Annotated in this window: 50 protein-coding genes (1 of these 50 cut by a window edge); 12 read left to right on the top strand and 38 right to left on the bottom strand. The window is 69.2% G+C overall.

Annotated elements, in window-relative coordinates; translation table 11 throughout:
• Positions 1–229: 229 nt before the first annotated feature.
• The 3 genes from kdpE to C7389_RS20890 form a co-directional block, all read right to left on the bottom strand.
• On the bottom strand, positions 230–910 hold the full coding sequence (gene kdpE / locus C7389_RS20880) for a two-component system response regulator KdpE (RefSeq protein ID WP_133594599.1): 681 nt from the start codon (positions 908–910) through the stop codon (positions 230–232).
• Between the two features lie 26 nt (positions 911–936).
• Positions 937–2,364 carry an ATP-binding protein gene (locus tag C7389_RS20885; protein WP_133594600.1) on the bottom strand — a complete coding sequence of 476 codons (1,428 nt, stop codon included), beginning with the start codon at positions 2,362–2,364 and terminating at the stop codon, positions 937–939.
• Positions 2,365–2,515: 151 nt separating this feature from the next.
• Positions 2,516–3,184, bottom strand: a complete 669-nt coding sequence (locus tag C7389_RS20890; protein ID WP_133594601.1) for a histidine phosphatase family protein — start codon at positions 3,182–3,184, stop codon at positions 2,516–2,518.
• A 137-nt stretch (positions 3,185–3,321) separates the two neighbouring features.
• On the opposite strand from C7389_RS20890, the gene C7389_RS20895 reads away from it, so the two are divergent.
• On the top strand, positions 3,322–3,909 hold the full coding sequence (locus C7389_RS20895) for a TRAP transporter small permease subunit (protein ID WP_133594602.1): 588 nt from the start codon (positions 3,322–3,324) through the stop codon (positions 3,907–3,909).
• Positions 3,906–5,570, top strand: a complete 1,665-nt coding sequence (locus tag C7389_RS20900; RefSeq protein WP_133594603.1) for a TRAP transporter large permease — start codon at positions 3,906–3,908, stop codon at positions 5,568–5,570. The genes C7389_RS20895 and C7389_RS20900 overlap by 4 nt, the downstream gene beginning before the upstream one ends.
• Before the next feature lie 45 nt (positions 5,571–5,615).
• Here C7389_RS20900 and mnhG read toward each other — a convergent pair whose 3' ends face one another.
• From mnhG to pmbA, 11 genes are all read right to left on the bottom strand, one after another.
• Complete coding sequence (gene mnhG / locus C7389_RS20905; RefSeq protein WP_133594604.1) at positions 5,616–5,924, bottom strand: monovalent cation/H(+) antiporter subunit G; 309 nt, start codon at positions 5,922–5,924, stop codon at positions 5,616–5,618.
• Positions 5,921–6,202, bottom strand: a complete 282-nt coding sequence (locus C7389_RS20910) for a K+/H+ antiporter subunit F (protein WP_133594605.1) — start codon at positions 6,200–6,202, stop codon at positions 5,921–5,923. Before C7389_RS20910 ends, mnhG begins: the two co-directional genes overlap by 4 nt.
• Positions 6,199–6,687, bottom strand: coding sequence for a Na+/H+ antiporter subunit E (locus C7389_RS20915; protein ID WP_133594606.1), 489 nt, complete (start codon positions 6,685–6,687; stop codon positions 6,199–6,201). Before C7389_RS20915 ends, C7389_RS20910 begins: the two co-directional genes overlap by 4 nt.
• Positions 6,684–8,294, bottom strand: coding sequence for a monovalent cation/H+ antiporter subunit D (locus tag C7389_RS20920; protein WP_133594607.1), 1,611 nt, complete (start codon positions 8,292–8,294; stop codon positions 6,684–6,686). Before C7389_RS20920 ends, C7389_RS20915 begins: the two co-directional genes overlap by 4 nt.
• Before the next feature lie 52 nt (positions 8,295–8,346).
• Positions 8,347–8,694 carry a Na+/H+ antiporter subunit C gene (locus C7389_RS20925; protein ID WP_133594608.1) on the bottom strand — a complete coding sequence of 116 codons (348 nt, stop codon included), beginning with the start codon at positions 8,692–8,694 and terminating at the stop codon, positions 8,347–8,349.
• Positions 8,695–8,697: 3 nt separating this feature from the next.
• Entirely contained in the window at positions 8,698–11,565 is a 2,868-nt protein-coding gene (locus C7389_RS20930; RefSeq protein WP_133594609.1) for a monovalent cation/H+ antiporter subunit A, read from the bottom strand.
• A gap of 97 nt (positions 11,566–11,662) precedes the next feature.
• A complete protein-coding gene (locus tag C7389_RS20935; RefSeq protein ID WP_133594610.1) occupies positions 11,663–13,357 on the bottom strand; it encodes a TRAP transporter large permease in 1,695 nt (564 codons plus the stop codon).
• Positions 13,354–13,950, bottom strand: a complete 597-nt coding sequence (locus tag C7389_RS20940; protein ID WP_133594611.1) for a TRAP transporter small permease subunit — start codon at positions 13,948–13,950, stop codon at positions 13,354–13,356. Before C7389_RS20940 ends, C7389_RS20935 begins: the two co-directional genes overlap by 4 nt.
• Positions 13,951–14,085: 135 nt before the next feature.
• A complete protein-coding gene (locus C7389_RS20945; protein ID WP_133594612.1) occupies positions 14,086–15,168 on the bottom strand; it encodes a TRAP transporter substrate-binding protein in 1,083 nt (360 codons plus the stop codon).
• A 180-nt stretch (positions 15,169–15,348) separates the two neighbouring features.
• Positions 15,349–16,473 (bottom strand): TRAP transporter substrate-binding protein, encoded by a 1,125-nt coding sequence (locus tag C7389_RS20950; RefSeq protein ID WP_133594613.1) that lies wholly within the window; start codon positions 16,471–16,473, stop codon positions 15,349–15,351.
• A 306-nt stretch (positions 16,474–16,779) separates the two neighbouring features.
• Entirely contained in the window at positions 16,780–18,120 is a 1,341-nt protein-coding gene (gene pmbA / locus C7389_RS20955) for a metalloprotease PmbA (RefSeq protein ID WP_133594614.1), read from the bottom strand.
• A gap of 77 nt (positions 18,121–18,197) precedes the next feature.
• On the opposite strand from pmbA, the gene yjgA reads away from it, so the two are divergent.
• Together yjgA and mog are read left to right on the top strand one after the other, a co-directional pair.
• Positions 18,198–18,785 carry a ribosome biogenesis factor YjgA gene (yjgA, locus tag C7389_RS20960; protein WP_133594615.1) on the top strand — a complete coding sequence of 196 codons (588 nt, stop codon included), beginning with the start codon at positions 18,198–18,200 and terminating at the stop codon, positions 18,783–18,785.
• Positions 18,782–19,369 (top strand): molybdopterin adenylyltransferase, encoded by a 588-nt coding sequence (gene mog, locus C7389_RS20965; protein ID WP_133594616.1) that lies wholly within the window; start codon positions 18,782–18,784, stop codon positions 19,367–19,369. The genes yjgA and mog overlap by 4 nt, the downstream gene beginning before the upstream one ends.
• An 82-nt stretch (positions 19,370–19,451) precedes the next feature.
• Here the strand turns inward: mog and C7389_RS20970 are convergent, their stop codons facing one another.
• The 6 genes from C7389_RS20970 to C7389_RS20995 all read right to left on the bottom strand — a co-directional run bounded on the left by C7389_RS20970 (position 19,452) and on the right by C7389_RS20995 (position 24,358).
• Positions 19,452–20,159: a protein-methionine-sulfoxide reductase heme-binding subunit MsrQ gene (locus C7389_RS20970; RefSeq protein ID WP_133594617.1), complete on the bottom strand. Its 708-nt coding sequence runs from the start codon at positions 20,157–20,159 to the stop codon at positions 19,452–19,454.
• 33 nt (positions 20,160–20,192) lie between these two features.
• The gene (msrP, locus tag C7389_RS20975; protein WP_133594618.1) at positions 20,193–21,131 is read right to left on the bottom strand and encodes a protein-methionine-sulfoxide reductase catalytic subunit MsrP; all 939 of its coding nucleotides are present in this window, start codon (positions 21,129–21,131) and stop codon (positions 20,193–20,195) included.
• A 145-nt stretch (positions 21,132–21,276) separates the two neighbouring features.
• Positions 21,277–22,074, bottom strand: a complete 798-nt coding sequence (locus tag C7389_RS20980; RefSeq protein ID WP_133594619.1) for an anti-sigma factor family protein — start codon at positions 22,072–22,074, stop codon at positions 21,277–21,279.
• On the bottom strand, positions 22,071–22,574 hold the full coding sequence (locus C7389_RS20985) for an RNA polymerase sigma factor (RefSeq protein ID WP_133594620.1): 504 nt from the start codon (positions 22,572–22,574) through the stop codon (positions 22,071–22,073). Before C7389_RS20985 ends, C7389_RS20980 begins: the two co-directional genes overlap by 4 nt.
• A 27-nt stretch (positions 22,575–22,601) precedes the next feature.
• Positions 22,602–23,018: a COG4315 family predicted lipoprotein gene (locus tag C7389_RS20990; protein WP_133594621.1), complete on the bottom strand. Its 417-nt coding sequence runs from the start codon at positions 23,016–23,018 to the stop codon at positions 22,602–22,604.
• A gap of 92 nt (positions 23,019–23,110) precedes the next feature.
• Positions 23,111–24,358 carry a cation:proton antiporter gene (locus C7389_RS20995; protein WP_133594622.1) on the bottom strand — a complete coding sequence of 416 codons (1,248 nt, stop codon included), beginning with the start codon at positions 24,356–24,358 and terminating at the stop codon, positions 23,111–23,113.
• Between the two features lie 141 nt (positions 24,359–24,499).
• Here C7389_RS20995 and aroG point away from each other — a divergent pair, with 141 nt between their 5' ends.
• Positions 24,500–25,588: a 3-deoxy-7-phosphoheptulonate synthase AroG gene (gene aroG, locus C7389_RS21000; protein ID WP_133594623.1), complete on the top strand. Its 1,089-nt coding sequence runs from the start codon at positions 24,500–24,502 to the stop codon at positions 25,586–25,588.
• A gap of 85 nt (positions 25,589–25,673) precedes the next feature.
• Positions 25,674–26,768, top strand: coding sequence for a DNA polymerase IV (gene dinB, locus C7389_RS21005; RefSeq protein ID WP_211342527.1), 1,095 nt, complete (start codon positions 25,674–25,676; stop codon positions 26,766–26,768).
• Positions 26,769–26,809: 41 nt separating this feature from the next.
• Here dinB and C7389_RS21010 read toward each other — a convergent pair whose 3' ends face one another.
• A complete protein-coding gene (locus tag C7389_RS21010; protein ID WP_162851801.1) occupies positions 26,810–27,880 on the bottom strand; it encodes a porin in 1,071 nt (356 codons plus the stop codon).
• 269 nt (positions 27,881–28,149) lie between these two features.
• Positions 28,150–29,163 (bottom strand): alpha/beta hydrolase, encoded by a 1,014-nt coding sequence (locus C7389_RS21015; protein ID WP_133594626.1) that lies wholly within the window; start codon positions 29,161–29,163, stop codon positions 28,150–28,152.
• Between the two features lie 270 nt (positions 29,164–29,433).
• On the opposite strand from C7389_RS21015, the gene C7389_RS21020 reads away from it, so the two are divergent.
• Positions 29,434–31,299: an ATP-binding cassette domain-containing protein gene (locus tag C7389_RS21020; RefSeq protein WP_133594627.1), complete on the top strand. Its 1,866-nt coding sequence runs from the start codon at positions 29,434–29,436 to the stop codon at positions 31,297–31,299.
• Positions 31,300–31,641: 342 nt separating this feature from the next.
• On the opposite strand, the gene C7389_RS21025 is transcribed toward C7389_RS21020, so the two are convergent.
• Entirely contained in the window at positions 31,642–32,721 is a 1,080-nt protein-coding gene (locus C7389_RS21025) for a flavin monoamine oxidase family protein (RefSeq protein ID WP_133594628.1), read from the bottom strand.
• Positions 32,722–32,960: 239 nt separating this feature from the next.
• The gene (locus tag C7389_RS21030; protein WP_133594629.1) at positions 32,961–33,560 is read right to left on the bottom strand and encodes an alpha-ketoglutarate-dependent dioxygenase AlkB family protein; all 600 of its coding nucleotides are present in this window, start codon (positions 33,558–33,560) and stop codon (positions 32,961–32,963) included.
• A gap of 73 nt (positions 33,561–33,633) precedes the next feature.
• Between C7389_RS21030 and C7389_RS21035 the strand changes: the two genes are divergently transcribed.
• Complete coding sequence (locus C7389_RS21035) at positions 33,634–33,987, top strand: NifB/NifX family molybdenum-iron cluster-binding protein (protein WP_133594656.1); 354 nt, start codon at positions 33,634–33,636, stop codon at positions 33,985–33,987.
• A gap of 69 nt (positions 33,988–34,056) precedes the next feature.
• Here C7389_RS21035 and C7389_RS21040 read toward each other — a convergent pair whose 3' ends face one another.
• The 3 genes from C7389_RS21040 to C7389_RS21050 form a co-directional block, all read right to left on the bottom strand.
• Complete coding sequence (locus tag C7389_RS21040; RefSeq protein ID WP_133594630.1) at positions 34,057–34,671, bottom strand: thioredoxin family protein; 615 nt, start codon at positions 34,669–34,671, stop codon at positions 34,057–34,059.
• Positions 34,672–34,684: 13 nt separating this feature from the next.
• Positions 34,685–36,775: a protein-disulfide reductase DsbD family protein gene (locus C7389_RS21045; protein ID WP_133594631.1), complete on the bottom strand. Its 2,091-nt coding sequence runs from the start codon at positions 36,773–36,775 to the stop codon at positions 34,685–34,687.
• A gap of 104 nt (positions 36,776–36,879) precedes the next feature.
• The gene (locus C7389_RS21050; protein ID WP_133594632.1) at positions 36,880–37,431 is read right to left on the bottom strand and encodes a cob(I)yrinic acid a,c-diamide adenosyltransferase; all 552 of its coding nucleotides are present in this window, start codon (positions 37,429–37,431) and stop codon (positions 36,880–36,882) included.
• 144 nt (positions 37,432–37,575) lie between these two features.
• Between C7389_RS21050 and alaS the strand changes: the two genes are divergently transcribed.
• Complete coding sequence (gene alaS / locus C7389_RS21055) at positions 37,576–40,197, top strand: alanine--tRNA ligase (RefSeq protein ID WP_133594633.1); 2,622 nt, start codon at positions 37,576–37,578, stop codon at positions 40,195–40,197.
• Positions 40,198–40,313: 116 nt separating this feature from the next.
• Here alaS and C7389_RS21060 read toward each other — a convergent pair whose 3' ends face one another.
• The 6 genes from C7389_RS21060 to C7389_RS21085 all read right to left on the bottom strand — a co-directional run bounded on the left by C7389_RS21060 (position 40,314) and on the right by C7389_RS21085 (position 45,567).
• Positions 40,314–41,171: an HDOD domain-containing protein gene (locus C7389_RS21060; protein WP_133594634.1), complete on the bottom strand. Its 858-nt coding sequence runs from the start codon at positions 41,169–41,171 to the stop codon at positions 40,314–40,316.
• 183 nt (positions 41,172–41,354) lie between these two features.
• Entirely contained in the window at positions 41,355–42,746 is a 1,392-nt protein-coding gene (locus tag C7389_RS21065; protein ID WP_133594635.1) for a phosphomannomutase/phosphoglucomutase, read from the bottom strand.
• A gap of 85 nt (positions 42,747–42,831) precedes the next feature.
• Positions 42,832–43,803 carry a YheT family hydrolase gene (locus tag C7389_RS21070; protein WP_246034920.1) on the bottom strand — a complete coding sequence of 324 codons (972 nt, stop codon included), beginning with the start codon at positions 43,801–43,803 and terminating at the stop codon, positions 42,832–42,834.
• An 87-nt stretch (positions 43,804–43,890) separates the two neighbouring features.
• Entirely contained in the window at positions 43,891–44,322 is a 432-nt protein-coding gene (locus C7389_RS21075; protein ID WP_133594636.1) for a YybH family protein, read from the bottom strand.
• Positions 44,323–44,432: 110 nt separating this feature from the next.
• Positions 44,433–44,633 (bottom strand): zinc-finger domain-containing protein, encoded by a 201-nt coding sequence (locus tag C7389_RS21080; protein ID WP_133594637.1) that lies wholly within the window; start codon positions 44,631–44,633, stop codon positions 44,433–44,435.
• 13 nt (positions 44,634–44,646) lie between these two features.
• Entirely contained in the window at positions 44,647–45,567 is a 921-nt protein-coding gene (locus tag C7389_RS21085) for a branched-chain amino acid transaminase (RefSeq protein ID WP_133594638.1), read from the bottom strand.
• 153 nt (positions 45,568–45,720) lie between these two features.
• Here C7389_RS21085 and C7389_RS21090 point away from each other — a divergent pair, with 153 nt between their 5' ends.
• Genes C7389_RS21090 through mnmA form a run of 3 tightly spaced genes read left to right on the top strand, consistent with a single transcriptional unit; the run spans position 45,721 to position 48,003 of the window.
• A complete protein-coding gene (locus tag C7389_RS21090) occupies positions 45,721–46,173 on the top strand; it encodes an NUDIX hydrolase (protein ID WP_133594639.1) in 453 nt (150 codons plus the stop codon).
• Positions 46,173–46,889 carry a TIR domain-containing protein gene (locus C7389_RS21095; protein ID WP_133594640.1) on the top strand — a complete coding sequence of 239 codons (717 nt, stop codon included), beginning with the start codon at positions 46,173–46,175 and terminating at the stop codon, positions 46,887–46,889. The genes C7389_RS21090 and C7389_RS21095 overlap by 1 nt, the downstream gene beginning before the upstream one ends.
• A gap of 16 nt (positions 46,890–46,905) precedes the next feature.
• Positions 46,906–48,003 carry a tRNA 2-thiouridine(34) synthase MnmA gene (mnmA, locus tag C7389_RS21100; RefSeq protein WP_133594658.1) on the top strand — a complete coding sequence of 366 codons (1,098 nt, stop codon included), beginning with the start codon at positions 46,906–46,908 and terminating at the stop codon, positions 48,001–48,003.
• Here the strand turns inward: mnmA and C7389_RS21105 are convergent.
• From C7389_RS21105 to glnE, 5 genes are all read right to left on the bottom strand, one after another.
• Positions 47,993–50,806: an EAL domain-containing protein gene (locus C7389_RS21105; protein ID WP_133594641.1), complete on the bottom strand. Its 2,814-nt coding sequence runs from the start codon at positions 50,804–50,806 to the stop codon at positions 47,993–47,995. The two genes, mnmA and C7389_RS21105, sit on opposite strands and share 11 nt — an antisense overlap.
• Before the next feature lie 51 nt (positions 50,807–50,857).
• Positions 50,858–51,784 carry a hypothetical protein gene (locus tag C7389_RS21110; protein WP_133594642.1) on the bottom strand — a complete coding sequence of 309 codons (927 nt, stop codon included), beginning with the start codon at positions 51,782–51,784 and terminating at the stop codon, positions 50,858–50,860.
• A 330-nt stretch (positions 51,785–52,114) separates the two neighbouring features.
• Positions 52,115–52,567, bottom strand: coding sequence for a SixA phosphatase family protein (locus C7389_RS21115; protein ID WP_133594659.1), 453 nt, complete (start codon positions 52,565–52,567; stop codon positions 52,115–52,117).
• 71 nt (positions 52,568–52,638) lie between these two features.
• Entirely contained in the window at positions 52,639–54,198 is a 1,560-nt protein-coding gene (locus tag C7389_RS21120) for a CYTH and CHAD domain-containing protein (RefSeq protein ID WP_133594643.1), read from the bottom strand.
• Positions 54,199–54,500: 302 nt separating this feature from the next.
• A protein-coding gene (glnE, locus tag C7389_RS21125; RefSeq protein ID WP_133594644.1) for a bifunctional [glutamate--ammonia ligase]-adenylyl-L-tyrosine phosphorylase/[glutamate--ammonia-ligase] adenylyltransferase crosses the window boundary here: on the bottom strand, positions 54,501–56,026 show its 3' portion. It continues 1,144 nt past the right edge of the window; the window shows 1,526 of its 2,670 coding nt (coding positions 1,145–2,670); its start codon lies beyond the right edge, outside the window — the gene reads right to left on this strand; it ends in the stop codon at positions 54,501–54,503.

Here is a 56,026-nt window from a genome sequence, read left to right on the forward strand (position 1 = left end):
TCAAGGTCATCAAGCGCATGGCCTACGGATTCCGCGACTCAGCCTATTTCTTCCTGAAGATCAAGGCCGCCTTCCCCGGAAAGGCGCGATGAACCTTTCTTTCGCCCTCGACAGGGGGAGGATTCCGGAGCTTTCAGTGCATCCCGGAGGCTGTGCGGGCGGTGGAGAGGTGCCCCGGCTTTCCCCGGCGCTGGTTTACCGCTACCAGGCGCAAGGGGCTAGTGCGGCCTCAGGGCTGGAAGCGGTAGCCGACGCCGGTTTCGGTGAGGAAGTGCACCGGCTGGGCGGGGTCTGCCTCCAGCTTCTGGCGCAGGCGGCCGACGTAAATGCGCAGGTAGTGGTTGCTGTCCGCATAGGCGGGGCCCCACACCTCGCGCATCAGGTGGCGATGGGTGAGCACCTTGCCGGCGTTGCCGGCCAGTACCGTGAGCAGGCGGTACTCGATCTTGGTGAGGTGCAGGGCTTCTCCGCCACGGGTGACGGTGCGGCGCACGAAGTCGACTTCCACGTTGCCAAAGGCGAGGCGGCCGGAGTTGTCCTCGTGGCGCACATGGCGGCGCACCAGCGCCCGCACCCGCGCCAGCAGTTCGGCAACGCCGAAGGGTTTGGCGAGGTAGTCGTCGGCACCTTCGTCCAGTGCGCGCACCTTGTCGTCTTCCTCGCCGCGGGCGGACAGGATGAGCACCGGCACATGGCTCCAGTTGCGCAGGTGGTGCAGCACCTCCATGCCGTCCATGTCCGGCAGGCCGAGGTCGAGCACGATGAGGTCGGCCTTGCGGGTGCCGGCTTCGATCAGGCTGCGCTCGCCGGTGGCCGCGGTAAACACCCGGTAGCCCTCGCCCTCCAGTGCGTTGCGCACCAGGCGGCGGATCTGCGGTTCATCCTCGACGACGAGCACGGTCACGTCCATGGCGTTCGATTCTACTCCGGCGCCTATCACTCTTCGCCTATGGCCGGCGGGTTGCCCAGCGGCAGCCAGAGCTTGACGCAGGCGCCGCCTCCGGGGCGGTTGCGGACCTCGATCTCGCCGCCGTGGGCGGCAACGATGCGCTGGCAGATCGCCAGCCCCAGGCCCATGCCGGGCACCGACGACTCCGGGCTGCCGCGCTCGAACAGTTCGAACATCCGCGCCAGCTTGCCCGGGGGGAAGCCGGGCCCGTGGTCGCAGACCTCGATGCAGGCGCGGCCGCCGGCCTCATCCACATAGGTGCCGATCTCGATGGGGGCGCCGGCGGGTGAATACTTGGCGGCGTTGTCGATCAGGTTGCACACCACCCGTTCCATCAGCACCGCGTCCAGCTCCACCAGCGGCAGATCGGGCTGCAGGCGGACCTTCGCCGGATGCTCGGCCAACTGCGGCTTGAGCAGGCGCAGGCTGGCGGCGATGAGGTCGTCGAACAACTGCCATTCGCGCCGCAGGCGGGTCTTGCCGGAATGCAGCCGCGCCATGTCGAGCACATTGTCCAGCAGGCCGCCGATGGCGCGCGCCTGGCGCAGCAGCGCCAGCGAGGTTTCCGCCGCCGCGGGGGGCAGCGGTTCGCGGGAGAGGTGCAGGCTGTCGGCCAGGCCGATCAATACCGTCATCGGCGTGCGCAGGTCGTGGGAAACGGCGGCGAGCACCGAGTTGCGAAGGCGTTCGGCGGCGATCTCCACCTGGCTGTTCTGTGCCAGCTGCACGTAGTGCACCCGCTCCAGCGCAGTGGCGAGCAGCGATGCCACTGCCTGCAGGCGCACGTTCTCGGCATTGCGCCCGCTTTCCTCCCAGGGGCCGTTCTCGTCCCCCTCGCTGTCCGCCACGTACAGCGTTCCCAGCGCGGTATCGCCCGCCTCCAGCGGATAGGCCCGGTTACCTGCCGGCGCCGGCTCCCGCGTACCGAGATGCAGCGTCACCAGGCGGCCGTGGCGGGCCGAGTAAGCCGCCAGCGCCGCATGCACCTGTTCCACGTTGGAGCTTCCGGCCAGTTCGCGGGCGAGTTCGTAGAGCGACCGGGTTTCGCGTTCCTGCAGCCCTGAGTGGGTGGCCTGGCGGCGCAGGCCATCTGCGAGCTGGGCGGTGACCAGGCCGACGGTGAGCATCACTACCAGGGTGACGACGTACTGCACGTCAGTGGGGATGAAGCCGAAGTGGGGTGGGACGATGACGTAGTCGAGCAGCACTACGTTGGCGCAGGCGGTGAGTACCGCCGGGCCGCGGCCCAGGCGCAGAGCGACGAAGAAAACGACGACGAGGAAGAGCATGGCGATGTTCGCCGGGTCCAGCAGGTGGCGCAGGGGCATCGCGGCCAGTACGGTGGCCAGGCTGGCGAGCAGGGCGACGCCCCAGGCACGGGCGCGCCTGCGCGGAGTGGGGGCGGACCGGCTCATTGCTGGAAAGGCATCGTTGGCGGGGCGGGCATGCGGCTAACGATAGCGCAGCGCCCGCGAGGCGCTGCGTAAAAAAGCCGTCAATTTAACGTTGTCGGTTTCATTCCTTGTCCCGCGGGCGCCGGTGCGGCGCGGTCCTGGCGGGGCACGGTCAGGATGTGGGGAGCTCGTCCAGCGCGCCGTCCAGGTGGTCCTGCACCGCCCAGGCGAGCATGCGCCAGCCGTCGCCGTCGTGCTCTATCCAGTTCAGCGCGGCGTTGGGGATGGCGAAGTCGCGCGCTGCCTGCAGCGGTTTGCCGGTGGCGAGACGGTGGGCGATGTCGAGTACGCCGCCGTGGGTCACTACCAGCACTTGCTCGCCGGGGTGGCGGCGGGCGATTTCGTCCAGCGCCTCACCGATGCGGCGGGAGAACACCAGCAGGCTTTCGCCGCCTCCGGGGAAGGCGAATTCCGGGGCGCGCTCCTTGAAGCGGCGATAGGCCTCCGGGTGCAGCGCGGCGGCTTCGTCGTAGGTCAGGCCCTGGAACACGCCGTAATGCCGTTCGCGCAGGCGGGGATCGTTCTGGATGGCGACGCCCTGGGCATCCGCCACCGCGGCGGCGGTGCGGCGGGCGCGTTCCAGGTCGCTGCTGTAGATCGCGGCAAAGGGCTGGGCGGCCAGGCTGCGCGCGGCGGCTGCGGCCTGGGCGAGGCCGTTGTCATTGAGCGGAATGTCGATGTGGCCTTGCAGACGGCGCTCGGTGTTCCACGGCGTTTCGCCGTGGCGCACCAGGCAAACCCTGCAGTGGCGCGGATTGCGGGGAGGAAAAACACTGTTCATCGGTAGGTGAATACCCTAGCTGTGCGGCACTTGGAGCCATTGAAATAATCCCGCCACCGCGGCGGTGAGGGCGCAGGCCGGTACAAGACGCGACACCGTCACGGTGCGGACTGACGTCCCCTCCAAAGGAGCCTCCCGTGTCGATCTTGCTGAGACTATCGCGGGCCATCGATCGTATCAACGAGTGGCTGGGACAGGGCGCGATGTGGCTGGTGCTGGCTGCGGTGCTGATCAGCGCCGGCAACGCCCTGGTACGCAAGCTCTTCCACACCAGTTCCAACGCCTTCCTCGAGATCCAGTGGTATCTCTTCGCCGGCATCTTCATGCTGGCGGCGGGCTACACCTTCCTGCGCAACGAGCATGTGCGCATCGACATCTTTGCCGGCCGGCTGTCGCCGCGAGGGCAGAACCTGGTAGACATCGTCGGCATCCTGCTCTTCATGCTGCCGATGGCCTGCCTCATCCTGTGGCTGTCCTGGCCCATCGTGATGCTGTCCATCCACTCGGGCGAGATGTCCTCCAACCCGGGCGGGCTGGTGCGCTGGCCGGTGAAGCTGCTGTTGCCGGTGGGCCTGTTCTTCCTGGTGCTGCAGGCCCTCTCGGAGCTGATCAAGCGTATCGCCTTCCTCACCGGGCAGGGGCCGAACCCGCTGGAGAGGCGGCGCGGGCCGAGCGCGGAAGAGGAGCTGGCGGCGGCGATCAAGGCGCGGGAGGCGACGCAATGAGCGCCTTTCTGATCGCCAACGTGGCGCCGTTGATGTTCGCGGCGCTGGTGTTCTTCCTGCTGTTCGGCTTTCCGGTGGCCTTCGCGCTGGCTGCTAACGGCATCCTGTTCGGCCTCATCGGCATCGAACTCGGCCTGCTCAGCCCGGCGCTGTTCCAGGCGCTGCCGGAGCGCATCTTCGGCATCATGGCCAACGACACCCTGCTCGCCATCCCCTTCTTCACCTTCATGGGGCTGATCCTGGAGCGCAGCGGCATGGCGGAGGACCTGCTGGACACCATAGGCCAGCTGTTCGGGCCGATACGCGGCGGCCTGGCCTATGCAGTCATCTTCGTCGGCGCCTTGCTGGCGGCCACCACCGGGGTGGTCGCCGCCTCGGTGATCTCCATGGGGCTGATCTCGCTGCCCATCATGATGCGCTACGGCTACGACAACCGGCTGGCGTCCGGCGTCATCGCCGCCTCCGGCACGCTGGCGCAGATCATCCCGCCGTCGCTGGTGCTCATCGTGCTGGCGGACCAGTTGGGCCGCTCGGTGGGCGACATGTACCAGGGCGCGCTGCTGCCCGGGCTGGTGCTCACCGGCATGTACATGCTCTATGTCTTCATCATCACTGTGCTGCGGCCGGCCCACGCACCGGCGATGCCTGCCCATGCCCGCACCATCCGCGAGGCGGACGGCGGCAGCGGCCTGCGCTCGCTGGCGGTGCTGGCGCTGATTGCGGTGGCGGTGGCATGGCTGTTCGCGCGCTGGTACGGCGAAGCGCGGGCGCGGGACGAGGTGGTGGTGGTCGCCGCGCTGGTAGGGATCGGCGCGGCCTTCGTGCTTGCCCTAGGCAACCGGCTGTTCGGGCTGGGCCTGCTGTCGCAGATGGCAGAGCGGGTGACCTTCGTACTGATTCCGCCGCTGGGGCTGATCTTCCTGGTGCTGGGCACCATCTTCATCGGCGTGGCGACGCCGACCGAGGGCGGCGCAATGGGCGCCGTGGGCGCGCTGGTGATGGCGGTGGCGCGCGGGCGCTTGTCCTTCTCGCTGCTGCGGCAGGCGATGGATACGACGGCCAAGCTGTCCTGCTTCGTCGTCTTCATCCTCATCGGCTCCACCGTGTTCGGCCTGACTTTCCGCGGCGTGAATGGCGACCTGTGGGTGGAGCACCTGCTGACCGCGCTGCCGGGGGGCGAGCTGGGCTTCCTCGTCGTGGTGAACCTCCTGGTGTTCGTGCTCGCCTTCTTCCTAGATTTCTTCGAGCTGGCCTTCATCATCGTGCCGCTGCTGGCGCCGGTGGCGGACAAGCTGGGCATAGACCTGGTGTGGTTCGGCGTGCTGATCGCGGTGAACATGCAGACCTCCTTCATGCACCCACCCTTCGGCTTCGCCCTGTTCTATCTGCGCTCGGTGGCACCGCCGGCGGTGAAGACCTCGCAGATCTACTGGGGCACGGTGCCCTTCGTCTGCATCCAGCTGGTGATGGTGGGCTTGATCATCGCCTTCCCCGGCCTGGTGTCCCACGACCACGGCCGGGCCGTTGGAGAGGTGCCGCCGCTGCAGCTGGAGTTGCAGGCCCCTGGCCAGGGTGCAGCGCAGCCGGCCGAGATCGCACCGGCGCAGGAGCAGGAGGGGCCATCCTCGGATCTGCTGAAGCAGTTGCAGGGCGGGCGCTGAAGGGCGCCGCTTGCGCCGGCCAGCGGCCCTGGCCGCTGGGGGCGTTCAGCGGTCGCGATAGACCGCGGCCCGCATCAGCAACATCGCCGTGACCGGGGAGCTGAGGATCACGCACAGGGTGATCAGCACCTCATGCACCACCGGCCGCTCGGCGATGGCGGACGACACCAGGATGGAGGCGATCAGCACGCAGCCGGCGCCCAGAGTGTTGGCCAGCGTCGGCGCGTGGATGCGGGCATAGAAGTCGCTCAGGCGCAGCAGGCCGAGCGCCCCCAGCAGGCCGAGCAGGCCGCCGAGCACCAACAGCGCAGCCGCCGGCAGCGCGATCCAGGGCGAGAGTTCGGCGCCGTTCATGGTTCGATCACCTCGCCGCGCAGCAGGAACTTCGCCATCGCGGTGGCGCCGACGAAGCCGAACAGACCGATCAGCAGCGCAATGTCGAAATACACCGTGGTGCCGAAACGTATGCCCAGCACCAGTGCGCCCAGCATGCCGTTGATATACACCGCGTCCAGCGCCAGCACCCGGTCCGGTGCGGCGGGGCCGATGATCAGGCGCACGGTGCCGAACACCATGGACAGCGCAAAGCACAGCGTGGCGAAATGGATCGCCCAGTCGAGGATTGCATTCATTCGAAGATCTCCATCAGGGGCCGCTCGTAGCGATCCTTGATCAGGCGTACCCAGCCCGCTTCGTCCTTCAGGTCGAGCACATGCAGGGTGAGTTCGTTGGTGTCGGGCGAGAGGTCCGTCCACACCGTGCCCGGCGTCGCCGTCAGGATCACCGCCAGCATTGCCAGGCCGTGGGGATCGCGCATGTCCAGCGGAATGCGTATGAAGCCGACATTAGGCTGGCGTTTAGTGGCGCCGAGGATGACTCCCGCCACCGCGATGTTGGAGCGGATGACGTCCATCAGCACATGCCATATCAGCCCGAACAGCAGATGGAGCCGGCGGGGCTGTGCCGCCAGCGGGCGCAGCCGGCGTATCGCCAGCGAGATCAGCATGGCGAACAGGGCGCCCAGCAACACCTGGCCGAAGCTCAGGGTGTCGTTCAGCAGCACCCAGGCGACCAGCAGGGCCAGCGGCAGCAGGATGCGGCCGGTCAATCGTCTCATTGGCCCGCTCCTTCGGCCTGCAGCACCGCGTCGATGTAGCGTTCGGGCGCATGCAGCGTGGCGGCCGTACCCTGCAGGTAATCCATCGCGGGTCCGGCAAGGGCCGCCAGTGCTACGCACAGCAGCAGCAGTGCCGCCACCGGACCGGCCTCGGCCACCTGCAGCCGTGGCGTACTGCGGGCGTTGCTCCAGAATACCCGGATGCCATTGCGCGTCAGCGCGATCAGCCCGGCCAGGCCGGACAGCAGCAGGGCCGCGATCAGTGCCCAGGAGCCCACCGGCGTGAGGCCAGCAGCGCCTTCCAGCGCGGCGGCGATCAGGCCGAACTTGGCGACGAAGCCGGACAGCGGCGGCAGCCCGGTGATCAGCAGTGCGCACATGACGAAGCTCAGCCCCAGGAAGGCCATCGCCGCCGGAATGGCGATGCCGACCACATCGTCCGGGCCGGTCGGATCGTCCGGGTCGGCCAGGCCGAAGGCTTCGAAGCTCACCGCCAGCAGATCGGCGCCATAGCTGCGGTTGCGTTCCACCATCTCGATCAGCATGAAGAAGGCGCCGGTGGCCAGCACCGAACTGCACAGATAGAGCAGCAGCGAGGGCGTGTACTGGTTGCCGAGCAGCCCAATGGCGGCGAGCAGGGTGCCGGAGGAGACGATGACCGCGTGGCCCGCCAGCCGCCCCAGCTGTTGCGCCGCCAGCATGCCGGCGGCGCCGGTGGCGATGGTGGCGAGGCCGCTGTAGAACAGCCAATCGCCGCCGAACAGCGGTGGCCGGCCGCCGGGTTCGAACAGCGTGCCCAGGCGCAGCAGCGCATACACCCCCACCTTGGTCATCAGCGCGAACACCCCGGCCACCGGCGCGGCGGCCGAGGAATACGCCGGCGTCAGCCAGAAGTTCAGCGGCCAGGCGGCGGCTTTCACCAGGAAGACGATGCCCAGCAGTACCGCGCCGATGTCGAACAGGCTGCGGTCGGCGCCGGTGAGGGCCGGCAGCTTGCGGGCGATGTCGGCCAGGTTCAGCGTACCGGCGACGCCGTAGATCAGCGCGGCGCCGAGCAGGAAGAGCAGCGAGGCGACCAGGTTAACCGCGATGTAGTGCAGCCCCGCCCGCACCCGCGCCGCGCCGGAGCCGTGCAGCAGCAGGCCGTAGGAGGCGGCCAGCAGCACCTCGAAGAAGACGAAGAGATTGAACAGATCGCCGGTGAGGAAGGCGCCGTTCAAGCCCATCAGCAGGAACTGGAACAGCGGCAGGAAATTCACTCCGGCGCGGTCCCAGCGCGCCAGTGAATACAGCAGCGTCATCAGCCCCAGCGCGGCGGTAAGCACCAGCAGCAGGGCGGAGAGGCGATCCACCACCAGCACGATGCCGAAGGGCGCGGCCCAGTTGCCGGCGGCATAGACGGCAATCTCGCCGCCCCAGGGCGAGTGCAGCAGCCCGCCGGCGATGCCGGCCAGCCACAGCGCCACGCCCAGTTGCGTCAGTGTGGCGAGCACCGCCAGCAGCGCGCGCAGCGGCCGCTTGCCGTCGTCGATCAGCACGATGGCGGCGCCGGCGATCAGCGGCAGCACCACCGGCAGAACGGGCAGATGGGCGGTCCAGCCACTCATAGGCCGGCTCCATCAGCGCGGAGAACGGGGACGGGGAAGGGCAGGCACAGCCTCATCGGTGTTCGCCCTCGCTGCCATCCACATGGTCGGTGCCGGCGAAGCCGCGCGAGGCCAGCAGCACCACCAGGAACAGCGCGGTGGTGGCGAAGCCGATGACGATGGCGGTGAGCACCAGCGCCTGCGGCACCGGGTCGGCATATTGAGCGACGTCGACCGCGCGGGTCGGGTCCAGCACCGGCGCCTGGTTCATGTTCAGCCGGCCCATTGCGAAGATGAAAAGGTTGACCGCGTAGGACAGCAGGGCCAGCCCCATGATGACCTGGAAGGTGCGGGGCCGCAGCAGCAGCCACACGCCGGAGCCGGTCACGACGCCTATCGCCATTGCATAGACGAGTTCCATTGATCACTCCTCGCCGGCGCGCGCCGGCTTGCGATGATGGGCGCGTAGCGACTGGTGGGCCAGTGCCACCAGCATCAGCACGGTGGCGCCGACGACCAGCATGTACACGCCGATGTCGAACAGCAGCACGGTGGAAATGTGTAGCTCGCCCACCAGCGGCAGGCTGCCGTGCCATGCCAGGCTGGTGAGGAAGGGCAGTGAGGCCAGCCAGGCACCGCAGCCGGCGGCAGCCGCGGCCAGCAGGCCGAGCGCGATCCAGTGCGGCGGATGCAGCCGGCTACGGGATTCCACCCACACCGTGCCGCCGACGATGTACTGCAGGATCACCGTGGTCGCCAACACCAGCCCGCCGACGAAGCCGCCGCCGGGGGCGTTGTGGCCGCGCAGCAGGAAGTACAGCGATACCAGCAGCGCCAGCGGCATCAGCAGCCGTACCAGCACCGCCGGCACCGCCATCGGCCCCGGCGGCAGCACCGCGTCGGTGTCCGGGGGCGGCGCGCTGTGTTCCTGCTGCTGCTGGGTCAGCTCCATGCTCTCCGGCGCCGGGCGGAAGCGGCGCAGCAGCGCGTACACGGTGAGGGCGACGATGCCGAGCACGGTGATCTCGCCCAGGGTGTCGAAGCCACGGAAGTCCACCAGGATCACGTTCACCACGTTGAGCCCACCGCCCAGCGGCAGCGCCTGCTCCAGGAAGAAGGGCGAGATGCCCTCGCCGGCCGGCCGGGTGAGCACGATGTAGGCCAGGCTGCCGAGGCCGCCGCCGGCCAGCAGCGCGATGCTGCGGTCGCGCCAGCGGCGCAGCCGGGTGGAGGTGGGAATGTCCGGCGCACTGGCGTCATTGCGCCGCGGCAGCCAGCGCAGGCCGAGCAGCAGCAGCACCACGGTGACGACTTCCACCGTCAGCTGGGTCAGCGCCAGGTCGGGCGCGGAGAACCAGGCGAAGGTGAGGCAGGTGGCCAGGCCGGTGCCGCCAGACAGTACCAGCGCCGCCAGGCGGTGGCGCTTGGCCTTGTAGGCGGTGCCCAGCGCGCAGGCGCCGCCCACCAGCCACAGCAGGGCGAAGGCGGGGTCGGGCAGGCCGGGGGAGGCGAGGGTCCAGCCGGCGCGATCGGCGGTCAGCGGCAACAGCACGGCGGCCAGGGCGAATACCACGATCAGCAGCAACTGCACCTGCAGCCGGCGGGAGACCAGGATGCGCAGCAGGCGTTCGGAACCGGTGCTCAAGGCCGTCTGCACGAAGTCGAAAGCGCGTTTGCCGTCCAGCCGCTCCAATAGCGGCACGGTGTCGGCGCGCCGGCGCAGCAGCAACTGGTAGAGCACGATGCCGCCGGCCAGCGCGGCCAGGCTCATCATCAGCGGCAGGTTGAAGCCGTGCCAGATCGCCAGGCTGTATTCCGGCGTGCTGGCGCCGAGGATGGACTGCGTGGCGACGGCGAGGAAGGGGCCTATGGTGTGGGCGGGGAACATGCCCACCAGCAGGCAGGCGAACACCAGCAGCGCGCTGGGCGCCAGCATCCAGCCCGGCGGTTCGTGCGGCGCGCGCGGCAGGTCGCGCGCCGGGCGGCCGAAGAACACGCAGTGGATGAAGCGCAGCGAGTAGGCCACGCTGAACATGCCGGCCAGGGTGGCGGCCATCGGCAGGCCGAGGCGCTGGAAGTCCGGGCGGTCGATGAACACCGTCTCGGCGAAGAACATCTCCTTGGAGAGGAAGCCATTCAGCAGCGGCACGCCGGCCATGGAGGCGGCCGCCACCAGCGCCAGCGTGGCGGTGATCGGCATCGCCCGGTAGAGGCCGGAGAGGCGGGTCATGTCGCGGGTGCCGGTCTCGTGGTCGACGATGCCGGCGGCCATGAACAGCGAGGCCTTGAAGGTGGCGTGGTTGATGATGTGGAACACCGCCGCCACCAGCGCCAGCGGGCTGTTCATGCCCAGCAGCAGGGTGATGAGGCCGAGGTGGCTGATGGTGGAGTAGGCGAGCACGCCCTTCATGTCGCGCTGGAACAGCGCCAGGTAGGCGCCCACCACCAGCGACAGCAGGCCGGCGCTGCCGACGATCCAGAACCAGGCCTCGGTACCGGCCAGCACCGGCCACAGGCGGGCGAGCAGGAACACGCCGGCCTTCACCATGGTGGCCGAGTGCAGGTAGGCGGAAACCGGCGTGGGCGCCGCCATCGCATGCGGCAGCCAGAAGTGGAAGGGGAACTGGGCACTCTTGGTCAGCGCGCCCAGCACCACCAGCGCCAGCGCCGCCGGATACCAGGCGTGGGCGCGTATCGTGTCGCCGGCCTGCAGTACCACGTCCAGGTCGTAGCTGCCGGCGATGTGGCCGAGGATCAGCATGCCGGCCAGCAGTGCCAGGCCGCCGGTGGCGGTCACCGTGAGCGCCATGCGGGCGCCGCGGCGGGCATCCACCCGGTGGTTCCAGTAGGCGATCAGCATGAAGGAGGCGAGGCTGGTGAGCTCCCAGAACATCGCCAGCTGGATCAGGTTGCCCGACAGCACCACGCCCAGCATGGCGCCCATGAAGGCGAGGAAGAAGGAGAAGAAGCGCGGCACCGGGTCTTCCGGCGACATGTAGTAGCGCGCGTACAGCACCACCAGCGTGCCCATGGCGGCCACCAGCAGGGCGAACACCCAGGCGAAACCGTCCATGCGCAGCGAGAATTCCAGTCCCAGCGAGGGGGCCCAGGGCACCGAGGCGCGCAGCACGCCTTCGGCCTGGATGTCTCCGTACAGGCTGGCGACCAGGACGGTGGTCGCCAGCGCGGCCGTGCCTGCCAGCCAGGCTTCCACGTTGCGGGCGTTGGCAGGCATGAAGGCGGCACAGAGGCTGCCGAGGAAGGGCAGCAGGATGATGGCAAGAAGCGACATGATGGCCCGATGGTAACCTGCGTCGCTCTCACGGAGTCGCTTTGCCGCAAAGGGTTCCCCCGCGGGCGGTTTCAGCCCGCGGAGGTGTCATCGCCCCCTATCGGTTTGGGGTGCCCCAGGCGCCGCCTTCATTGTCACCCCAGCCGCCACCGCCAGTCGGTGCTTCGATGCGGATGTCCTTTACGTCTACATCGCCGCCGCTGTCGAAGCTGTTGGTGACCATGCCGGGGTAAGCCAGCAGCAGGCCGACGACGATGACCTGCAGGATGATGAAGGGGATTACGCCACGGTAGATCTGCATCGTCTTGATCCCATCTATCCGCTTGCCGGTCACCCGGTCGACGAAGCTGTTGGTGGGTGCCACGCTGCGCAGGTAGAACAGTGCGAAACCGAAGGGCGGGGTGAGGAAGGAGGTCTGCAGGTTCATCGCGATCAGGATGCCGAACCAGACCAGGTCTATGCCCATCTTGTCTGCCACCGGGGCCAGCAGCGGGATCAGGATGAAGGCGATCTCGAAGAAATCGAGGAAGCAGCCGAGGATGAACACCACCGCCATGACGAAGAGCAGGAAGCCCATCTCGCCGCCGGGTAGCTTGTCGAACAGGTGCTCCACCCAATGATTGCCCTCCACCGCGGTGAAGGTGAAGCTGAAGATGGTGGAGCCCACCAGGATAAACAGCACGAAGCATGACAGACGGGTGGTTGACTCCAGCGCCTGGCGCAGCGTCTTCCAGTCCAGCCGGCGGCGCAGTGCCGCCATCAGCAGGGCGCCGACCGCGCCCATGGCACCGCCCTCGGTGGGCGTCGCGATACCGAGGAAGATGGTACCCAGGACCAGAAAGATCAGCGTCAGCGGCGGCACCAGGACGAAGGTCAGCTGCTCTGTCATGCGGGAGAGCAGGCCCAGACCGAGCAGGCGGTTCACCCCGGCCAGGATCATCGCCAGGATGGTACCCAGCGTCAGCGCCACGACGATGGTTTCGTCCCGCGGCGGGGCCACCTCGTGGCCGCGCATCCAGCTGGCCATCTCTGGATAATAAATGCCGAAGGCTACCGAAACGGCGGTGACCAGCAGGGTGAACGCCAGCAGCGAGCGCATGCCCGAACTGCCGTCAGGCTCGCGAAAGGTGCGGGCTTCCGGCGGCAGCGCGGGCACCATGGCTGGACGGAACAGCGCCAGCGCGGCGATGTAGAGGGCGTACAGGCCGATCAGGATGAAGGCCGGCAGGAAGGCGCCGCGATACATGTCGCCCACGCTCCGGCCGAGCTGGTCGGCAACCACGATGAGCACCAGCGAGGGTGGCACCGCCTGGGCAAGCGAGCCCGCCGCTGCGATGGCGCCGCTGGCAAAGGCACTGCTGTAGCCGTAGCGCATCATGATCGGCAGCGAGATCAGCCCCATCGAGATCACTGCCGCCGCCACGACGCCGGTGGTGGCCGCCAGCAGCGTGCCGACGAACAGCACTGCGAAGGCGAGGCCGCCGCGCACCGGACCGAAGACCTGCCCCACTGTGTCGAGCAGATCCTCCGCCATGCCGCTGCGCTCCAGGATCAGCCCCATCAGCGTGAAGAAGGGAATGGCCAACAGGGTTTCGTTCTGCATGATGCCGAACACCCGCAGCGGCAGGGCCTGGAACAGCGAGGAGGGCAGCAGGCCGAGTTCGATGCCGACGAAGCCGAACACCAGCCCGCAGGCGGCCAGCGAGAAAGCGACGGGGAAGCCGGAGAGCAGGAAGAGCAGAGCGGTCCCGAACATGATCGGGGCCAGGTTGGCGCTGAAGAACTCGATCACGGCTGCGCTCCTTCACCGGCGGTGGGCACGGTCTTGGGGAGCGCATGGCCGCCGCCGTCATCCTGGTCGCCTCCAGCCAGCGGGTCCGGCCCGTGGCCGGTGAGGAAGGCGAAGCGCTTGATCAGCTCGGACAGCGCCTGCAGCGCCAGCAGGCCGAAGCCCAGCGGAACCAGCATGTAGGCCGGCCAGCGGATGAGCCCGCCTGCGTTGGATGACATCTCGCCGGAGGCATAGGCGCCGGCTACGATGGGCCAGGCAAAGGTGGCCATGAAATAGCACATCGGCATGACGAAAAGCACGATGCCGCCGATATCCACCCACATGCGTATTTTCTTGGACCAGAAGTGCGACAGCACGTCGATGCGGACGTGGGCGTTTTCGAGGAAAGTGTGGCCGGCGCCGAGCAGGAAGACGGCGGCGAAGAGATACCACTGGATTTCAAGGAAAGCGTTGGAGCCGACGTTGAAGGCTTTGCGCGCGATGGCGTTGAGCGCGCTGATGAGGGTTGCGAACAGGATCAGCCAGATGAGGGATTTCCCGATCAGCCGGCTGATCCGGTCGATCTGTCGGGCAAGGGCGAGCAGGGTGTGCATGGTGTCGGGGGAGCCTGTATGCGGCCCGTCTCCGACGGTTCGCCGGCGGGCCGGGGATGAGTCGGCGTTGCAGGGTTGCTGCATATGCCGATGGCTTGGCGCGGCCGGCATCGGGCCGCGCCTTGGAGTGCTTGCTTAGAGCTTCTGCGTCGCCATGTACTGGTCGTAGCTGCCTTCGGCGACCGGCTGCCATTGGTAGGACTCGGAGAGGAAGCGCTGATAGTCGGGATAAATCTTCTTCCATGCCGCGTTCTTGTTCATCAGTTCGGCATAGACCTCGTTGCGCGCCTTGAAGGCGGCGTCCATCACCTCGCGCGGGAAGCGGTGCAGCTTGGCGCCCTGGGCGATCAGCTGTTTCAGCGCACCGGAGTTGCGGGCGTCGTAGCGCGCCTGGACCATGACGTGGGCGTCGGAGGCGGCCTGGCGGACGATGGCCTGGTACTCCTTGGAAAGCGAGTTCCACTGCTTGTCGTTGATGTACAGGCCGAACTGGGTCGCACCTTCCCACCAGCCGGGGTAGTAGTAGTGCGGCGCCACCTTGTGCAGGCCCAGGCGCAGATCGTCGTAGGGGCCGATCCACTCGGCGGCGTCGATGGTGCCCTTCTCCAGCGCGGTGTAGATCTCGCCGGCGGGGATGTTCTGCGCCACCGCACCCAGCTTGGCCAGCACCCGGCCGCCGAAGCCGCCGATGCGCATCTTCAGGCCGTTCACGTCGCCGACGGCCTTGATCTCCTTGCGGTACCAGCCGCCCATCTGCACCCCGGTGTTGCCCATCGGGAAGTTGACAATGTTGTACTGGGCGAAGAACTCGCGCAGCAGCTTCATGCCGTTGCCGTCGTACATCCAGGCCGTCATCTGGCGGGAGTTCATGCCGAAGGGGATGGCGGTGTCGATGGCGAAGGTTTCGTCCTTGCCAAAGAAGTAGTAGCCGCAGGTGTGGCACAGGTCCACCGTGCCCTGCTGCACCGCGTCCACCACGCCGAAGGCGGGTACCAGTTCGCCGGCCGGGTGGGTGGAAATCACGAACTTGCCGTCGGTTGCCTCGGCGACGTTCTTGGCAAAGACTTCGGAGCCGCCGTAGATGGTGTCCAGCGTCTTTGGGAAACTGGAGGCGAGGCGCCAGCGGATCTGCTGCTGGGCATGGACGATGGCGGGTGCGGCGCCCGCCGCGAGTACACCGGCAAGGCCGGCGTGCTTGATGAATCTGCGTCGTTCCACAGGGGTCTCCTTCGGTGGTGTGGCTCGAAATATATGGTTTCGAATTCTTGAGCCGTGACCGATTATAGGAGCCTCGTTTGGGCTCGATACCCTGGAAAACCCTAATAAAAACAGTAAGGTTGATGTAAGTTTTGTGTAGGTTTTTCCCTGCGACGGCTTTCCGGGAGCAAAGCGGAGAGCTCAGCGTGTCGACTGCAGGAAGCGGTCGGTGCTCGCCTCCGCCACGCTGAACCAAGCGTTCTGCGACTTCCGGTACTTGTCCCATTCGATGAAGATCTTTGCCCACGCCGGATTGCGGCCGGCCTCCTCGTTGTAGAGCTCGAAGGCGGCCTTGTAGGCGGCCCTCATGATCTCGTCCGGGTAAACCTGTAGCTTCACCCCATTGCCCAGCAACCGTGCTAATGCCTGCGGATTCTTGTCGTCGTAGGAGGCCATCATGGTGACGTTGGCCTCGTGGGCGGCGGCGCGAAAGGCTTCCTGGTAGAGCCTGGGCAGCTTGGCCCATTCACCCTTGTTCACGAAAAAGGTGATGGCCGGACCGGGCTCCCACCAGCCGGGGTAGTAGTAGTGCGGCGCCACCTTGTAGAAACCTAACTTCTCGTCGTCATAGGGACCGACCCATTCGGCGGCGTCTATGGTGCCTTTCTCCAGGGAGGGATAGATGTCGCCGCCGGCGATCTGCTGTGGAATCGCGCCCAGGCGGGCGAACACCTCGCCGCCCAGCCCGGCGATGCGGATCTTCAAGCCGTTCACATCGCCCACGGTCTTGATCGGCCGACGATACCAGCCACCCATCTGCACCCCGGTGTTGCCGCCAAGGAAGGACAGCACGTTGTAGTTGCTGAAGAACTCGTCCAGCAGTTGCTGGCCACCGCCGAACATCATCCACGCGTTCATCTGCCGGGCATTGAGGCCGAAGGGCACGCTGGTGCCGAAGCCGAAGGTCTTGTCCTTGCCCACGTAGTAATAGGAGCAGGTGTGGCACAACTCCACCGTGCCCTGCTGCACCGCGTCCAGCGCCTGTAGCCCGGGCACGATCTCCCCGGCGGGAAAGACACGGATGTCGAACTTGCCGTCCGTCATCGCCCGCAGGCGGTTGGCCAGCACGTCGGCGCCGCCATAGATGGTGTCCAGGCTTTTGGGAAAGCTGGAGGTGAGGCGCCACTTGATCTCCGGCAGGCCGGCTTGCACGGCGGGTGCCGCTGGCGCGGCTGCTTCCTCTTTCTTGGCGCAGGCTGCGAGGCCGACCGCAGCGCCCGCGGCCAATCCGGCACCGGCTTTCGTCAGGAATGAACGGCGTTCCACGATCTCCTCCAGCTGGATTTGGTTATGGGATGCGCGGCCGATTATAGGCGCCGCAATCCCGCGCGCCTGCTGGGAAAACCCTATCCGGGAGAGCCCTTAGGAGAGAACGGAAAAGGAAGCGGCGAGGCGCTCCCGGGCGCCTTGGAGCGGAGGGAAGGGGAGGGCTCGGGCTGGGCGAAAGGCCAGCGCAAGCGCGCGGGTGGGGCGGGCAGCGAAGGGCTGCGGAGCAGGTTCGCTGCCGGTCCTGGCAGCCCTTCCCCCGTCAGGCGTTGGGAGAAGGGAGAAAGCGGGAGAGGGAGGAGCGATTCAGCGGCCGGCGATCTTCATGCGGTCGATCAGCACCGAGCCGCAGTGCTTGGCGCCGCGGGGCAGGGCGTCGTTGCCGATGGCGACGATGCCGCGGAACATGTCGCGCAGATTGCCGGCGATGGTGATCTCTTCCACTGCGTGCTTGATCTTGCCCTTCTCCACCCAGAAGCCGGCGGCGCCGCGGGAGTAGTCGCCGTTCACGTAATTCACGCCGTGGCCCAGCAACTCGGTGACCAGCAGGCCCTTGTCCATCTTGCGCAGCAGGCCGGCGAGGTCGTCGCTGCCGGCGGACACCCGCAGGTTGTGCGAGCCACCGGCGTTGCCGGTGGTCTGCATGCCCAGCTTGCGGGCGGAGTAGCTGGAGAGGAAGTAGCCCTGCAGCACGCCGTCCACCACCACGTCGCGGTCGCGGGTGGCCACGCCTTCGCCGTCGAAGGCGCTGGAGCCGAAGGCCTTCTTCAGGTGCGGGCGCTCGGCGATGCTCACCACCGGCGAGAAGACCTGCTGGCCCAGGCTGTCGAGCAGGAAGGTGGATTTGCGATACAGCGCGCCGCCGCTCACCGCCTGCACGAAGTTGCCGAGCAGACCGACCGCCAGCTGCGCCTCGAAGATCACCGGCACTTCGCAGGTGCGTATCTTCTTCGCGCCCAGCCGCGCCAGCGCGCGCTCGCCGGCCAGGCGGCCGACGTCTTCGGCGCTCTGCAGGTCGGCGGCCTCGCGGCGGGAGTCGTACCAATATTCCCGCTGCATGGCGTCGCCCTCGCCGGCGATCACCGAGCAGGACAGGCCGTGGCGGGTGGTGGCATAGCCGCCGACGAAGCCGTGGCTGTTGGCGGAGATGAAGTGCGACTGCTGCACCGAGACGTTGGCGCCTTCGGAGTTGCTGATCTTCGGGCTGACGGCGAAGGCGGCCTCCTCGCTGCGGCGGGCGAGGGCGATGGCCTCGTCCACGCTGATGTCCCAGGGGTGGAAGAGGTCGAGGTCGGGGAACTCGGTCGCCATCAGTTCGGCGTCGGCGAGGCCGGCGCAGGGGTCGGGCGCGGTGAAGCGGGCGATGGAGAGGGCGGCATCCACCGTGGATTTCCATGCCGCCTTGGAGAAGTCGGAGGTGCTGGCGTAGCCGCGCTGCTGGCCGACGTACACCGTGACGCCTATGCCCTTGTCGCGGTTGTACTCGATGGTGTCCACCTCGCCCTTGCGCACCGCCACCGACTGGCCGAAGCCTTCCGACACGTCGGCCTCGCTGGCGGTGGCGCCGCGCTTCTTCGCGTACTTGACGATGTCGGCGGCAATTTCGCGCAACTGCGCCTGGGAGAAGGAAAAGCCTTTGTCGGACATGGGCGGGAGACCGGTTGGCAAAGGCTATAATCTTACCCCGATCACGCCTGCCGCCGCTTCGCCGGCGCCTTTCCACGATGCATCCCCACTCCGACGCCGACCGCAACCCGCAACTCGACGAAGACGACGCTTACCCGGAACCGCCGAGCAAGAGCAGCCGCAAGCGCGAGATGCATGCCCTGCAGGACATCGGCCGCCAACTGGTCGAGCTGTCGCCGGAGCGGCTGCGCAAGGTACCGATGCCGGAAGAACTCTACGACGCGGTGCGCGATGCCCAGCGCTTCACCAAGCACGAGGCGCGCCGCCGCCAGCTGCAGTACATCGGCAAGCTGATGCGCGCCATCGACCCGGCGCCCATCCAGGCCCAGCTGGACGCCTTCAACGGCGTCTCCGCCGCCGAGGTCGCCAAGCAGCACCGGCTGGAGCGGCTGCGCAGCGACTTCATCGAAGACGAAAAGGTGATCGCCGCCATCGCCGAAGCCTTCCCCGGCGCCGACCTGCAATACCTGCGCACCCTGCGCCGCAATGCGCTGAAGGAGCGCGAGCAGAACAAGCCGCCCAAGGCTTTCCGCGAGATCTTCCGCGTGCTGCGCGACCTGGAGGAGGGCGCCGCCGGCGAGGCGGACGAAACCGCGGACGACGACCACGACCCGGAGCAGGCATGAGCGGCGAACACATCACCATAGGCGTGGTTTCCATCAGCGACCGCGCCTCCGAAGGCACCTACGAGGACCAGGGCATTCCGGCGCTGAAGGATTGGCTGGGCAAGGCGCTGAGCTCGCCCTGGAGCGTGGAATCGCGGCTGATTCCGGACGAGCGCCCCTTGATCGAGAGCACGCTGGTCGAGCTGGCCGACCGCGCCGGCTGCGCGCTCATCCTCACCACCGGTGGTACTGGCCCGTCGCCGCGCGACGTCACCCCGGAAGCCACGCTGGCGGTGGGCGACAAGGAGATGCCCGGCTTCGGCGAGGAGATGCGCCGCATCAGCCTCAACTTCGTGCCCACCGCCATCCTGTCGCGCCAGGTGGCGGTGATCCGCGGCAACAGCCTCATCGTGAACCTGCCCGGCCAGCCCAAGTCCATCCGCGAGACGCTGGAAGGTGTGCGGGATGCGGATGGCAGCGTGCGCCACGTCGGCATCTTCGCCGCCATTCCCTACTGCATCGACCTCATCGGCGGTCCCTACATCGAGACCGACGAGACGGTGATCAAGGCCTTCCGGCCGAAGAGCGCGATCAGGGCGAAGTGAGCGGCGGGCGAAGCATTGCTTTCGGATATCCCGTCCGGAAGAGCGATGGAACGTGCTCCACGGCCTCAGCCCGCCGCCCGCCTCACTTCGGCACGATCCGCACCACCCGCCCGTTGCCCCGCGCCTGCGGCACCGCCGCGGCCAGCTGCCGGCGGCGCTCCAGCTCCCGCCACCAGGCGCGCATGCCCAGCAGCGCGGCAAGGACGAGGGCGTAGATCGCCGGTTCCAGCACGTCCGCCTTCACCAGCCACCAGAAATGCACCACGCCCAGGATGGCGATGGCGTAAGTGGAGCGGTGCAGCGCCTGCCAGCGCCGGCCGCCGAGGCGGCGCACCGCCAGGCGGTTGGAGGTGAGCGCCAGCGGCAGCATCAGCACCAGCGCGGCGAAGCCGACGGTGATGAAGGGGCGCTTCAGGATGTCGGCGGCGATGGCCGCCCAGTCGAAGAACTGGTCCAGCCACAGATAGGTGGCGAAGTGGGCCAGCCCCCAGGCGAAGGCGAACAGCCCCAGCATGCGGCGCAGCCGCAGCAGCCAGTGCAGGCCGGTGAGGCGGCGCAGCGGCGTTACCGCCAGGGTGATCAGCAGCAGGCGCAGCGTCCAGGTGCCGCTGGCGTGGGTGATGGTTTCCACCGGGTTGGCACCCAGCGTGTCAGCCTGCCAGCCCAGCAGCAGCTGCAGGGCCGGCAGCAGACAGAGCAGGAAGACGAGCAGCTTGATTGCCGTAATGGCGGCAGCCGGCGGTGTGCGCAGGCTGGGTTTCAGGGGCTTCTCCCTTTCGATCGATGCCATTGCTTCCTCGGTGGCGGGTACGGGCGCCCGCGCTCAGTAATTCGCCTTCAGATCCATGCCCTGGTACAGGCCGGCGACCTGTTCGCCATAGCCGTTGAACATCAGCGTCGGCCGCTTGCGCAGCTCGCCGATGCGGCGCTCGGTGGCCTGGCTCCAGCGCGGGTGGGCCACCTCCGGATTCACATTGGAGTAGAAGCCGTATTCATCCGCCGCCGCGCGGTTCCATGAGGTGCGCGGCTGTTTTTCCACCAGGCGGATGGCGACGATGGACTTGGCGCTCTTGAAGCCGTACTTCCACGGCACCACCAGCCGCACCGGCGCGCCATTCTGGTTGGGCAGCACGTCGCCGTACAGGCCCAGGGCCAGCAGCGTCAGCGGGTGCTGCGCCTCGTCCAGGCGCAGGCCTTCCACATAGGGCCAGCTGAGCACCGGCCGGCGCAGCATGATGGCCGGATCGTAGTGGGTGACGAACTCCACGTACTTGGCGCTGCCCAGCGGCTCTACCTGCTTCAGCAGCGCCGCCAGCGGCAGCCCCACCCAGGGGATCACCATCGACCAGCCTTCCACGCAACGCAGGCGGTAGATGCGCTCCTCCAGCGGCGCCAGCTGCAGCAGCTCCTCGATGCCGAAGGTGCGCGGCTTGCCGGCCAGGCCCTCGACGCGCACGGTCCAGGGCTGCACCGACATCTTGCCGGCGTTCTCCGCCGGGTCGCTCTTGTCGGTGCCGAACTCATAGAAGTTGTTGTAGGTGGTGACCGCCTTCAGCGGCGTCTTTTCCTCGCTGGTGCTGAAGGGCGAGGGCGCATAGGCTGGCAGCCGGCTGGCGGCCTGGCCGCTGCGCGGCAGCGCGGCCCACAGGGCGGCACCGGCCAGCGCGCCGCCGGCGCCGACGAGGAAATGGCGGCGCTGCTCGAACAGGGAACGGGGGGTGATCTCGGAGGGCGAGATGTCGGCAGGGCGTTTGATCAGCATGTCGGGGCCGTTGGGATGTGGTGCGGTCTTGGTGGCCGCTGTGTTTGAGACGATATCAGCGACGGCGGGTTCAGCGCCGGCACGGCGGCGGGTGCCCGAGGCCAGTGGCGCCGGGTGGCAAGGCGGGGATGCGGTGAGGGCATGTTCAGGGCGCCAGTTGCCGATACACCGCATCTGCCACCGGCAGCAGGGCGGCGCGGGGCTGGCGGGCGGAGAGGGCGTAGGCGAAGCCGTTCTCCGCCCAATAGAACACGCTGATGCCTTCTTCCTCGGCGAACCGGAAGCTGGCAGCTGCGCCGTTGCCGGAGCCGGCCGCGCTGACGTACAGCGTCAGCCGTTGGCCGGTGGCGTTGTCGTACATGAACTGGGCGCCGGGGCCGGCTTCGGCGGCGAGCAGGCGGCCGCCCATCAGGTGGTAGCCCAGGGGGCCGAGGTCTGGCACCCGCAGGGGCGTGCCCAGGCGCTTGGACAGCCAGGCGACCAGATGCTGTTCGTTGTCCGCGCCCACCTCCACCGGGTGGCGTTGTTCCGGGGTATAGACCGCATGGGCGACGGCGGCGCGGCGCGGCAGTTCGATCAGCGCATCCGCCGGCTGGGCGTGGCTGTCCGCATGGCGGGCGCCGCCGGGGGCATTCCAGCCGGGAGCGTTCCACGTTGCGCCCAGCACCGCGCCCAGGGCCAGCCAGCCGAGCGCGGCGGCCGCCCGCAGCGGGCGCCAGCGTCCAGGGGTGGCGGCGGCGCGCAGCCTTGCCGGCACGGCTTCCGCCAGCACCGGGTCGAAGGCGGCATGCAGCCGTGCGTTCTGCTGGCGCCAGGCAGCGAGCGCGGCCGCTTCCTGCGGATGTTCGGCGAGCCAGGCTTCCACCTCGGCGCGGCGCGCAGCTTCCAGGCGGCCGTCGGCCCAGGCGTGGAGGTCGTCTTCGCTGATCGGGGCGGGCTTCATTTCACGATCTTCAGGTGGGCGGGCAGGGTTTCGCCTTCCGCCAGCAGGCCGCGCAGGCGGCCACGGGCGCGGGAAAGGCGCGACATCACGGTGCCGGGCGGGATGCCGACGATGCGGGCGGTTTCCTCGTAGCTCAGGTCTTCCAGGCCGACCAGCAGCAGGATTTCGCGCTGGTCGGCTGGTAGCGCCTGGAGGGCGCGGCCGAGGTCGCGCAGTTCCAGGCCGTCGCTCTGCGCTGGGGCGACCGGCGTCTCCGGCAACTCGGCCGCGTCGCGGTATTGCAGCCGGTTCTCGGCGGCCAGCTGGTTGATGAAGACGTGGTGCATGGTGGTGAGCAGCCAGTTGCGCAGATTGCCGGGGCGCCACAGCCGCCACTTGTTCAGCGCCCGCTCCAGCGTGTCCTGCACCAGGTCGTCGGCGCGGGTGGCGTCGCCGGTCAGTGCGCGGGCGTAGCGGCGCAGCCGCGGAATCTCGGCGAGCAGGGCGTCGGTGGAGGGCATGGGCGGCTGGGGTGGCTCAGTCCGCGCTCAGGGCCGCGCCAGACGCCATACGCCCATCGCGCCGTCGCCGGTACGGTCGCCGGGTTTCTGGTCCTTCACCCAGCGGTAGAGCGGCTTGCCCTTGTAGGCCCACTGGCGGCTGCCGTCGTCGCGCGTCACCGGCTTCCAGTCATCCCGCGCCATGGCGGAGGCGGGCGCCATCAGCGGCGGCCAGTTCATCGCGCACTGGCCGTTGCAGGCGCTCTTGCTGGCGTCGGCGGGGTCGCGGTCGAAGGTGTAGAGGCTCATGCCGTCGGCGGTGACCAGGACGCCGTCGCGGGCGCTGGCGGGGGCGGCATGCATGGCGTCGTGCATGCCGCTGCCGTGATGCTGCTCGTGCATGCTGCTGCAGCCGGCGAGCAGGGCGAGGCTGGTGGTGAGAAGCAGGGAACGGGTCGGGCTCATGGCGTTACTCCTCTTGGTCAGGGGTAATGCGTAAACAGCCGGCGAGCCGCGATTATTCCCGCTCCTGCCGTTTTTTTCCGTCTCCCGCTACCTCAGTTGCCCGGCCGGGGGCATTCTGTCGGGGCGTCAACGCGGGGGATCCAGCCTTTTCCCAGGCAGAAGCGGAACAGCGGCCCGGTCATGGTGGTGGACAGCACCGCCAGGGTGATCAATGCGGCGTAAGCGTGTTCCGAGATCAGGCCCTGGTCGCGCAGGATGGTGGCGGCGACGATCTCCATCAGCCCCTTGCACTGCAGCAGGGCACCGACCGCCAGCGCTTCGCGGCGGTCGAGGTCGGGCGAAGGGGGATAGAGGATGACCGCGCCCAGCTTGGTGAGCACCGACAGGGCCAGCAGGCCCAGCGAGGCGACCAGCGAGCTCCAGGTGAGGGCGTCGCCGTCGATGCGCAGGCCGCTGTGGCCGAAGAACAGCGGCGCGAGGCCGAACAGGGCGACACGGCCCAGTTGCTCCGGCGGCAGCAGGCGTACCCACTTGGGCGCCATCATGGCGCCGCCGAAGTAGGCGCCGAGCAGGGCGTGCAGGCCCAGTTGGGAGCTGGCCCAGGCGCCGCCGGCGAGGTAGAGCACCGCCATCGCCCAGATCATCCAGCGCGGCGGCAGGCCGTCGCGCTTCTGCGCGCGCATGCCGCCCACGGCCAGCGCCACCAGGATGCCCACGGCGAGCAGTTCGGTGCCGTCCCAGTTGCTCAAGGCGGCGCTGCCATTGGCGGCGAACAGCAGCAGGGCGAGGCCTATCCACAGCACGGCGTCGTCTATCACTGCCACGCCGAGGGCGACCTGGCCGTAGGGGCGCTGCAGGGGATTGAGCTCGCGCACGATGCCGATCAGCACCGGCAGGGCGCTTACCGCGACGCAGAGGCCGATGGCGAGCGCGCCCAGCCAGCCTTCGCCGCGGGGCGGCGTCCAGCCGGGAAGCTGGTTGAAGTGGTAGTAGGCGGCCAGGGCGCCGACGACGAAGGGCAGGGCCAGCGCCGCCGCGGCGCTGGTAGCCAGCCGTGAGATCGGCAGCGACGGGCTGCGGGCAGTCTGCTCCTCGTCCGACTGGCGCATCTCCAGGCCGGCGCTGAAGGCGAGCAGCAGCACGCCTATCCAGCCGAACTGGTCGCCCAGGGCGGAGGGGACGCCGAGCGAGGTGGGTTTCAGGCCGGCGGCAGCAAGGCCGAGGCCGATGAGGATGGGCAGGACCGCGAGGGGAACCGAGCGGCCGAGAAGGCGCCAGACGGCCCAGGGAACAAGAACGAAGATCAGCGCATCGGCGATGAAATCGAACAGGGGGGGCATGTTTCATCTCCCCGGGATTCGTTGATCGGACGGGCACCTTAGCACCGTTTTTTTTCGCACTGCAACATTGCGCCGGTCTCGGCGGCCATGAAAATTCGCTAGAATCGAGGGCTTCCGCCCGTACCTGCCAAGAGCTTCGCCATGACTGCCTCAATCCGGATTCATATCGACGACGTCCGTATCAAGGAGATCAAGGAACTCGTTCCGCCCGCCCATGTGCTGCGCGAGTTTCCGGCCACTCCCAAGTCGGCGGAGACGGCGTTCGCGGCGCGCAGCGCGATCCACCGCATCCTCTACGGCGCCGACGACCGCCTGCTGGTGGTGATCGGCCCCTGCTCCATCCATGACGCGGATGCCGCGCTGGAATATGCCCGCAAGCTGAAGCTGGAGGCCGACCGCCTGCAGGACGACCTGCTCATCGTGATGCGCGTCTATTTCGAGAAGCCGCGCACCACCGTCGGCTGGAAAGGCCTGATCAACGACCCCTACCTCGATGGCAGCTTCGCCATCAATGAGGGCGTGCGCCTGGCGCGCAAGCTGCTGTGGGAAGTGAACGAGCTGGGCCTGCCGGCCGGCACCGAATTCCTCGACATGATCACGCCGCAGTACATCGCCGATCTCATCAGCTGGGGCGCCATCGGCGCGCGCACCACCGAGAGCCAGGTGCACCGCGAGCTGGCCTCCGGCCTGTCGTGTCCGGTCGGGTTCAAGAACGGCACCGACGGCAATGTGCGCATCGCGGTGGATGCGATCAAGGCGGCGCAGTCGCCGCACCATTTCCTCAGCGTGACCAAGGCCGGCCACTCCGCCATCGTGTCTACCCGCGGCAACGAGGACTGTCACGCCATCCTGCGCGGCGGTAAGGCGCCCAACTACGACGCCGCCAGCGTGGATGCCGCCTGCAAGGAGCTGGCCGCCTCCGGCGTGCCGGGCAAGGTCATGATCGACTTCTCCCACGCCAACAGCCAGAAGCAGCATCAGCTGCAGGTGGCGGTGGCGCGCGACGTCGGCGGCCAGATCGCGGCCGGCGAAGACCGCATCATCGGCGTCATGGTCGAATCCCACCTCAAGGAAGGCCGCCAGGACCTCAAGCCGGGCGTGGCGCTGGAGTACGGCAAGAGCATCACCGACGCCTGCATCGGCTGGGAAGACAGCCTGACGGTGCTGGACGTGCTGGCCGAAGCGGTGCGTAACCGCCGCGTGCGTCGGGCGGCGCCTGAGGTGGAGTAAGCCCCTTGCGGCCAGTCCGCGCAGCAACGCAAAAGCCCGCCCCGCAGCGGGCTTTCTTGTTTTGGCGGCCGGGCCGGAGCGAGCGGTGAGCCAGCGCAAGATCATCCATTGCGATTGCGACTGTTTCTACGCCTCGGTGGAGATGCGCGACGATCCCACGTTGCGCGGCCGGCCGCTGGCGGTGGGCGGCCGGGCGGAGCATCGCGGCGTGGTCGCCACCTGCAACTACGAGGCGCGCGCCTTCGGCGTGCATTCGGCCATGTCCACCGCCCGCGCGCTGCAGCTCTGCCCCCAGCTGCTGCTGATTCCGCCAGACTTCGAGCGCTACCGCGCCGCCTCCCGCCTCATCCTCGCCATCTACCGCGACTACACGCCGCTGGTGGAGCCGCTGTCGCTGGACGAGGCCTACCTGGACGTGACCGGCGTGGATCGCTGCCAGGGTTCGGCGACGCGGATGGCGGAGGAGATACGCGGCCGCATCCGCGACGAGGTCGGCATCACTGCCTCCGCCGGCATCGCGCCGAACAAGTTCATCGCCAAGGTGGCGAGCGACTGGAACAAGCCGGACGGCCAGTTCGTCGTCCGCCCGCAAGAGGTGGACGCCTTCGTCGCCGCGCTGCCGGTGAAGAAGATCTTCGGCGTCGGCAAGGTCACCGCCGCCAAGCTGGCCCGCCTCGGCGTGCACACCTGCGGCGATCTGCGCGCCTGGAGCCTGGCCGACCTCACCCAGCATTTCGGCAGCTTCGGCGCCAGCCTGTACCGCTTGTGCCGCGGCATCGACGAGCGCGAGGTGAAGCCGGACCGCATCCGCAAGTCCATCTCGGTGGAAACCACCTATGTCACCGACCTGCCGGACCTCGCCGCCTGTCGCGCCGCGCTGCCGGCGCTGATGGAGGAGTTTGCCCGCCGCTTCGAGCGCACCCAGTCGCGCCGGCCGGTGACCAAGGCGGTGGTGAAGATCAAGTTCGCCGATTTCTCCCAGACCACCGCCGAGTGCGCGGCCAGCGGGCCGGATGTCGCTACCTGGTTGCGCCTGCTGGAGGAAGGGCACGCCCGCCGCGGGCTGCCGGTGCGCCTGCTGGGCGTGGGCCTGCGCTTCGCCGAGAGCGAGGACGATGCCGACGAGGGCGAAGGTAAAAAAGCCCGGCAGATCAGCCTGTTCGGCGACCTGCCGGGCTAAAGGACCACCACGGGTCCAACTAGAGGAGATGCATTACAGAATCAGAAGCGATGCACGATGCCGGCGCCGAACTGGTTCTGGTCGACCGGGCCGGTCGCAGTCGGCGAGTTGGAGCTGGCGTTCTCGGTGCCGGTGAAGAGCAGCGGCGTGTCGTTGTAGCGGCTGCCGAACACGTACAGGTTGGTGCGCTTGGACAGCTTGTGGGTGTAACCCAGCGCGAAGCCGCGGACGGCATCGTCCTGTGCCGCGCCGTACAGGTTCTCGTTGCGGCCTTTGTTGTACTGGTAGGTGCCGAACAGGCTGCCGTTCTGGCCGATCGGGGCGCTCAGGCCCACCAGCCAGGATTTCTCCTTCTCCGCCGTGCTGACGTAGTTGCGCTTGCGCAGTTGGCCATAGGCGGCATGCACCTTGACCGCGCCGAAGTCGTAGGTGCCACCCAGCGCCATGCTCTTGGCGTTGTCGCGGCCGGTGGAGCTGAGGTTGTTGGCGTAGTTCTTCTGCTCGTACACCAAGACTGCCAGCAGCGGACCATTCTTGTAGCGCAGGCCGGCGTTGAGGGCGCGTTGGTCGCTGGTGTTCTCCACGCTCTCGTCGTCAGTGATGTTGCCGCTGTAACCGAGCGCGAAATCCAGGCCACCGAAGTTCGGTGAGTAGTAGAACAGCGCGTTGCTCAGGCGATTGCTGATCTGGCTGTAGCCGAACAGGGTGTTCATCGATGCCTGGCCGTAGGTAGTGCCGAAGGGCGACACCGCCGCCAGCCAGCCATAGCCGATGCCATCCTGGCGGCCGACGCGGATCTCGCCCAGGCTGCTGACCACATTCACCCAGGAGGCGCGGTTGCTGAAGGTGAAGGCGGAGCCGGAGTCCGGGCTCATGCCCATCTCATAGACGAAGCCGACCTTGGTGCTGTTGCCGATGTCTTCGATGCCGCGGAAGCCCAGGCGGGAGCCGGCGCTGGTGCCGCTGTCGATAGCTTGGCGGCTGTCCTGGCCGCTGGCCTTGACGTAGGTGGCGCCGTAGTCGACCAGGCCGTAGATGGTGACGTTGGACTGGGCATGGACGCTGCCCGCAAGGCCGGCGGCGAGGAGCGCGGCCACTAGGGTTTTTCTCACAGGTTGATCCTTATGCGCGAGTGGGAGAACGCGGCCGCGGGCGAAGGATTTCGCAGCCGCAGGCGCTGCATGCCTGCGTAACGCGCGGCATGTCCCACTGGCAAGAGCATTATGTATGCCAATGTATATATATACCCGGTTGGCGGGTATTGATGCTGGATCAATGCCGTGAAAATGCTGAGTTATGGCTTATTTGCTTGCTTACAGGCCGATGGACTTTGAAGGGTTTGCGACGAATTATTTGTTTCTTATGCTACATATAATGGCGCTCAATGCCCGCTGCGGAAACCCGCCAGTGAAGAGAGGAAGCCATCCACCGCCGCCGTGTAGGCGCCGGGCAGGCCGAGCTGGCCGTTGATGTCGCCATGGCTCAGCGGCTGGGGCAGGATCTCGGTGCGCACGCCCAGCGTTCCGGCGGCGGCCGCATAGCGCTTGGCCTGGGCGCAAGGATCGTCCGCCCGGCGGGTGGAGCAGACCAGCAGCATGGGCAGGGCCTGGGCGCTCAGGTGATGCTGCGGCGAGGCGGCGCGCCAGGTGGCCGGGTCGGCCCCGAAGGCGCGGTCGTAGAGCCTGGCATGGCGGCCTTCCATGAGCTGGACGAGGTCCAGCGCCGCACTGTCCAGGGACACGCTGCCAGCCCAGGGCCGGGCGCCCAGCGCGATGGCCCGCGCCGGATCGGCGGACAGCAGGGCGATGAGGTGGGCGCCGGCGGAGTGGCCCATCAGCACCAGCCGCTGCGGGTCTGCATGCCACTCACCGGCGTGCGCCTGGACGTAGGCCAGGGCGCGGGCGACGTCCTCCGCCTGCGCCTGCGGCTCAGCCTGTGGCAGCAGCCGGTAGTTGGTCGAGACGAAGACCACGCCTTGCCCCAGCCAGTGGGCGGCCTTGTTGGCGACGACCCGTTCCGCCGCCTTGTCACCCAGGCGCCAGCCGCCGCCGTGCACCATCAGCACGATGGGCGCCGGCGGGGCGCTGGTGGCCGCCGGGGGCAGGTACACGTCCAGCTTCTGCCGGCCGGCGGTGCCGTAGGCGAGGTCGCGCAGTACCTGGCTGCCAGCCGGCAGACCGGATGCGCTGGCCGGGCGCTCGTCCACCTCGCCGGCCAGGGCATCGTCCGTCGCGGCGCCGGCCCGTTCCGCCCGCCTTGCCTCCAGCGCCTCGCGCAGGCGGCCGGCTTCGGCCGGTGGCGTGCTGCCGAGGAGGGCGAGGGCGGCGAGCAGGGCGGCGGCCAGCGGGTGCGTGAAGCGCGGCGAGGCAAGGTCTTGCGGGCGGGGGGATGGCATGGGAACTCCGGGAAGGGTGAGCAGGGCGAGGCGCGCCGCGGGAGAATAGCGAGCCGCTGGCGGGGGCGACAACCGGCTGCGGCGCCGGATGTATTACGGCCGGTTACGGCGCCTGGCATGCCGGCCATGATCTGCCGCCGGAGGCGCGGATGCGCCGGGTTTGCCGCCAGCCGGGAGGTAGTGGCCGCGGGCTGCCCGAGCGGGGGCGGATAGGGTCCGGCGTGCTGCCGGCCAGAGGGAGCAACAAGGGAACAACAAGGACAACACACCATGTCAGAGCCGATTTCCACCGACCCCGCCGCCGCCATCGTGGGCGAGCGGCCACCGGTGGGCAGTACAGCCGAGGCGACTGCGCCGGTGCCCGAGGCGCCGCCGGAAACGCCGGTCAGCCTGGGCGCTCTGTACCGTGCCTTGTGGCATCACGCCGCCGGCGCGCGCCACCTCATCCTGTGGGCCTTCCTGCTGCTGCTGGCGTCGCAGCTGTTCAAACTGGGCGTGCCCTGGCTGGCGGGCAAGGCGATAGATGCCATCCAGCATGGCGGCCTGGACGGGCTGGCCGGCGCCGGGCGGTGGCTGGCGCTGGTGTTCGCCGCCATTGCCGCCAGCTGGCTGTTGCACGGACCGGGGCGCATCCTGGAGCGCAACGTCGCCCTCAAGGTGAGGGAGCGCCTTTCCGGCCTGCTGGTGGGGCAACTGGTGAGCGCGCCGCTGGCCTGGCACGAGCGCCACCACTCCGGCGAAACCACCCACCGGGTGCAGCAGAGCAGCCATGCGCTGTACGACTTCGCCCAGAGCCAGTTCATCTACCTGCAGAACACGGTGCGGCTGGTCGGGCCCATCGTCGCCTTGTGCCTGATCTCGCCGCTGGTGGGCGTGGTGGCGGTGGTCGGCTATGGGCTGATCGGCCTGCTCATCACCCGTTTCGACCGCAGCATGATGCGGCTGGCGGTGGACGAAAACCGCGCCGAGCGCCGCTACACCGCCGCGCTGGTGGACGTGCTCGGCAATGTGTTCTCGGTGCTGGCGCTGCGGCGCGGCGGTGGCGCGGCGCGCTTGATCGCTTCGCGGCTGGCGGACGTATTCGGCCCGCTCAAGCGCAGCATCGTGCTGAACGAAGCCAAGTGGTGCTCGGTGGACCTGCTCGCCAGCCTGCTGTGGTGCGTGCTGGTAGCGGTGTATGCGATGGAGGCGAGCGGCGCCGGCAGCGGCATCGCGCTGGGCAAGGTGTTCATGGTGTACGAGTACGCCCAGCAGGCGGGCGGCGTGATCACCGCCATCGCCGCCCACTTCCAGTCACTGGCGCGGCAGCGCGCCGACTTTGCCGCGGCCGCGCCGCTGCTGGCGGCGCCCTCGGTGCAGGACGCCCGCGCGCCGGCGGCCCACGGCTGGCGCGAGCTCAAGCTGGAAGGCCTGCGCTTCTCCTATGCGGCCTCGCACGGTGGCGGGGTGGAGATAGACGCGCTCACCCTGCAGCGTGGCCGCCGCTATGCGCTGGTCGGCCCCAGCGGCGCGGGCAAGACCACGCTGCTGCGCCTGCTCGCCGGCCTTGATCGTGCCGGCAGCGGCCTGCTGCTGCTGGACGACGAGGCAGTGGAGCAGGCCGGCGACAGCCTGCGCAGCTTCGCCACCCTGATCCCGCAGCAGGCGGAGATGTTCGACGGCACGCTGGAGGAGAACCTGGCGATGGGTGAAAGCGCCGCGCCGGAAACCATCGCCGCCGCGCTGCATGCCGCCAGCGCCGACACCCTGGTCGCCGGCCTGGGCATGGGATTGGCCACCCGGGTGGCCGAAGGCGGCGCCAACTGGTCCGGCGGCCAGCGCCAGCGGCTGGCCCTGGCGCGCGGCGTGCTGGCGGCGGAAGGCAGCGCGCTGCTGCTGCTGGACGAGCCGACCAGCAGCCTGGACCCGGAATCCGAAGCGCGGGTGTACCAGCGTCTGTTCCGCCATTTCGGCGAAGCGGCGGTGGTGTCCTCGGTGCACAGGCTGCATCTGCTGGACCGCTTCGACGAGGTGATCCTGATGCGCGCCGGCCGCATCGAGGCGGTCGGCAGCGCCTGGGCGCTGGCGCAGTCCTCGCCGCTGTTCAGGGAGCTGCTGGCGGCGCAAGGGGGCGAGGTGGGAGCTGGGGCTTCCTGACGGACGCTGCTCAAAGGCCAGCAGGATGTGCGTTGAGAACCTGTGTGGTTTGGGGGGCGAATGGCTGGTTTTCTCCCCTTGCGGGGCGTAGGCGGAAAAAGCGGAGCACTGGCTTCCCCCGCCGGCGCGCCCGGTGGCCGGCAGGCCCTAGGGCCGGGACGCGGAGCGGGGCCGGGGGAGAGGTCCGCGGACCTCACACGTAGCCGTCCCTTGCGGGGCGTCCCCCTCTCCCCGGCCCTCCCCCGCGAGGGGGAGGGAGTGCGGCCTCGGGGCCGAGTTGCCTGGTGCCCTGCGGTGGGCGCCACCAATGGCTAGGCCTGGTGCCACACCTGCATCCGACTCCTACGCCGCTGCCGACCACCCCAGCATCAGTTCCCGCCGGATCCGGCCGGCCGCCTCCAGCGCCCCCTCCATATACCCACCGCCATAGACCGCCGTCTCGGTGCCGCCGAAGTGCAGCTTGCCCTGCCACACCGGCAGCTGCAGCTCGCGCTCGCCGTAGGCCGGATGGGCGATGGGCGGCTGGAGGTCCAGCTGGGAGCAGGTGTGCGGCTCGTCCGCCCAGTCGTGGTAGCGGCGCTGGCCATCCTGCGCCTGCGGGCCGAACAGCTGCTGCAGCTGGCTGGCGGCCAGCATGTCCAGGCCGCCGCGGAAGGCGGCGCGCTGGCTGGGGCTGAGGGCGATGAAGGCGCCGAGGGCGGCCTGGCCGCTGCCATTGCCGGCGTCCCAGGTTTCCGCCAGCGCGCTCTGCGAGTGGCGCAGCGTGGCGGTGCCGGACAGGCCTTGCTCGCGCCAGAAGCTCTCCGCATGCAGGCTGAGCAGCTTGGCCTGGCCGGCCATCCAGGTCGGCGCGTTGCGCAGCGCCTGCGCTAGCCGCGGCGGCAGCGGCGGTTGGAAGGCGATGCGTTCTTCCACCAGCCGGGGCGGCAGGGCGAGGATGACATGGCGGGCGGAGATGAAGCGTTCGCCCTGCGGTTCGCTCAGGTGCAGCTCGATGTGGCTGCCGCGGTCGCGCAGGCCACTGAGGGCGTGCGCCAGGTGCAGGCGCGGCGCCGGCAGGCGGGCGGCCAGCGCCTGCACCAGGGTATCCAGCCCGCCGGCCAGGCGCCGCGCGCCGCCGTGGACGTCGGCCTGCTCGAAGGATTCCGGCCGGCCGCCGGCTTCCTTCTGCAGCAGATGGCGGCCGTGTTCCCGCTGCGGCAGGCTTTCCAGGCCGAGGTCGGAGATCAGGCGGGTGATGCGCGGCTGGTGGTCCGGCCAGTACCAGCTGGGGCCGAGGTCCAGGCCCTCGTCGGTACAGAGGATGCGGCCGCCGAGGCGGTCGCGGGCCTCGAAGAGGGCGAAGTCGCGGCGCGCGCCGTGCAGCAGGTTGGCCAGGGCCAGCCCGCACAGGCCGCCACCGATGATTGCGGTTTCCAGCATGGAAGCACCTCGTATCCCGTTCTCCGGCCGTGCCGGCGTGGCCAGGCAGACGCAAGCTTCATTCCAAAGGCGGATCTCGCCGGATGAGCAGGGTTTCCGTTGCATGTCGAGGCGATAGGCACGGGGGCTGCGCGTTGGATGTGCCACCAAGCAGGCGGTGATGTGCGATGTGTTGCAGGGCCAGGGGCCGTCCGCCGGTTTGCTCGGCTCCCTGCCCTGTCGCGCGCGGCCAGCGGCGCTCAAGGCTGCGGAAACACCCGGCGGAAGGTGAGATTGAGCCGCGCGCCGGCGATATCCGGCTCTGCCGGCACCGCATGCTCCCACTGCTGCTGGAAGGGCGCGCGCATCAGCAGCAGGGTGCCGGCCTCCAGGGGCAGCGAGGCGGCTGCGCCGGCGACGCCGGGCTTGGGCCGCCAGTGGAAGGCGCGGGTGGCGCCCAGGCTGAGGGAGGCGATGACCGGCGCCGGGCCGAGGTCGGCCTCGTCGTCCGCATGCCAGCCGACGTGGTCTTCGCCGTCGCGGTAGAGGTTGGCGAGCACGGCGTTGAAGCGGTGGCCGGTTAGTTGGGCGACCTGCTCCCGCAGCGCCGCCAGCGGCGGTGTCCAGCCGTGGGAGTTGAGCAGGTTCTGGGCGTAGCGGTAGTCGATGCCGGCGTCGGAGAACCAGGCCTGCTGGCGCGGCAGGCGGAAGCGCCGGCCGGCGGCGAGGTAGCTGCCGTCGGTCCACGGGATGCCGGCGCACAGGGCGTGGAACAGCTGCTCGGCGGCGGCGGCGTCCAGCAGCCGCCAGCAGTTCAGCAGCGGATGGGGCGCGGGCAGGATGAGGGGGGCGGGCGTCATGGCCGCCAGCATAGTCGCGAAGGGCGCAGCTCTTGCTTGTTCTTCACATCGACAGCGAATGACGGACGACACGATGAGCGAAACGGCGAAGCCGCTGCGGGTGGCGGTGGCGAGCAAGGAAGGCGTGGCGGTGAGCGAGCATTTCGGCCACGCCAAGACCTTCCACATCTACGACGTGGAGGCGGGCGGCCACCGGCTGGTCGAGACGCGGGAGGTGGCGCACTACTGCCTGGGCGGCAGCTCCGACCAAGGCGCGCTGGCCGGCATCCTGGAAGCGGTGGCGGACTGCAAGGCGGTGCTGGTGGCCAAGATAGGCGACGGGCCGACGGCCAAGCTGGCGGCGCGCGGAGTCGAAGGGGTGGCGGATTACGCCTGGGAGGAGATAGGTGCGGCGCTGAGCGCCTATGCCGCCTCCCGTGGTATCTGAGGCTGGGCGCGCCCTTCGCGCGCCGGCCTCACATCGCGGGTTTCAGGCTGGACGGCCGGCGCCGCGCCCTCAGCCCTCGTACTTCACCGAGCAGCCGTAGGCCTTGGTGTTGGCCTGGCTCACCGGCTTGCCGGCCAGCGCTTCCTGCAGGCTGGTCCTGACGTAGTTGGTGGCGGTGGCGATGTCCTCCACCTTGGCGGAGGGCTTGCTGTCGATGGCGCCGGCGTAGATCAGCTTGCCTTGCGGATCGATGATGTACATGTGCGGCGTGGTCTTGGCGCCGTAGGCCATGCCCACCTTGCCGTCGGTGTCCAGCAGGGTGGCGGTGGCGGCGGCCTTCTGCTCGCTCATCCATTGGCCCATGTCGGCGGCGGAGAGGTAGTCGCCGCTGCTCTTCGCGGTGGAGTTGATCGTCAGCCACACGGCGCCGGCGCGGGTCGCCTCCTGCTGGGTGGTTTGCATATTGCCGGAGGAGTAATGCTTGCGCACGAAGGGGCAGCCAGGGTTCACCCATTCCATCACCACGTACTTGCCGCGGTAGTCGGCCAAGCTGTGGCGCTTGCCGTCGGTGCCGCTGGCGGTGAAGTCCGGCGCCGGCTGGCCGACGGTGGCGGCGGAGAAGGCGGGCGCCGGGAGCATGAGGCTGGCGCACAGGGCAAACAGGGGCAGGCGGACGGTTTTCATTGCGGAACTCCTTTCACTTCAGGTTGGCGAGGGCGCTGCGGATTTCGCCGGCGGAGAGCAGTTCGGTGAGCAGCTGGGGCGTGCCCGCGTCGGCGGGGTAGAGGGCATAGACCGGCACGCCGCTGCGGCCCAGGCCGTCCAGCGCGGCGGTGATGCTGGCGTCGCGCGAGGTCCAGTCGGCGCGCAGCAGGGCCACGCCGGCGCGGCGGAATTCCTCCAGCACCGCGGCGTCGGCCAGCGTGGTGCGCTTGTTCACCTGGCAGGTGACGCACCAGGCGGCGGTGAAATCCACGAACACCGGCTGGCCGGCGGCGCGCAGCGCGGCCACCCGCTCCGGCGACCAGGTCTCCCAGCCGGCGGTGGTGGCGGCCGGCGCCGGCTGGGCGCGCAGGCCGGGCAGCGACCACGCCAGCGCGGCGGCCAGCAGCGCCACCGCCGGCGTGCCCAGCCACCAGCGGCTGCGGCCGGGCTGCGCCCATGCCCAGGCAGCGAAGGACACCGCCAGCAGCAGGCCGAGCAGGCCAATCACCCCATTCACGCCGGCCTGCACGCCCAGCACCCACAGCAGCCAGAGCACGGTGGCGAACATCGGGAAAGCCATCACCGTGCGCAGCCGCGCCATCCAGGCGCCCGGCCGCGGCATCGCGCGGGCCACCGGGGGCAGCAGGCTGGCGAGCAGATAAGGCAGCGCCAGGCCGAGGCCGAGCGCGGCGAAGATCAGCAGCGTCTGCGCCCCCGGCAGGGTGAAGGCGAAGCCCAGCGCGGCGCCCATGAAGGGGGCGGTGCAGGGCGAGGCCACCGCCACCGCCAGCACGCCGGTGAGGAAGGCGTCCGCCGCCGGATGCTGCAGCTGCCAGCCCGCCGCCGAGCCGGGCAGCAGCGTGCGCAGTTCGAACACGCCGGCGAGGTTGAGGCCGATCAGGGTGAACAGCAGCGCCAGCGCGGCGACGAAGACCGGCTCCTGCAGCTGGAAACCCCAACCCAGCTGCTCGCCGCCGGCACGCAGGGCGATCAGCGCGCCGGCGAGGGCGAGGAAGGAGAGGATGACGCCGGCGGTGTAGGCGAAGCCGCCCACCGCCAGTTCCCGCCGCGCGCCGGCGTGGCGGGCGAAGCCCAGCACCTTCAGCGACAGGATGGGGAAGACGCAGGGCATGAGGTTGAGCAGCGCACCGCCGGCCAGCGCCAGCAGCAGGCCGGCGGCGAAACCGATGCCGGTGGGCGGGGCGGCGCCGGGCGCCGGGGCGGGGGCGGGGGCGGCGGCCGAGGCGGTGCCCAGCGCCTTCCAGCCGCTGACCGGCGCTTCCACCCGGAAGGCGCTGTCGCCCGCCAATAGAACCATGGGCAGCCGTTCCGGGCTGGCGCTGCGCTGGGGCGACAGCGGCACCTGCGCCTGCCAGCGGCCGTCCTGCCAGGATTGCTGGATGGCCTGGGCGTGCTCTATCAGCCCCTCGGTTTCCGGCAGCAGCCGCAGCTCGCTGCCGGCGAGCGTGGCCGGCAGGCCGGCGATGGTGGCGACCAGCGTGTCGCCCTCGACGCGGACCTCGGCGCTCGCGTTGGCCAGCGCCTGTGGCCGGGCGGCCAGCGCGGCCTCGAAGGCGGCGCGGTGCTGGTCCAGCACGCCACCGTTGGGCAGCAGCAGGTCGAACTCGCCGCTCTCGGGAATGCATTCCTCCTTGCACACCAGCCAGTCGGCCTGCAGCTTGACCGGCAGCCCGCCGCTGGCGGGCGCTTCGCTCAGCGTCAGCGGTACCGGCAGCAGCACGGTGTCTTCATAGCCGTAATTCACCAGCGGGCCGAAAGGCAGCGGGCGCGGCGCTGGCCAGTCGATCTCGCCGGCGCTGGCGCCGGCGGGCAGCGTCCACGCCAGCGTAGTCGGCAGGCCGGAGTCGCCGGGGTTCTTCCAGTAGGTGTGCCAGTGCGGCTGGTGCTGCAGCTGCAGGCCCAGCCACACCGGCTTGCCGGCAGCGACACCTTCCGGCGCGTAAGCAAGCAATTCGGCCCGGACCCTGGGCGTTTCCACCCTGGCGGTGGCCTGGGCGCAGACGGGAACCAGCAGGGCGAGCAGCAGCAGGCGGGCGAGGAAGGAAGCGCGGAGGGAAGGCATGGCAGCGGCCGCTTAAGGTTCGTTAAGCGACCGCTTGTGGTGGGGATGGTTCCGGCTGCCTCTGAGGGCCGCTCTCGGCGCGGGCCCTTACGCGGGGCCGAAAATCAGGCGTTCCGGCCCTTCTGCCACAGCACGTCGCCGCGGCCGCCGGCGCGGTTGAGCACGCGGCCGAGGACGAAGAGCAGGTCGGAAAGGCGGTTGAGGTACTGGCGCGGGCCGTCGTTCACCTTCTCTTCCTGCGCCAGCGCTACCAGCGCGCGTTCGGCGCGGCGGCAGACGGTGCGGGCGTGGTGGGCGAGGGCGGCGGCGCGGGTGCCGCCGGGGAGGATGAAGTCCTTCAGCGGCGGCAGCGGTTCGTTGAGGCGGTCCAGCTCGTTCTCCAGGTGTTCCACCTGCTTGCCGCTGATCATGCTCATGCCGGGGATGCAGACCTCGCCGCCGAGGTCGAAGAGGTCGTGCTGCACGTCGGTGAGCAGGCTGCGGACGTCGTCCGGCAGGTCTTCGCACAGCAGCACGCCGATGACGGCGTTGGCCTCGTCCACCTCGCCCAGCGCATCGATGCGCAGGCTGTTCTTCGGCACGCGCTGGCCGTCTCCCAGGCCGGTGGTGCCGGCGTCGCCGGTGCGGGTGTAGATCTTGGACAGGCGATGGCCCATGGCGGGATTCCTCCTCTTGGTCTGAGCGCCGGATTATAGGTGTGGGGCCAGGTTCACCCCGGCGGTGGCGCTGCAGCCTCATGATAAACTGGTCCATTCGCCCGCAGCCGCCGGGTCATAACGTTCAAGATGGGTTCGAAATCCATGAAGTCCGCTGAAATCCGCGAGAAATTCCTCAAGTTCTTCGAGTCGAAGGGGCACCAGATCGTCGCCTCCTCGTCGCTGGTGCCGCACGACGATCCGACGCTGCTGTTCACCAACGCCGGCATGAACCAGTTCAAGGACGTCTTCCTCGGCTTCGACAAGCGCCCCTACTCCCGCGCCACCACCTCGCAGAAGTGCGTGCGCGCCGGCGGCAAGCACAACGACCTCGAGAACGTGGGCTACACCGCGCGCCACCACACCTTCTTCGAGATGCTGGGCAATTTCAGTTTCGGCGACTACTTCAAGCGCGACGCCATCACCTACGCCTGGGAGCTGCTGACCGAGGTCTTCAAGCTGCCCAAGGACAAGCTGTGGGTGACGGTGTATGCGGAGGACGACGAGGCCTACGACATCTGGACCAAGGAAGTGGGCGTGCCGGCCGAGCGGGTGATCCGCATCGGCGACAACAAGGGCGCGCGCTACGCCTCCGACAACTTCTGGATGATGGGCGACACCGGCCCCTGCGGCCCGTGCACCGAGATCTTCTACGACCACGGCGAAGGCATCTGGGGCGGCCCGCCGGGATCGCCGGAGGAAGACGGCGACCGCTACATCGAGATCTGGAACAACGTGTTCATGCAGTTCAACCGCGACGAGCAGGGCGTGATGCATCCGCTGCCGAAGCCCTCGGTGGATACCGGCATGGGCCTGGAGCGGGTCTCCGCGGTGCTGCAGGGCGTGCATGCCAACTACGAGATCGACCTGTTCCAGAACCTGATCAAGGCGGCGGCGAGAGAGACCTCCGGCGCCGACATGGAGTCGCCCTCGCTGAAGGTCCTGGCGGACCACATCCGTGCCTGTTCCTTCCTCATCGCCGATGGCGTGATCCCGGGCAACGAAGGCCGCGGCTACGTGCTCCGCCGCATCATCCGCCGCGCCATCCGCCACGGCTACAAGCTGGGCGCCCGCGCTGCCTTCTTCCACAAGCTGGTGCCGGACCTGGTGGCCGAGATGGGCGACGCCTATCCCGAGCTGAAGGCGGGCGAGAAGCGCGTCACCGACGTGCTGCGCCAGGAAGAGGAGCGCTTCTTCGCCACCATCGAGAACGGCATGGCCATCGTCGAGGGCGAGCTGCAGGCCATGGCCGCAGCCGGCAAGACGGTGTTCGATGGCGACACCGCCTTCAAGCTGCACGACACCTATGGCTTCCCGCTGGACCTCACGGCCGACATCTGCCGCGAGCGCGAAGTCACCGTGGATGCCGCCGCCTTCGATGCCGCGATGGCGCGCCAGAAGGAGCAGGCGCGCGCCGCCGGCAAGTTCAAGATGGCCGCCAACCTGGAGTACGAGGGCAAGTCCACCGTGTTCCACGGCTACGAGGCGCTTGAAGCCAAGGGCGAAGTGCTGGCGCTGTACAAGGACGGCGCGCCGGTGCAGGAGCTGGCTGAAGGCGAGATGGGCGTGGTGGTGCTGGACAACACCCCGTTCTATGCCGAATCCGGCGGCCAGGTCGGCGACCGCGGCGAGCTGCGCGCGCCCGGCGGCATCTTCGCCGTGGAGGACACGCTGAAGATCCAGGCGGCGGTATTCGGCCACCACGGCGTGGTCAAGACCGGCGCGCTGAAGGTTGGCCAGGCCATCACCGCCCGGGTGGATGCCGCCGCCCGCGCCGCCACCGCCCGCAACCACTCGGTCACCCACCTGATGCACAAGGCTTTGCGCGAAGTGCTGGGCGCTCATGTGCAGCAGAAGGGGTCGCAGGTGGATCCGGACAAGACCCGCTTCGACTTCGCCCACGGCGCGCCGCTGTCCGCCGAGGAAATCCGCGAGGTGGAGGAGATCGTGAACCGCGAGATCCTCGCCAACGCCGCCACCGAAGCGGCGGTGATGGCGTTGGAGGACGCGCAGAAATCCGGCGCGATGATGCTGTTCGGCGAGAAGTACGGCGACGAGGTGCGGGTGCTGAGCATCGGCTCCTCCAAGGAGCTGTGCGGCGGCACCCATGTGTCCCGCACCGGCGACATCGGCCTGTTCAAGATCGTCATGGAAGGCGGCGTGGCCGCCGGCATCCGCCGCGTGGAGGCGGTGACCGGCGAGAACGCGCTGCGTTACGCCCAGGAGCAGGAGCGCCGGGTGCACGGCATGTCTGCGCTGCTGAAGGTGCAGCCGGACGAAGTGGCCGAGCGCGTCGCCGGCATCCTGGATAACGTGCGTGCGCTGGAGAAGGAGCTGGCGCGGCTGAAGTCCAAGCTGGCCGCCAGCCAGGGCGACGACCTCGCCGGCCAGGCTGCCGACGTCAAGGGAGCGAAGGTGCTGGCCGCCACGCTGGAAGGCGCCGACGTGGCCACGCTGCGCGAAACCATGGACAAGCTGAAGGACAAGCTGAAGTCCGCCGCCATCGTGCTGGCTTCGGTGGCCGATGGCCGGGTGAGCCTGATCGCCGGCGTTACCGCCGATCTCACCGGCAAGGTGAAGGCGGGCGAACTGGTGAATTTCGTTGCCGCCCAGGTCGGCGGCAAGGGAGGCGGCCGTCCTGACATGGCCCAGGCCGGCGGTACCGAGCCCGACAAGCTGCCGGCGGCGTTGGCCGGCGTGAATGACTGGGTGGCGGCCAAGCTGTAATGCCCTTGATCCGGCACCGCGGCCTGCTTGGTTGCTAGCAGAGCAGGCAGGCCGGGCACGAAAAGAACGGGGAGCCCGCAAGGCTCCCCTTCTTTTTCCGCCCCGGTATCGGGGCTTCAGCGGTCGTTCTTCTGCTTGTCCAGCCGGTACAGCAGGTCTTCGGCGATGTCGTCCAGCTCGCTGGCCGAGATGCCGAAATAGGACGACACGCCCGCTGCGGCCTTGCCCCATTCCTGGTCACGGTTGGAGCGCAGGTACTGGCCGGCGATGTAGCCCGCCAGTGCGTTGATGGCGATCAGGCTGCGGGATTCGTTCTCCAGGCCCTGGGCGTCGTACAGCACCTCGTAGTCGTGGTGGCACAGGATGGCGTTGGAGACCGTGACCGGCAGCCCCCAGGAGCGTGCCAGGATGCTGCCGATGGCGGCATGGTTGGTGGACAGCGCCTCGTCCTCGATGTCGGTGAACTTGCGGTCCACCGACTCGTTGGCCGTATTCAGCACCTGCTTGTAATCCGGGAAGCGCTCCACCAGCATCGGGATGCCGCAATCGTGGAACAGGCCGAAGGTGTGGGCGGTGTCCCGGCTGACGCCGCCCAGCACGCTGGCCAGTTCGGCGGAGATGGCGGCGGTGTGGGCTGAGCTGTCCCAGAAGCGCTCCAGCGAGGCATCCCGGGAACTGGTGACGGAGCGCAGCAGCCCCTCGTAGACCAGGTTGGTCAGCGCACTGAAGCCGAGCAGCTTGATCGCCTCGGCAATCGAGCCGATCTGCCGCTTGCTGCCGAACAGCGGGGAGTTGGCCGCCTTGATCACCATGGCGGCGAGGCCGACGTCGCGGCCGATCAGCTGGGCGACCAGCTTACCGTTGGTGGAGGGCTTGCGCAGTTCCGAGATCAGCTCGGTGAGGATGGCGGGGCAGGAAGGAATGGAGACGCCCTTGAGGGCTGTCTCGTAATGCTGTTCGTCTAGCTTTTGCATGTTCGTGTTGCTGGGCGGGGGTGCTGGCGGAGGCTTGCTAACCATAGCACGAAGGTGGGCGCCTAAAGCTGACGGAATGCTCACCGTCGCCCCGGAGAAGCGCACGGATAGGCGTTCTGCAAAGGAAAAGCGCCGGGCCCGCCTCGCGCTTGGAGGCAGGCCCGGCGTTGGGTGCGGCAAGGTTCAGAAGGGCAGCGCGACGCCCGGCCAGACGCCTTCGAGCGCCTTGCGGAAAGCACCCTGGATGCGGGCCAGCGCAGCGGCGTCGTCGGCTTCGAAGCGCAGCACGACCACCGGCGTGGTGTTGGACGGGCGGGCGAGGCCGAAGCCGTCGGCGTATTCCACCCGCACGCCGTCCAGCGTCACCACTTCGGTGGCGCCTTCGAAGCCGGCCTGCTCGCGCAGCCGCTTCACCAGTTCGAAAGGCTCGCCTTCGTTCATCTTGATGTTGAGCTCGGGCGTGCTCACCGCGTCCGGCAGCGCCTTCAGCACGGCGCTGGGGTCGGCGGCGCGGGAGAGGATCTCCAGCAGGCGGGCGCCAGCGTAGAGGCCATCGTCGAAGCCGTACCAGCGCTCCTTGAAGAACACGTGGCCGCTCATCTCGCCGGCCAGCGGGGCGCCGGTTTCCTTCAGCTTGGCCTTCACCAGCGCATGGCCAGTGTTCCACATGGTGGCCTTGCCGCCGCGCTGCTTGATCCAGCCGGCCAGGTTGCGGGTGCATTTGACGTCGTAGATGATCTCGCCGCCAGGCACGCGGGAGAGCACGTCTTCGGCGAACAGCATCAGCTGGCGGTCGGGGTAGATGATCTCGCCATCCTTGGTCACCACGCCCAGGCGGTCGCCGTCGCCGTCGAAGGCGAGGCCGATCTCGGCGTCGGTCTCCTTCAGCGCGCGGATCACGTCCTGCAGGTTCTCCGGCTTGGAGGGGTCGGGGTGGTGGTTGGGGAACTTGCCGTCCACCTCGCAGAACAGTTCCACCAGTTCGCAGCCCAGGCGCTTGAACAGCGTGGGCGCCACTGCGCCGGCGACGCCGTTGCCGCAGTCGATCACCACCTTCATCGGCCGGGCGAGCTTGACGTCGCCGAGGATGCGCTCGAGGTAGGCATCCACCACCTGCGCCTGGCGCAGCGTGCCGGCACCGTGGGCGAGGTCGCCTTCGGCGATGCGGCGGCGCAGGTCGAGGATCTGGGGACCGTAAAGGGTCTGGCCGCCGAGCACCATCTTGAGGCCGTTGTAGTCCGGCGGGTTGTGGCTGCCGGTGACGGAGACGCAGGAGTGGGTACCCAGCTCGTAGGCGGCGAAATAGGTGAGCGGCGTGGGGACGCAGCCGATGTCCACCACGTCTACCCCGGCGGCGCGGATGCCGTCGGCCAGCGCACCGGCGAGTTCCGGGCCGGAGAGGCGGCCGTCGCGGCCCACCGCGATGGCCTTCTGGCCGCGGGCGACGGCTTCGGAGCCGAGGGCGTGGCCGATGGCGCGGACGGCGTCGGCGGTGAGCGTCTTGTCGACGATGCCGCGGATGTCGTAAGCCTTGAAGATCTCCTGCGCGGGTACCGTGTAAGCGGTTGCAGTCATGTCATATGCCTCGCGGGTGGGGTTGGGGGATTCGGGGGACCGCCATTATGGCAGAGCGCTTCCGGCGGCACCGGGGCTAAGCTTGTCAAATCGTGTCCTGGCGGGCTTCGAAATGCGAGAGCAGGCGGCGCGCCAGCCAGCCGGTGTCGCCCGGCCAGGGGGCGGTGAGGAAGCCGACGTGGCCGCCGCTGGCGGGGCGCTCGAAGAGGATGGCGGGTGACAGCTCGGCTGCCTCGGGCTGGGCGGCCGGCGGCACGAAGGGATCGTTGGCGGCGAGCAGCAGCAAGGTCGGCAAGCGCACCGCCCGCAGCCAGGGTTTGCTGGAGGCGCGCAGCCAGTAGTCGTCGGCGCCGGCGAAGCCATGCACCGGGCCGGTGTAGAGGTCGTCGAAGTCGAACAGGCTGGCGGCGCGGCGCAGCCGGGCGGCGTCGAACAGCTCCGGTGCCGCCGTCAGCTTGGCCAACGCCTTGAGCTTCAGCGTGGCGAGGAAGTGCCGGGTATAGACGCGGTTGAAGCCGGTGGCGAGGTGGCGGCCGGAAATGGCGAGGTCCAGCGGCGGACAGACCGCGGCGGCGCTGGCGAGCAGGTTCGCCGCCGTGTGTTCACGCTCGCCCAGCCATTTCAGCAGCGCATTGCCGCCCAGGGAGACGCCGGCCGCGTGCAGCGGTGCGCCGCCGGCGGCGGGGTGCAGGCGCCGCAGTATCCAGTCGATCTCTTCACTGTCGCCCGAGTGGTAGGCGCGGGCCAGGCGGTTGGGCTCGCCGGAGCAGCCGCGAAAGTGCGGGATCACCCCGCGCCAGCCCTTCGCTGCCAGGGCGCGCATCAGGCCGATGGCGTAGTGGGACTGGCTGGAGCCTTCGAGGCCGTGGAAGAGCGCCACCAGCGGCGCATCCGCCGGGCCGTCCAGCCAGTCGAGGTCGATGAAGTCGCCGTCCGGGGTTTCCCAGCGCTCGCGCCGGTAGGGCGGGGCGAGGCCTTTGCGGGCCAGCGGCCAGATGGTCTGCAGATGCGGGCCTGGGAGCCACCAGGGCGCGCGATAGCCACTGTCCGCGGGCACGGGCGGGCGCTTTTGCTCCGCCTGGAGCGGAGCGGGCTGGGAGGGCTGATTTGCGGCTGGGCGCACGGGCGGTCCGGCCGCGGCCGGCTAGTGGACGATGTGCGGCGTCAGCTGGACGGCCAGCTGGTTGATGTCCGGCATGGTGGAGGCGTGGTGCATCACCATGCGCCAGCCCAGGGCGCCGCGGGCATAGACGTTGGTGGCGACCACCGGAACGCCCAGTTCCTCCTCGCCGGCGGCGGTCATGTGCTCGACCACGTTGTGCACCGTCAGCAGCATGTTGGCGCTCACCACCTGATGCACCGTGCGTATGCTGCGGCGCTGGCCGCTGGAGAAGGCCAGGCGCCAGGACTCGCGCACCGCGGCGAGACCGACGTCGCGCGGACCGTCGGGATGCACGCAGACCACGTCTTCGTCTTCCGACCAGACCGCCATCATGGCTTCGAGGTCGGAGCGCGAGAGGGCGTCGTAGAAGGCGGCCTCGACATCGGCTGCCGAGGTGAAGATGGGCTTGCTCACGGGCGGAACGGCGGAGGAAAACAGGGAAACGAGAGCGGACGGCGGCTCATCGCGGTCGCCCCTCGGAGGCACTGCGGGCCGGCATGGCCGGCCCGCGGCGGATTACGCGCTCAGTGGTGCCCGCTGGGGCGCTCGCCGGAGAACACGTACTGCGCGCTGCAGTACGGACAGACCGCCTTGCCTTCCTTCAGCACGTCCAGGAAGACGCGCGGGTGGCGGGCCCACAGCGGCGCGCCCGGTTGCGGGCAGTGCAGCGGCAGGTCATGGGCGGTAACGGCGATGGGCTGGGCCTTGTCGGTATTGTCAGCCATGACGGACATCCTCTCAGATGTAGGAAAGCCAGGGTTCGTATTCCGCCGCCTTGCCACCGACGACGTCGAAGAAGCGCGCCTGGATCTTGGCGGTGATCGGGCCGCGGCGGCCGGCGCCTATAGTGCGATTGTCCAGCTCGCGGATCGGCGTGACTTCGGCGGCGGTGCCGGTGAAGAAGGCTTCGTCGGCGATGTAGATGTCGTCGCGGGTCAGGCGGCGCGACTGCACGGTGTAGCCGAGCTCGGCGGCCAGGCGGATCACGGTGTCGCGGGTGATGCCGGTGAGGGCGGAGGCGATTTCCGGTTCGTAGATCACGCCATCCTTGATCACGAACAGGTTCTCGCCGGCGCCTTCGGCGACGAAGCCCTGGGTGTCCAGCAGCAGCGCTTCGTCGTAGCCGTCCTGGGTGGCTTCCAGGTTGGCCAGGATGGAGTTGGCGTAGGTGCTGGCGAGCTTGGCGCGCGGCATGGTCACGTTCACATGCTGGCGGGCGAAGGAGGAGGTCTTGATGCGGATGCCCTTCTCCAGGCCTTCCTCGCCCAGGTAGGCGCCCCAGGGCCAGGCGGCGATGGCCACGTGCACCGTGGAGCCGCGGGTGGAGATACCCATCTTCTCCGAGCCGTAGAAGGCGATCGGACGCAGGTAGCAGGACTCCAGCTTGTTGGCGCGCACCACTTCCTTCTGCGCTTCCATCAGGACTTCCTTGGTGTAGGGAATGTCCATCATGTAGATCTTGCCGGAGTTGAGCAGACGCTGGGTATGCTCGGCCAGGCGGAAGATCGCGGTGCCCTTGTCGGTCTTGTACGCGCGTACGCCCTCGAATACGGCCAGGCCGTAGTGCAGCGAGTGGGTGAGGACGTGGGTGGTTGCATCGCGCCACGGTACGAGTTTGCCGTCGTACCAGATGAAACCGTCGCGGTCAGCCATGGACATGATTGGGGTTCTCCACCAGGTGAAAGTTGTTGACGCCGGCCCGGCGGCCCCGGGCTGAATCGCGGAATTCTAGCGCAAAGCGGGCGCCGCGGCGTCGGCGCGCGGCGGCGGGAGAGAGTAAAATGCCGCCCTTTGCCCCAGGCCGCCTGCTCCATGGACCGTAGCTGGAAACCGAATGTCACCGTTGCCGCGGTGATCGAACGCGAGGGCCGCTTCCTGATGGTTGAAGAGGAGACCGCCGACGGTCTGCGCTTCAACCAGCCCGCCGGCCACCTGGAAGAGGGCGAGTCGCTGATCGAGGCGGCGGTGCGCGAGACGCTGGAGGAAACCGCCCACCGTTTCGTGCCGGAGTACCTGGTGGGCATCTACCAGTGGCCGCGGCCGCAGGGCGACATCACCTACCTGCGCTTCGCCTTCGGCGGCGCGGTGGGCGAGTTGGTGGCTGGACAGGCGCTGGACCAGGGCATCGTGCGCGCGGTATGGATGAGCGTGGACGAACTGCGTGCCAGCCAGGCGCGCCACCGCAGCCCGCTGATCCTGCAGTGCGTGGACGACTGGCTGGCTGGCCGGCGCTACGGCCTGGAGTTGCTGCACCACTACGCCTGATGCGCGGCCCGACCTTCCTGCTGCTGGCCCTGCTGGCGGCCCAGGCGCATGCCCAGGGCGCGGTCACTTCGGTGTGCTACAACTACGGCTGCGCCAGCGAGGGCCTGGTGGTGATAGACCCGGCGCGGCTGGCGCGGGCGGGCGAGACCCTGGCGCTGGCGCACGACGCGGCGGGCGAGCGCGACGCCATTGCCCATGTGATCGGCGATTTCTACCGTATCGCCGGCGAGCAGACCCCGGTGCGGGCGGACCGCGGTGGGAATTTCGCCGACCAGGGCGCGGAGGGGCGGATGGACTGCATCGACCACTCCACCTCCACCACCCGGCTGCTGCGCCTGCTGGAAGACCGCGGCTGGCTGCGCTTCCACCGGGTGGAGGAGCCGGCCCGCCGCAGCCGGGTGTTGTTCCAGCATTTTTCCGCGGTGATAGAAGAAATCGACGCGCCGCCGCACGAGGCTGTGGTGCCGGCCCCGGAGCCGGAACCCATGCCCGTGCCGGATTACATGGCGGTGATGCTGGCGCAGTGCGACTGCGCCGAAGTGCTGCAGGACCTGCGGCCGGCTGCGGCATCCGACGCCGCGCCGGAGGAGGCGTCGCTCGCCGGCCAGCCGGGTGCCCGCTTCGCGGTCGACAGCTGGTTCGTCGACAACGGCGAGCCGGCGGTGGTGTTGCCGCTGGCCGATTGGCTTGATGGAGAAGGACCGAATGTCCAGTAAGAACGATCCCGCCGGGATGAAGGTTGTCGTCGGCATGTCCGGCGGCGTCGACTCCGCCGTCACCGCCCTGCTGCTCAAGCGCCAGGGCTACCAGGTGACCGGCCTGTTCATGAAGAACTGGGAGGACGACGACGACTCCGAATACTGTTCCACCCGCCAGGACCTGGTGGACGTCGCCTCGGTATGCGACGTCATCGGCGTCGACCTGGAAGTGGTGAACTTCAGCAAGGAATACAAGGACAGGGTGTTCGCCGACTTCCTCGCCGAGTACGAGGCCGGCCGCACGCCCAACCCGGACATCCTGTGCAATTCCGAGATCAAGTTCCGCTGCTTCCTCGACCATGCCATGCAGCTGGGCGCCGAGCGCATCGCCACCGGCCACTACGCCCAGGTGCGCGAATGGAACAACGACGGCCGCAGCGAATTCCAGCTGCTGAAGGCGGAAGACGGCACCAAGGACCAGAGCTACTTCCTCTACCGCCTCAACCAGGCGCAGCTGGCGAAAACGCTGTTCCCGCTGGGTTCGCTGTACAAGCGCGAGGTGCGCCGCATCGCCGCCGAGGCCGGCCTGCATGTGGCCAGCAAGAAGGACTCCACCGGCATCTGCTTCATCGGCGAGCGTCCCTTCCGCGAATTCCTGATGCGCTACCTGCCGACCCAGCCGGGCGAGATCCGCAGCCTGGACGACGGCCGGGTGCTGGGCGAGCACCAGGGCCTGATGTACCACACCATAGGCCAGCGCAAGGGGCTGCACATCGGCGGCATCAAGGGCAAGCAGGACGAGGCCGGCGAGCACGACGCCTGGTACGTGGCGCAGAAGGATGTGAAGGCCAACGTGCTCTACGTGGTGCAGGGCCACGACCATCCGGCGCTGCTGAAGGAGCGGCTGGTGGCCACCGAGCTGAACTGGATTGCCGGCCGCGAGCCGCACACCCACTGGGTGTATACCGCCAAGCCGCGCTACCGCACGCCGGACATGCCCTGCGAGATCGACGGCATCGCCGGGGGCCGCGCCGAGATCGCCTTCGCCCAGCCGCAGTGGGCGCTCACGCCCGGGCAGAGCGTGGTGGTCTACGAATCCCGCGTCTGCCTGGGCGGCGGCGTCATCGCCTGAGTTCGGCTTCGGCGGCGGTGGTGCCGCGCCAGCCCGGCCGCCACTCCGGGCCAAGGGCGAAGCCCGCCACCCAGGCGGGCACCGCCGCCGCCGGCATCGGCCGGGCGATGCCGAAGCCCTGCACCGTATCGCAACCCAGCGCGAGCAGGGCGCGGCCCTGCGCCGGGGTTTCCACGCCTTCGGCGATCACCGAGCGGTCGAAGGCGCCAGCCAGGCCCAGCACGCCCTCGACGATGGCCAGATCCTCCGGGTTGCCCAGCATGCCGGCGACGAAGGAGCGGTCTATCTTCAGCACCTTGGCCGGCAGCCGGCGCAGATAGGTGAGCGAGGAGTAGCCGGTGCCGAAGTCGTCCAGCGCGAAGCCCACGCCATGGGCGGCGCAGCGGGCGATGTTGGCGCTGACGATGCCGATGTCCGCCAGCGCCGCGCTTTCCAGCACTTCCAGCGTGAGGCCGCTGGCGGCGAGTTGCGGATGCCGCGCCAGGCATTCGCCCAGCCAGTCCGGCAGTTCCGGCTGCTGCAGCGTGCGGGCGGACACGTTCACGCTCACCGCCATCTCCAGGCCCTGAACCTGCCAGGCCGCCATCTGCGCCAGCGCGCTTTCCACCACCCAGCGGTCTATCGCCTCGCTCAGCTCGGTGCCTTCGGAGGTCGGCAGGAAGTGGGCCGGGCCGAGGAGGCCTTCGACCGGATGCTGCCAGCGGATCAGGGCCTCCACGCCCACTACCCGGCCATCCCGCAGGCCGACCTTGGGCTGGTAGTGCAGGCACAACTCCTGTTCTTCCAGCGCGGCGGCGATGCGCTTGTATAGCGCCTGGTTGGCCTGGGCGAGCTGGTCCTGGGCGGCGTCGAACAGGTGATAGGTGGAGCGGCCCAGCTGCTTGGCGCGGTACATGGCTTGATCGGCATGGCGCAGCAGGATGTCCGGCGGGGAATCGTCGTCCGGGAAGATGGTGGCGCCCAGGCTGGCGCTGACGTGCAGGGTGAGCTCGCCGACGTGCACCGGCTCGGCGACTGCCCTCAGGATGCGGGCGAGCAGCTGTTCCACGTCTTCCGCCGATGCAAGGCCGGTCAGCAGCAGGATGAACTCGTCGCCGCCCAGGCGGGCCACGGTGTCGCCATCGCGCACCGCGGCGGCCAGGCGGTCGGCGATCTGCACCAGCAGGCGGTCGCCCACATGGTGGCCGTGCTTGTCGTTGATGGGCTTGAAGCCGTCCAGGTCCAGGTAGCCGACCACCGCCATGCTGCCTTCCGCGCGGGCGCTGGCCAGCAGGCGGTCCAGCCGGCTATGCAGCAGGGTACGGTTGGGCAGGCGGGTGAGCGGGTCGTAATGGGCGAGCTGTTCCAGCCGCTGCTGGCTCTCCTTGAGCGCGGTGACGTCGGAGAACACGGTGACGTAGTGGGTCGGCTCGCCCTGCGGGTTGCGCACCGCGCTCACCGAGATCTGCCGCAGGCAGGCCTCGCCGTTGCGGTGGCGGGCGCTGAGCTCGCCCTGCCAGGCGCCGGTGGTCTGCACCGCGGCGATCATCTCGGCGTACTCGGCCGGGTCGCCCACCGGCAGCATCAGCGGCTGGGCCGGCTTGCCGAGCACCGCCGCGGCTTCGAAGCCGGTGAGGGTGGTGAAGGCGCGGTTAACGTCCCGCACCGTGCCGTCCTTGTCCACGATGAGGATGCCGTCGTGGCTGTTGGCGAACACGCTGGCCGCCAGCCGCAGCTGGGTTTCGGCCTCCCGGCGGTACTGGACGTCGCGGGCGACGCCGACGATGCCCAGCACCCGGCCGTCGGCGTCCACCACCGGCGCCTTGATGGTCTCGTAGGCCACCGCCTGGCCGGCGGCATCGCAGACGCACTGTTCCTCGACGACCACATGGCGGCCCTGCATGGTGGAGCGGTCGTGGCTGCGGTAACCGCGGGCGGTTTCGGCGCCGAACAGGGCGGCATCGTCACTGCCGATGATCTCCTCTGCCGGCCGGCCCGCCACCCGGCTGAAGGCGCTGTTGCAGCCGCGGTAGATGCCTTCGGCGTCCTTGAAGAAGATCAGGTCGGGGATGGCATCCACCAGCGCGCGCAACTGCCGCTGGCTGGCTTCCAGGGTGCGGCGGGTGTCCAGTTGGGAGAGGCCGAGCTGCAGCAGGCCGAGCAGGGCGCTGGAGAGGGTGGCGAGCAGGGTGCCGCCCACCTCGTCCGCTTCGCCGGCCGGGGCGCAGGGCAGGAGCAGGGCGAGCACGCCCTGGTTCCGGCCCTCGTCGTCTAGCACTGGCCAGGCATGGCAGCGGTGCTGCTCCGGATCGGAGCGCAGGTCGGCCGGGGAGGGCCAGGGCGCGTCGGCCGCCCGGCCGGTGGTCGCGGCGAGAGCGCACGGCGAACCGGCGGAAGCCAGGGCGGCAATTTCGGCTGCGGTGAGCGTGGGCGCAGCCAGCGGCGCGAGTTGGCCGTCACGTAGCGCGAACAGGGCGGCGCGGGCTTCCGGCAGGCTGTGCTCCGCCAGCGCGGCGACGGCGCCTGCCAGCTCGCCAAGGCTGCCGGTGCCGGCGGCGATCCCGGCCAGCAGGCGGCGCTGGCCGGCGGTGAGGCGCTCCAGCGCGGTGCAGCTGTCCTCCTCCAGCAGCAGGCCGACCGGTGTGTCAGGCGGGAGCTGGCGGGCGCAGGCGGCGACGAGGTCGCTGGCGTAGAGCTCGCCCAGCGGCCGGCCGGCGGCGTTCTCCACCCGCAGCACCGCGGTGGCGGTGCGCAGCAACTCGGCGGCCTGGGCCAGCGGCAGCGACGGCGGGATGGTGGCGGCGTGCGTTCGGGACGCGCACATGGGGGGCGGACGCTCCTGTCGGGTCGCGGCGCAGGCCGGCGAAGGGGATATTCAGCTGCGGCGGCTGGCGGCCTGGCTCTGGCGCACGCGGGCGGCGTAGTGCTCGCAGCGCTCGAAATACTCGGCGGTGCTCTTGGGCATGGGCGTGCGGGCGCGGGTGATGTAGGTGACGAGGTCGCGGCCCTGCAGGATCAGGCGGTGGCCGTCGGCCGCCTCCTGTTGCTCCGAGGCACAGGGCGGACAGGACAGCTGCGGCAGGAAGGCGCTGAGTTCCTCGGAGGCGACGACGAAGTCCGCCCACACGTCGAACACCATGGAGTCGGTGCGCAGGGTTTCGCACTTGACCTTGGCGGCGCGGACGAAGCGGTCCACCACCTCGGTCACGCCCTGGAAGGGGCGGTTGCCGGTGAAGGTGGCATTCATGACGGTGCCGACGCGGTCGATGTCGCGCAGGGTCTGGGCGATCTTGATGTAGCGGCTCTCGTAGAAGGCTTCCACCGGGATGGAGAAGGCGCGGAAGGGCTCGCCCCACAACTCGTCTATGCCTTCCTCGCCGCTGCGATGCAGCACCATGCGGCCCAGGTGGAGCGCCTCCTGCAGGCAGACGCCGCATTCGCGCATCAGGGCGTTGTCCATGTCGATCTCCACGCCCAGCTCCTGCAACTCCACCAGCTTGGTGAAGATGTCGGTGGCGCGGTTGAACATGGCGCCGGCCAGCATCGCGCCCTTGACGCGCTTGCGCGCCGGGTCGGTTTCGGCTTCGTAGGCGCGGCGGGCATCGCCCAGGCGTTTGCCGGGGATGTTGATGCCGTGCTCGACATGGTTGAACAGACGTCGGGTGAGGGCCTGGATCAGCGTTTTCTTCGCCTGCAGCGAGTCCGCCGGCGGGTCGTAGGCCTTGATCCAGTAGCCGTCATAGAAGACGCGTTCAACGCCGTCTATGGTCTCTGTCGTACCGTTGGGTATGGATGCATTCATGGCAGCGTTCATTGCCGAAAAGCGAATACACGGGCGGCACAGGATACGCCTGTTGTGCAGTGCAAAAGAAGGGGCTTTTGCACCACGATGTGGCGTGGCTCACGTAAAGAACCGGCCGTTCGTCGGAAAGCCGCCGCCCTCCGGGAGGAAGGCGAAACGGCCCGGACGGCGCGGTGGCTGAGGCGGAGAGGTGCCGTGCGGGCGGGATCTGCGGCGAAAAAGAGGGGAAAAGTGTGGACCGCGGGGGCTGGGCGGCAGCTCCGCCGCAGCGGGAATGAGAGGCTATGTCCTAAGTCTGAGCGGGGGGGCGGACGCGCACCGGCCTGGTGCCTACGCCAGCTCGGCGGTGATGCTGGCGCGCAACACGGTCTGGGTTTCACCGTCGCGGACGCGGTTGGTGAACCACCACAAGCCGCCTTTCTTGATCGTCCACTCGGCTTCGTGGCCAGCCAGCAGCAGCGAGGCGAGGCGGCCGAGGGCGGGCTGGTGGCCGACGATGAGCACCGCGCCGGAGGCGTCCGGCCAGCCGGCCGCGGCCAGCAGTTCGGCCACCCCCTGGTCGGGCGCCAGCGCCGGCACGATCTCGAAGTGCTCGCTGAAGGCGCTCGCCGTCTGCCGGGTGCGCACGGTGGGGCTGCACAGGATGCGCAGGCGCTTGGGGCGGCGCTCTTCCAGCCAGGCGGCGACGCGGCGCGCCTGCTTGAGGCCGCGTTCGGTGAGTTCGCGGGCGTGGTCGGGGGTGCCATCCACCGCTTCGGCGTGGCGCCAGAGAATCAGGTCCATGCGGTCTTCCGTCGAGGAGAGGGGCGGCAGTGTGGCGTCCGCGGATTGCAGCGGTGTGACGGCCGGGTTCTTCACCATGGCGTTTTTCCCCAGAGCAGGGTTTCGACGTCGTCCAGCGCGCGGCGGCGACGGCGGGTGTAGCGCGTGCCCTGCCAGCCGAGGGCGAAGGCGGCGGCGCGCTGCAGGGCGGCGTCTTCGCCGGCCCACTGCTGCAGGCGGGCGCGGGCGGCCTCCATGTCGTGCAGGAACCCCAGGGTGTCCTGCGCGCGGTTGAGTGCGTCCAGATAGCGCTTGGTGCGCCTGGCGGCGAGCAGCGGGGCGAAGAACTCGGTGCCGTAGCGCAAACGCTTGAGGGCGATGCGCAGCTTGTGCAACTGGGGCGGGGTGAGCGCTGCGGCGGCCTTGAAGCGCCGCCGGGCCTTCTTGCGCAGGCTGGCCAGGCGCAGGCGGGCGAAGGTCTTCAGATCCACCGCGTCCAGCAGGGCGCCTTCGGGCAGGCGCAGCAGGGCGATGCTGAACTCCAGCATGGCCAGGCCCTGGTCGGCGTCGGCCACGTGTTCGATGGCGGCCGCCCGTGCCTGCTTGCGCTGGCGGTCGGCGAGGGCCAGCAGGGCGGGCAGTTCCTCGCCGCCGAGCTCGGCCGCGCCGGCGGTGTCCTGCAGCGGGGCGAGGAAGTCGGCGTAGAGCACGTCGATGTCGCGGGCGTCGCCGTAGCGGTCGGCCAGTTCGGCCAGGCGTTCGTTCCAGGCGTCGGTGAATTCCCCCGGCAGCGCGGGGGCGAACAGCCGCAGCAGGGAGCGCAGCCGGCGCAGGCCGATGCGCAATTGGTGGATGCACTCGGCGCAGGCGGCGTCGGCCGCCTCGGCGGCACGGGTTTCGTCGCCGGCGGGGTGGGCGGCGAGCGCGGCGGCGGCCGCGGCATTGGCCTGCCACTGGCGCAGGCAGCCGTGGGCGAGGTCGCGGAAGGCGGAGATGACGCCCTGGCGGGCTTCCAGCCGGGAGGGCTCGGCGCGCACCGCGGCCGGCGCCTGGTCGTGGAACAGGCGGTAGCCGCGCTCGGCCTTGGACAGGTCGGCCGGCATCAGCGGCAGGTCCCGCGCCAGGTGGCGGGCAAGTTCCAGCAGATCGAGCGGGTCGCCGGCCACCAGTTCCAGTTCGAGCTCGCAGATGGGGGCGCTGCGGCCGCCGGCCTCTATGGTGCCGGTGTCCAGCATCAGCAGGATGCGCACGCCTTCGCGCGGCGCACAGGCGCGGGTGTCGCGGCGGAAGCGGGTGCTCAGCACCGGCACCAGCGCCTCGCGATGGCTTTCGAGCAGGCGGACCACGTCCGGGTGGTCGATGGCGCCGAAGTCGAAATTGCCGTCGTAGGGCTGCTCCCACTCCGGCCGCTGGGTGAGGCCACCGGTGGAGAGGGCGGCGCATTTCACCGTCTGCAGCCAGCGCCGGCCTTCCTTGCGGGTGCGCAGCGCCACCTTGCGCGCCTTGAGCTCCAGCGCGGGGGTGTCGAAATAGACGTTGTCCAGCGTCTGTGCCTTGCCGAGGCGCTCGGCGTTGGCGAACAGGGGGTGGCGGCGCAGCGCGGGCACGGCGGCTTGCGGCAGGGCGAGTTTGAGTTCGATTTCCTGGCTCATTGGTTTTCTTCTGTGGCGCGGGGAAGGGAGGAGAAAACGGGCCGGCTCCGGGGGGCCGGCTTCGGGGCGGCCCCGGTCGGCCCTGGGCTGGCCTTGGGCGGTGACGACGTCCTGGCAGGGCAGCCGGCAGCCACTGGCGGGCGGCGCCGCCCGCGCTGCGGGATAGCGCCATTCTAGTCGGGGCGCCGGGGCAGCGTCTTGCGCGCCCGCCCGGGCGGGCGCCGGCGCCTCGATTGCGGTGGCCGTGGAGGCCGCCCGGCCGCTTGGGAGGAAGCGGGCGGGCCCGCCGGCACCGCTTCAGCTCATTCGCCGAACACCTGCCGCCACAGGGCAATGACCGGCTCGCGCGTGGCGGCGACTTCGTTCGCCTCCACCCGCGAGGCCAGGCCGTTCAGGCGCTGGCGGTGCTGCAGGCGGCGCAACTGGCGGTAGCTGTCGCCGCAGGCGGTGGCGAGTTCGGCGGGGATCAGCCCCAACTCGGCGGAGAGGCGCAGCAGGGAGATGTTGCCGAGATTGGCGGTGAGGCGCGGGTGGTCGTGGGCGTAGCCCAGCACCAGGTACTGGATGAGGAACTCGACGTCCACCAGCCCGCCGGTGTCGTGCTTGAGGTCGAACAGCGGGCTCTTGCCGGCGTGGGCGTCGCGCATCTTGTGGCGCATCGCCAGCACTTCGGCGCGCAGGGCGTCGCGCTCGCGGGGCAGGCGCAGCACTTCGTCGCGGATGCGTTCGAAGGCCTCGCCCAGCGCCGGGTCGCCGGCGGCGAAGCGGGCGCGGGTGAGGGCCTGGTGCTCCCACACCCAGGCGGATTCCAGCTGGTACTGGCGGAAGGCTTCCAGCGAGCAGGCGATGAGGCCGGCGTCGCCGTTGGGGCGCAGCCGCAGGTCGGTCTCGAACAGGATGCCGGCGGCGGTCTGGCTGGAGAGCCAGGTGTTGGTGCGCTGGGCGAGGCGGGAATAGACCTCGGCGGCCTCCGGGCCGTCGTCCTGGTAGAGGAAGACGAGGTCGAGGTCGGAGGCGTAGCCCAGCTCCTTGCCACCCAGCTTGCCGTAGGCGATGGCGGCGAACTGGGGGGCTTCGCGGTGGCGGATCTTGATCTTGCGCCAGCACAGCGGCAGGGTCAGCGCGACCATGATGTCGGCCAGCTCTGACAGGTGGTCGGCCAGTTTTTCCACGGTGAGCAGGCCGGCGATGTCCTGGGTGAGCAGGCGGAACACCTGGGCGTGGTGCTGCTCGCGCATGAGGTCGAGCTGGCGTTCCATGTCCGGCTCGATGGCGTCCAGCTCGGCGGCGAGGCTGGCGCGGAAGGCAGGCCAGTCCGGCGCGGCTTCGAGGTTGCGGTCGTCCAGCAACTCGTCGAGCAGGATGGGGTGGCGCACCAGGTATTGCGAGCCCCAGCGCGAGGCGCCGACGAGGTCGGCCACCCGCTTCAGCGCCTGCGGGTATTGCTGCAGCAGCGCGAGATAGGCGCCGCGGCCGGCGATGGATTCGATCAGGTCCAGGCAGCGGGCGAGGGTGTCGTCCGCATGGCGGCTGGCGGCGGCGGTTTCGATCACCCGCGGCATCAGCGCATCCAGCCGGCTCTTGATGTGCTGCGGCAGCTGGCGGTAGCGCGAGCCGGTGTGGATGGCGGCCAGCCGGGCGGCGGCGGCAGCCGGGTCGGCATAGCCGAGTTCGCCCAGGGTCTCGGTGGCCTGGGCAGGGTCGTCGGCGGCGGCCCACAGGGCGTCCAGGCTGTGGTCTTCCTCGCTGGGGTCGCCGAACACCGCGTCGAAATGGGTGCTGACGGCGGCGCGGTGGCGGCCGAGTTCGGCCAGCATCGCCTCCGGCG

It is taken from the genome of Azoarcus indigens (genome assembly GCF_004361735.1).
Classification (GTDB): Bacteria; Pseudomonadota; Gammaproteobacteria; order Burkholderiales; family Rhodocyclaceae; genus Azoarcus; species Azoarcus indigens.

Bases quoted from the DNA above. Each gene is read 5' to 3' on its own strand.
- kdpE (WP_133594599.1), bottom strand. From the start codon at position 910: ATGGACGTGACCGTGCTCGTCGTCGAGGATGAACCGCAGATCCGCCGC.
- C7389_RS20885 (WP_133594600.1), bottom strand. From the start codon at position 2,364: ATGAGCCGGTCCGCCCCCACTCCGCGCAGGCGCGCCCGTGCCTGGGGC.
- C7389_RS20890 (WP_133594601.1), bottom strand. From the start codon at position 3,184: ATGAACAGTGTTTTTCCTCCCCGCAATCCGCGCCACTGCAGGGTTTGC.
- C7389_RS20900 (WP_133594603.1), top strand. From the start codon at position 3,906: ATGAGCGCCTTTCTGATCGCCAACGTGGCGCCGTTGATGTTCGCGGCG.
- mnhG (WP_133594604.1), bottom strand. From the start codon at position 5,924: ATGAACGGCGCCGAACTCTCGCCCTGGATCGCGCTGCCGGCGGCTGCG.
- C7389_RS20910 (WP_133594605.1), bottom strand. From the start codon at position 6,202: ATGAATGCAATCCTCGACTGGGCGATCCATTTCGCCACGCTGTGCTTT.
- C7389_RS20915 (WP_133594606.1), bottom strand. From the start codon at position 6,687: ATGAGACGATTGACCGGCCGCATCCTGCTGCCGCTGGCCCTGCTGGTC.
- C7389_RS20920 (WP_133594607.1), bottom strand. From the start codon at position 8,294: ATGAGTGGCTGGACCGCCCATCTGCCCGTTCTGCCGGTGGTGCTGCCG.
- C7389_RS20925 (WP_133594608.1), bottom strand. From the start codon at position 8,694: ATGGAACTCGTCTATGCAATGGCGATAGGCGTCGTGACCGGCTCCGGC.
- C7389_RS20930 (WP_133594609.1), bottom strand. From the start codon at position 11,565: ATGTCGCTTCTTGCCATCATCCTGCTGCCCTTCCTCGGCAGCCTCTGT.
- C7389_RS20940 (WP_133594611.1), bottom strand. From the start codon at position 13,950: ATGCACACCCTGCTCGCCCTTGCCCGACAGATCGACCGGATCAGCCGG.
- pmbA (WP_133594614.1), bottom strand. From the start codon at position 18,120: ATGTCCGACAAAGGCTTTTCCTTCTCCCAGGCGCAGTTGCGCGAAATT.
- yjgA (WP_133594615.1), top strand. From the start codon at position 18,198: ATGCATCCCCACTCCGACGCCGACCGCAACCCGCAACTCGACGAAGAC.
- mog (WP_133594616.1), top strand. From the start codon at position 18,782: ATGAGCGGCGAACACATCACCATAGGCGTGGTTTCCATCAGCGACCGC.
- C7389_RS20970 (WP_133594617.1), bottom strand. From the start codon at position 20,159: ATGGCATCGATCGAAAGGGAGAAGCCCCTGAAACCCAGCCTGCGCACA.
- msrP (WP_133594618.1), bottom strand. From the start codon at position 21,131: ATGCTGATCAAACGCCCTGCCGACATCTCGCCCTCCGAGATCACCCCC.
- C7389_RS20980 (WP_133594619.1), bottom strand. From the start codon at position 22,074: ATGAAGCCCGCCCCGATCAGCGAAGACGACCTCCACGCCTGGGCCGAC.
- C7389_RS20985 (WP_133594620.1), bottom strand. From the start codon at position 22,574: ATGCCCTCCACCGACGCCCTGCTCGCCGAGATTCCGCGGCTGCGCCGC.
- C7389_RS20990 (WP_133594621.1), bottom strand. From the start codon at position 23,018: ATGAGCCCGACCCGTTCCCTGCTTCTCACCACCAGCCTCGCCCTGCTC.
- C7389_RS20995 (WP_133594622.1), bottom strand. From the start codon at position 24,358: ATGCCCCCCCTGTTCGATTTCATCGCCGATGCGCTGATCTTCGTTCTT.
- aroG (WP_133594623.1), top strand. From the start codon at position 24,500: ATGACTGCCTCAATCCGGATTCATATCGACGACGTCCGTATCAAGGAG.
- C7389_RS21015 (WP_133594626.1), bottom strand. From the start codon at position 29,163: ATGCCATCCCCCCGCCCGCAAGACCTTGCCTCGCCGCGCTTCACGCAC.
- C7389_RS21020 (WP_133594627.1), top strand. From the start codon at position 29,434: ATGTCAGAGCCGATTTCCACCGACCCCGCCGCCGCCATCGTGGGCGAG.
- C7389_RS21025 (WP_133594628.1), bottom strand. From the start codon at position 32,721: ATGCTGGAAACCGCAATCATCGGTGGCGGCCTGTGCGGGCTGGCCCTG.
- C7389_RS21030 (WP_133594629.1), bottom strand. From the start codon at position 33,560: ATGACGCCCGCCCCCCTCATCCTGCCCGCGCCCCATCCGCTGCTGAAC.
- C7389_RS21035 (WP_133594656.1), top strand. From the start codon at position 33,634: ATGAGCGAAACGGCGAAGCCGCTGCGGGTGGCGGTGGCGAGCAAGGAA.
- C7389_RS21040 (WP_133594630.1), bottom strand. From the start codon at position 34,671: ATGAAAACCGTCCGCCTGCCCCTGTTTGCCCTGTGCGCCAGCCTCATG.
- C7389_RS21045 (WP_133594631.1), bottom strand. From the start codon at position 36,775: ATGCCTTCCCTCCGCGCTTCCTTCCTCGCCCGCCTGCTGCTGCTCGCC.
- C7389_RS21050 (WP_133594632.1), bottom strand. From the start codon at position 37,431: ATGGGCCATCGCCTGTCCAAGATCTACACCCGCACCGGCGACGCCGGC.
- alaS (WP_133594633.1), top strand. From the start codon at position 37,576: ATGAAGTCCGCTGAAATCCGCGAGAAATTCCTCAAGTTCTTCGAGTCG.
- C7389_RS21060 (WP_133594634.1), bottom strand. From the start codon at position 41,171: ATGCAAAAGCTAGACGAACAGCATTACGAGACAGCCCTCAAGGGCGTC.
- C7389_RS21065 (WP_133594635.1), bottom strand. From the start codon at position 42,746: ATGACTGCAACCGCTTACACGGTACCCGCGCAGGAGATCTTCAAGGCT.
- C7389_RS21080 (WP_133594637.1), bottom strand. From the start codon at position 44,633: ATGGCTGACAATACCGACAAGGCCCAGCCCATCGCCGTTACCGCCCAT.
- C7389_RS21085 (WP_133594638.1), bottom strand. From the start codon at position 45,567: ATGTCCATGGCTGACCGCGACGGTTTCATCTGGTACGACGGCAAACTC.
- C7389_RS21090 (WP_133594639.1), top strand. From the start codon at position 45,721: ATGGACCGTAGCTGGAAACCGAATGTCACCGTTGCCGCGGTGATCGAA.
- C7389_RS21095 (WP_133594640.1), top strand. From the start codon at position 46,173: ATGCGCGGCCCGACCTTCCTGCTGCTGGCCCTGCTGGCGGCCCAGGCG.
- mnmA (WP_133594658.1), top strand. From the start codon at position 46,906: ATGAAGGTTGTCGTCGGCATGTCCGGCGGCGTCGACTCCGCCGTCACC.
- C7389_RS21105 (WP_133594641.1), bottom strand. From the start codon at position 50,806: ATGTGCGCGTCCCGAACGCACGCCGCCACCATCCCGCCGTCGCTGCCG.
- C7389_RS21110 (WP_133594642.1), bottom strand. From the start codon at position 51,784: ATGAATGCATCCATACCCAACGGTACGACAGAGACCATAGACGGCGTT.
- C7389_RS21115 (WP_133594659.1), bottom strand. From the start codon at position 52,567: ATGGACCTGATTCTCTGGCGCCACGCCGAAGCGGTGGATGGCACCCCC.
- C7389_RS21120 (WP_133594643.1), bottom strand. From the start codon at position 54,198: ATGAGCCAGGAAATCGAACTCAAACTCGCCCTGCCGCAAGCCGCCGTG.